Source organism: Brachybacterium sp. NPDC056505 (genome assembly GCF_042794925.1).
GTDB lineage: Bacteria > Actinomycetota > Actinomycetes > Actinomycetales > Dermabacteraceae > Brachybacterium > Brachybacterium kimchii.
The window spans coordinates 277,150-334,047 of the sequence record NZ_JBHTSV010000001.1 but is presented as its reverse complement, the minus strand read 5'-3'; the positions used below and the strand labels follow the sequence as shown (position 1 = coordinate 334,047).

The following is a 56,898-nucleotide window of genomic DNA, read 5'->3' as shown; positions in this document are numbered from 1 at the left end:
CCGTCGACGGGAGGGTTCCGCACAGCGGATCCACAGCCGGGCGACAGCGGGGGCTCGATGGACGCTCGCTACGTTCGCCCGATGCACCGACCCGCACCGCACTCCCCTGCCCGGGACACCCCTTCCCAGGACGCCGACGCCCGGCCCCACTCCCACCGCGCGCCCACCCGTCGCTCCGTCCTGCTCGGCGCGGGGGCGGGCGCCGCAGGCCTCGCGCTGGCCGGCTGCCAGAACTCGGGCGGGTCGTCGGACGCTGCGGCGAAGACCCCGCAGGTGACGATCTCCGAGTTCGAGAACGCACGCGGGGACTGGACCATCTGGCAGGTGTCCTACGACCTCGACGACGGCGAGTCGAACCCCGAGCTCTACACCGAGGCGACGCAGACGGCGCGGCACGAGGCGCTCGAGGCGAAGAAGTCCGAGGGCGGCTGGACCGCACAGAACCCGCTGCTGGTGCTCGACCCCTACGGCACCACCCGCACCGGGCTCTACGTGCACTTCGCGGACGACTCGGCGGGCGAGCTCTCCTTCGTCGACGCCGTCGCCGATGCCGAGGACTTCGCCAAGACCGCCGCGAACCATGCGGAGACGGGCTTCGAGGGCCTGCTCGTCGGCCTGGTCCCCGGAGCGACCAACACCCTCGCCCTCACCTGGCGGCCGAAGAACGGGCAGGCCGTGCGTGGGACCCTGAGCATCCGCACGCCCACCACCGCCTCGGGCTACTCCTCGACCATCTCCGCCGACGTGAAGGATGCGGAGGCGCTGACCGAGGGCTTGTTCGCCATGTCCGGGATCTCCGGGCCGGGCAACAACTCCTTCCTCATGGACAACGCGGGGGTCATGCGCGCCGAGCTCGCCTCGACCACCTCCGCCCAGCACCACCTGGTGGTCGAGGACGGCCGCATCGTCACCACTACGGGCAGTGCGCAGGTCTCGGTGCTGGACCATCTGGGCCACGCCGGCACGATCATCGACCTCGGGAAGCAGTCCGTGCACCACGACCTGGACGTGGTGGGCGACGCCGCGTTCGTGCTGACGTCGGTCACCAGCAGCGGACGCTCCGAGGACCGGGTGACCCGGGTGGACCTGAGCACGGGGGACGTGGAGGAGGTGGTCGACCTCCAGAAGGTGTTCCCCGAGTATGAGAAGCTCGCGCACGCCCGCACCGGCGACGGGCTCGGGGACCCCGTCGCGACCGGTGAGGACTGGATCCACATCAACACCCTCCAGATCATCGACGACGTCATGTACCTGTCCTCGCGCGAGACCTCCACGGCCTTCGCCCTCGAGAACGCGTTGGAAGCCGACTCCACACCGAGCGTGCGGTGGATGCTCGGGGCGGAGGGTCTCTGGGAGGGCACCGGCTACGAGGGGAAGTTCCTCGAGCCCTCCGGGTCGATGATCGGCAACGCGGGTCAGCACTCGGTGCACCGCGTCGACGACGACTCCCTGACCGACGGGCAGTTCTACCTGGAGATGTTCAACAACAACTACTGGTACGTGGGCACACGCAATGAGGTGGACTGGAAGGACGAGGGGCCGGACAACGCTTCGACGGACGAGCTCGAGGGCACGAGCCACATGCTGCGCTACCTGGTCGACGAGAACACCTGGAGCTATACCGAGGACCTCGCGGTCGAGGTGCCCTACTCCTCCGTGGTCTCCAACGTGCTCCGACTGGGCAACGGGGGCATCGACGAGAACGCCGTGGTGAACTCCGGGAAGTCCGGTGTGTTCTCCGAGCGCGACGCGGAGGGCGCGGTGCTCGCCTCCTACCGCTATGACACCTCCAACCTGGGCTACAGGGTCTACAAGGACACCTTCGAGGGCTTCTGGTACGCCGCGTCCTGATCTTCTGGTCGGCCGACGGGGTCACCTGCCGCGCCCACGCCGCGAGCGATCCGGCATCAGCTCCTCACGCATCGGCCGCTATCGCAGGAACGTCTCCGGAGACTCTCGTCGGGCGTCCTCCTCCTGCTGACGGCGCAGCGCGAGGAGTGCGACCGCTGTGCGCACGGGTCGCGGCGCCCGGAACACGATGCCCGACCGCCCGGGCTCGCAGGCGCCGAGGATCCCGTAGGCCTCAAGCAGGAAGAGGTCCCTCTGCGCGTCGGCGAGGTCGGCGATCGCCTGCAGATCCACCTCGCCACGACGTTCGTCGATCGGGTCCCACGTGATCGCGGTGTTCGCGCCGATGCCCCGGAACAGGCGCGCGATCGCCGGCTCGTCGAGGCACCCGTCGCCGGGGAGCTCGGGCAGTGTGACCCCGTCCTCGCGGGTCGCGGCGAGCAGGGACTCGAGCAGGAGGCCCGTGTTCCGGAAGCCGCCGTGGCCGGGGCAGTAGCGGCTGATGACATGCAGCAGTTCGGCGATCGCCAGAACGCCGTCGACCTCGCCGTCCAACTCCCCCAGCGGCTCGTCGTCCTCGTCGAAGGCCCCTCGCACGCCGGGATGCTCCGCGCTGCAGCGGCGCACCCTGCGGCTGCCGTCCTCGACGAGCACGCCCAGGTTCAGCAGCACGACCCACGGCCCGAGCAGCTCGGGGACCTCGCGCAGCCGCCCGCCGGGGCGGACGATCCCGGCCCGCTGCTTGAGCTCGCGGACCGCGGCATTGGGCAGCACTCCGCTGTCGGTGAGCGGCCGACCGTCGCCGACGAAGTCGCGCAGCAGCCGGCAGCGCTGCACGAAGGGGATCGCGGCTGCCTGCCGCACCCACTCGAGGTCGTCGATCTCCTCCTCCTCGAGCAGGGAGGACGTCGGAGGCAGGAACCACGGCGCCGCGACGTGGTCCTCGAGGGGCCACGTCTCGCCGCCCTCCTGCCAGGTGTGACCACAGAGAGGGGCATCCCAGGCGTCGGCCGCCTCGGCGTCGGGCGTGCGGTCCGCGTCCTGGGCGTCGTCGGGGTCGATGGGTGCGTGCGTCATGTGCGTCATGTGCGTCATGGCCCGAGCCTCCCGGTCGCCGTGGGCGACCGCGAGGGGCCGACGAGGAATGTGGACGGCGGAGCTCTGGGGAGGAACGGACGCGCCCGCCCGCGCGGCACGTGGCGGCCAGACGCGACGGTGCATGACAGGGCACGACAGGGCACGACGAAACGCCGTCTCCTCGGGGAACGAGCGGACGACACGCGGGCGACGAGTGAGCGAAATCGGTTGATTCCGGAACCCCGACGCGCAACGATGCAAGCGTGCCCCGCGGGAACCCACTCGCGCGGGCGCACCGCCGCACGGCGGCAGGAGGTGGCAGCGATGTCCGTGGTGAAGGTCTTCAACAAGGGGTACGACCCGGCGACCGGGATCGGCGAGCTGCTGCACACGACCTCGGTCCGGCACGCGTTCGGGATGATCCGGCGCGGCGTCGCGGACCCCGTCGAGCTGACCCTGGCCGGGGACGACATCGTCCCCACGGCCCTGGAGCTGACGCGCGAGCTGAGCGGCGCATGGGTCGAGGGCGAGGGCCGCCGCTCCGTCGGCTTCTCCTTCCGCGCCGTCCACGAGCGCGACCACTGGACCTGCGCCTACTGCGGGCGCAGCGTCTCCAAGACACCGCCGTGCTCCGCGCTGCTGGCGACCGTCGACCACATCATGCCGGTCTCCCGCGGCGGCGCCTCGAGCTGGACGAACCTGGTCTCCGCCTGCCGCGAATGCAACGGCCGCAAGGCCGACAGCACCCCCGAGGAGGCGGGGATGCCCCTGCGCTTCGCGCCCTACGATCCCGCCGTCGCCTATCGCGTGGGCGGGCACGTCGAGGTGATCCCGGGGATCGGCGAGGCGCTCGCAGCCTGAGCTCACGGGCACCGCGGCCCTGCACCTGCCCGGGCCGGCGCACGCCCCCGAACTCAGACCCCGCGGTCGGCCCCCGCCGGCAGGAAGTCCAGCGGCTCCTCGCGGATGCGGGAGAGGGCGAACTCGATCGCACCGCGCACGATCACGTCCCGGCCGAGCGTGCTCGCGACCAGCTCCGGGAACGGCGGGAAGAAGTCGGCTTCGAGCACGGAGCGCGCATGCCCGAGCACCGGGCCGACCGAGGGGGCGAACCCTCCGGCGATCACGATCCTCTCGACGTCCAGCAGGCTCTCCAGCGCCACGGCCACGTGCGCGAGGCGATCGCCGAGCCGCCGCACGATGCCCGAGGCCAGGGGATCGCCGTCGGCCGCCGCAGCCATCACCTGCTCGGCATCGAGGTCCGCAGGGTCGTGCGCGCGCAGCGTCGACGGGGCGTCGCTGCGCGCGAGCTCTCCGACCGCCCAGCGGCGGGCGAGGGCGCCGAGCCCGTCGACCGCCCCGGCATCGGGGTCGTCCCCCGCGATGAGGGTCAGGAAGCGCATCTCGCCGGCGCCGCCGCGGCTGCCCCGCAGCAGGCGGCCGTCGACGATCAGGCCCGCGCCGAAGCGCTCCCCCGTGAGCAGGGCGGCCATGTGCGCCCGGGGGCCGTGGGCGTGCTCGGCGAGCGCGGCGAGGTTCGCATCGTTCTCGATGACCACGCCGCCTGCGAGGTGATCCTGGAAGCCGGCGTTCATGACGCCCCAGAAGGCGCCCTCGTCGTCCGGCGAGCGTCCATCGGCATCGACCGGGGCCGGAATGCCGACGACGGTGAGCAGCAGTGCGTCCTCGCTGCGGCCCGCCTGCTCGAGCACCTCGGCCACGAGCTCGCGCACGAGGGCGACGCGCCCGTCGCGATCGACCTCGGAGGGATCCACGCGCCGGCGGCCGCGGCCCAGGACCGCACCGCGCAGGTCCGCCGCGATCGCCGCGAAGCCCTGCTCCCCGGCGTCCACGCCGACCACCACGCCGGCGTCCTCACGCAGTCGGTAGCGGCGCGCGGGCCGACCCCGGCTGGACAGTCCCGCGGCGCGCGAATCGGCGACCTCCTCGAGCCAACCCGCAGCCACGAGATCCCCGCACACGCCGAGCACCGTGGCCCGCGTCAGGCCGCTCGCGGACATCGCCTCCGCCGCGGTGAACTCACCGCTGGCCAGGGCGAACCGCAGCAGCTCACCACTGTTGATGTGCCGCAGGAGTCGCGGTGATCGAGCGGAGCCTGCGGACATGCCTTGACAGTACCGGAGCGCCTCCACATACTTCATGCAGGCCGTAAATCTATGTTCTATATTTACTGGGTCGACGAGTGTCGGGCCCGCAGAGAGCGGCCCGCTCACACCATCCCCCGAAGGAGACGAAGATGTCCCCCTCCTCCCCACCCCGATCGCCGCTGAGCCGTCGCGGCCTGCTGGCCGCCGGAGGCCTGCTCGCCGCCGCGGGCCTCACCGGATGCGGCGGCACCGGCGGATCCGGCGGGTCCGGCGGATCCGTGATCTTCTACCAGTCCAAGCGCGAGGCCATCCAGTACTTCGACGACCTGCTGGTGACGTTCCGCAAGGAGCACCAGGACATCAGCGTGGTGCACGACATCGCCACGAACCTCTCGGCGAGCTTCGTGCGCAAGAACCCGCCGGACATCGCCTGCCAGAACTACAACCTCGAGATGGCGCGGTTCATGGAGCGCGGCGCCCTCTCCGACCTCGCGGACATGCCCGAGGCCGGCCTGATCAGGGACGATGTCCAGGAGCTCGTGAACTGGTATCCCGGCTACGAGGGGCGCACCTCGGTGATCCCGTTCTCCGTCGCGGGCGCCGCGGTGATCTACAACCGTCGCATCTTCGAGGAGCAGCACCTCGAGATCCCCACCACCTGGGACGAGTTCACCGAGGTCTGCGAGAAGCTCCAGAAGGCCGACATCACCCCGATCTACGGCACCTTCGGGGACCCGTGGACCGTCAGCCAGGGCCTGTTCGACTACACCATCGGCGGGATGATGGACGTGCGCGGCTTCTTCGAGCGCATGAACGAGCTGGGCGAGGACGTCGGCCCCGACTCCGACACCTCCTTCCAGAAGGACATGCTGAAGCCCATCGAGCGGATGCTCGAGCTCAAGAAGTACCACCAGGACGACGCCGCCTCGCGCTTCTACGGCGACGGCAACACGGCCATGGGCAACGGCAAGGCCGCGATGCTCCTGCAGGGCCCGTGGGCGCTCGCCGAGATCGAGAAGGCGGGCAGCAAGGAGGACCTCTCCTGCTTCCCGCTGCCCGTGACCGATGATCCCGCCGACCTCAAGATCCGCGTGAACATCGACCTCTCGCTGTGGATCCCCGAGGGCGCGAACCGCAAGGACGAGGCCCGCGAGCTCCTCTCGTTCCTGATGACCCCCGAGGTCATGGACCCCTACAACAAGGCGCTGCTGGCGATGGGCACCACCAAGGACGCCCCGCCCGCGAAGGACCCGCGGATCGCGCCGATGCAGAAGTACTACGACGACGCCGCCTTCTACCAGGGCGCCTCGCAGTTCATCCCCACCACGATCCCCTTCACGAACTATCTGCAGTCGATCCTGTTCGGCGCGGACCCCAAGACGATCCTCGCGAAGGTCGACAACGACTTCTCGAGCCTCGCCTACCGCTCCTGATCCCCTCTCTCGACACGCAAGGACAGCCCACCATGTCAACGACGACATCCACCGTCGCCGACCCCTCCACGGGGTCCGCCGACGCCACGCGGAGGCGCAGGGCCCGCAGGGGCCGCCGCAGCGGAAGCACCCGCCGCGTCGACCCCGTCTACTACCTGTTCCTCTTCCCGGCACTCGCGATCTTCACCCTCGCGATCACCCTGCCGGCCGTGCTCGGCTTCGCCTACTCCTTCACGAACTCGATCGGGTTCGGCGACTGGGAGTTCATCGGGCTGCGCAACTACGTGGCGATGTTCCGCGACCAGGGCATCGTCTCGGCCTACCTGTTCACTCTCGGCTTCGCGCTGGTCACCGTGATCGTCGTGAACGTCCTCGCGTTCTTCCTCGCCCTGGGCCTGACCTCGCGGATCCGCCTGCAGGCGGCGCTGCGCACGGTGTTCGTGCTGCCGATGGTGATCTCCGGGATCATCATCGCCTTCGTCTTCAAGTTCCTCTTCTCCACGACGCTGCCCGGCATCGGCTCGGCGCTGGGCATCGAGTCGCTGTCCACCTCGATCCTCGCGAACGAGTCGCTGGCCTGGATCGCGATCGTGATCGTCACCGCCTGGTCGACGATCCCCTCGACGATGCTCATCTACATCGCGGGCCTGGTGACGATCCCCGACGAGGTCTACGAGGCCGCGTCGATCGACGGCGCCGGGCCCGCGAAGCGGCTGTGGAACATCACCCTGCCGCTGGTCTCAGGCTTCATCGTCATCAACACGATCCTGGGCTTCAAGAACTACCTCAACGCCTACGACATCGTCGTGGGCCTGACCGACGGCGGCCCCGGCACCGCGACCCGCACGGTCGCCATGTCGATCTTCAAGGGCTTCACCGGGGGCGACTACGGCTACCAGATGGCCAATGCCTTCGTCTTCTTCATCATCAGCATCGTCATCGCGGTCATCCAGCTGAGCATCACCCGCGGGAAAGCGAGCTTCGGAGCATGAGCACCACCGCCACCACCTCCGCCTCCACGCCCTCGGGCACCGCATCCGGCTCGTCCGGCGGAAGGCGGCCAATGTCCCGCTCGCGCGAACGGGCCAACTGGCCCGCAACCATCATCCTCATCGTGTGCTCGCTCGCGGTCCTGGTGCCGCTGCTGGTCACGATCAACATGTCCCTGAAGTCCGACGCCCAGGCGGTGGAGGGCGAGGCCTTCGCCCTCCCCTCCCCGCTGACCTTCCAGGCCTTCGCGGACGCCTGGGAGCTGACGGACTTCCCGCGCGCCCTCGCCGTCTCCGGCTTCGTCACCCTGCTCGCGGTGGCCGGGGAGATCGTGATCTCCTCCCTCGCCGCCTACGCGATCGTGCGCAACTGGGACCGGCGCCTGTTCCGCTGGTCCTTCTTCTACCTGCTCGCGGCCATGTTCATCCCGTTCCCCGTGGTCGCCCTGCCGCAGGTGCAGCTCACCGGCATCATCCACCTCGACACGCCGCTGGGCGTGGCGATCCTGCACATCGTGTTCGCCCTCGCCTTCAACACCATGCTGTTCACGGCGTTCCTGCGGGCGATCCCGATGTCGCTCGAGGAGTCGATGCGTGTGGACGGGGCGACGACCTGGCAGGTCTACTGGCGACTGATCTTCCCGCTGCTGGGCCCGATGGCCGCGACCGTGGGCATCTTCGCCTTCCTGGGCTCGTGGAACGACTTCATGATGCCGAGCCTGATCATCTCGGACCCGACCCTGCAGACGCTGCCGGTGCTGCAGAACATGTTCCAGACCCAGTTCAACAACAGCTACAACATCGCCTTCGCCAGCTACCTGATGGCCATGGCCCCGGCGATCATCGTCTATCTGCTGGCGCAGCGCTGGGTGATCTCCGGACTCACCCAGGGCGCCGTGAAGTGACCACCCGCTACCCCTCGAAGGACCCCATGACCTCCCAGTCCACCGCCCAGATCCGCCCCCTCGACGATTCCGCCGCGCTGCTCGTCGACGACCCGACCTGGTGGCGGCAGGCCGCCGTCTACCAGATCTACCCGCGCTCCTTCGCGGACGCGAACGGCGACGGCATCGGCGACCTGCGGGGCATCACCTCGCGCGTGCCCTACCTGCAGGGGCTCGGGGTGGACGCCGTGTGGCTCAGCCCGTTCTACCCCTCTGCCCTGGCCGACGGCGGCTACGACGTCGACGACTACCGCGACGTCGACCCGAGGATCGGCACCCTCGAGGACTTCGACGAGCTCTCGTCCGCCCTGCATACGGCCGGCCTGCGGCTGATCGTGGACCTCGTCCCCAACCACACCGGCAGCGGCCACTCCTGGTTCCAGGAGGCCCTCGCCGCGGGCCGCGGCTCCCGTGCGCGCGAGCGGTACATCTTCCGGGAGGGACGGGGCGAGCACGGCGAGCTGCCCCCGGCCGACTGGGAATCGATCTTCGGCGGGCCCGCCTGGACCCGTGTCGAGGACGGCCAGTGGTACCTGCACCTGTTCGCGACCGAGCAGCCCGACCTGAACTGGGCGGACCGCGAGGTGCACGAGGACTTCCTGACCACGCTGCGCTTCTGGTCCGACCGCGGGGTCGACGGCTTCCGGGTCGACGTCGCCCACGCGCTCGCCAAGGACCTCGGCGAGGAGCTGCCCAGCTCCGCCGAGCTCGAGGCGATGCCCCACGACGGCCGGCACCCGCTGTGGGACCGCGACGAGGTCCACGAGATCTACGCCGAGTGGCGGCGCGTCTTCGACGAGTACTCCCCGCCGCGCACCGCGGTCGCGGAGGCCTGGGTGGGCTCCGCCGAGCGCCGCGCCCGCTACGCGAGCCCGCAGGGCCTGGGCCAGGCGTTCAACTTCGACCTGCTCGAGGCCGATTTCGACGCGGCGGACTACCGTCGCATCGTCACCGAGAACCTCGCCCAGTCCGCGCAGACGGGCTCCTCGAGCACCTGGGTGTTCTCCAACCATGACGTGGTGCGCCACGCGACCCGCTACGGCCTGCCGCCGCGCGCCGGCCGGCCGGGCAAGCAGGGGGCCGACTGGGTCGCCGCGGGCGGGCCCGACGACGGCATCGACCGCGAGCTCGGTCTGCGGCGCGCCCGCGCGGCGACCCTGTTCGAGCTGGCCCTGCCCGGCAGCGCCTACCTGTACCAGGGCGAGGAGCTGGGTCTGCACGAGGTCGCCGAGATCCCCGACGACCAGCGGCAGGACCCCGCGTTCCTGCGCACGACCCCCGAGACCCGCAGCGACGACGGCCTGGGCCGCGACGGCTGCCGCGTCCCCCTGCCCTGGGCCCGCGGCGGCGCGTCGTTCGGCTTCGGCGAGGGCGGCGCGCACCTCCCTCAGCCCGCGTGGTTCGCGGACTTCTCCGTCGAGGCGGAGTCCGACGATCCGACCTCGACCCTCGAGATGTACCGACGGGCGCTGCACCTGCGCCGCGAGCTGCAGGGCGCGGAGACACTCACCTGGGACGATGCGCTCTCGGACGGCGAGGTGCTCGTCTTCGAGCGCACGGGCGGCTGGGTCTGCGCGACGAACTTCGGCGACGTGGAGGTCCCGCTGCCCTCGGGCGAGGTGCTCGTGGCGAGCGGCGAGCTCGGAGGGTCGGAGGATGCGGCGGGCGGTGCGCGCGTGCTGCCGGGCGCGACCACGGTGTGGCTGCGGCGGTGAGCTGAGCGCAGCGCGGGCCACCGGTGCGCGGCCCGCGGCCTCCGGCAGTGGGCCGACCGGCGGCGCGGGACCTCACGGGGTCCCGCGCCGGCGCCCCGCCTCCCGCAGGATCCGCTCGGCCTCGTCGAGCGCCACGCGGAGGATCGGAGCGCCGACGAAGCGCTCCCCCTCGCGGCCGAGGAGGCCGACGGCGGTGAGCTCCTCGAGGTCGGCGCGGACGTCGGACCCGCCTGGCCCCGTGGCCACCTCTACCCCATCGGGCCCGCACGCCGCACGCAGCGCGGAGAGCGTCTCGGGCAGCCCGCGCAGACCGCCCTCCTCGGGGCCGCGCATGCCGAGGCCGGCGAGCAGGCTGACGATCACGGCGCGCGCGAAGCGGAGGAACTCCTCGGGCTCCGACGCCGACGGGCGCAATCGCGGGGAGTCCGCCCCGTCCGCCGTGCCGGCTCCACCGTCGGCCGACGCGTCGGGAACGACCCGTCTGCCTTCGCGGATCAGCCACCCGCCGTCGAGAAGCGCGATCCACGGACCCACGATCTCGGGCGCCTCCCACATCGACCGCACCTCGGGCTGGATCCCCAGGCGGGCGAGGACCTCGCTGGTCGCGGAGCGATCGAGCCCCGCCGTGGACGTCACGGCGATGCCGCTGCCGACGGTCTCGAGCAGCGCGACGGCGGTGCGTACGAACGGCACCCTCGCGGCCATCTCCGCGCGCAGCGCCATGTCCTGCGCGTCCGCCTGGTCGTGGTCCTGTGCGGTCTCGGGCGACGGCTCGCTCACGCGGTGAGGGGCCGGCGGCCACACCGGCCAGGGTTCCTCCGGGGCGTCGCCGTGGTGTCCTCGCGTGCGGCTGTCGCGCAGTCCTCGGCGGCCCGGGGCCGAAGATCCTCCCTCGAGGCGGGAGACGTCTGCGATCCCGTCGTGATCCCCCGGCTGCGCGCGCATGGTCGCGGGGTCGTAGGGCACGGCGGGGTCAGTGAGACGGCCGGTCCGGCTGAGCTCGGTGCGTTCGTCATCGGGCAGCGCGTCGTACCAGTCGATGTACCCCATGAGCGCGGCCTCGTCGCGCGGATCCAGGCCGTGCTCGAGGCCGTACCCGATGAGGTTCGTGGAGAAGGAGCGCCGGGAGGGGTCGTCGGCCGCCTCGAGCACCGCGAACTCGAGGTCGGCGAGCGTGCGCGCGGCGGCCTCGGGACGCATCGAGCGGCGCGACCAGCGGCCGGTCTCCTGGAGGAACACGAAGAAGCGGGTGAGGGCGGGGACCAGGTCCATCGAGGCCTCGCGGACCTGGATGACGGTGCGCGGGACGAGCTGCGTGAGCAGCTGCTCGATGATCGGGCCCGTCCATTCGCCGACGTCGTCGCTCGCGAGCCGTGAGGACTTCAGACGCAGCAGCGCGTCCACGAGCTGGGTCTCCGAGGTGACGTCGATGTCCCGCGCCGTTACCGGATCCGCGCCCGCTCCCGGCGCCTCCAGCCAGACGGAGTACTCGGCGAGCGCCTGCGCACGCTCGCGGTCGCCCGTGTCCGGGGCCTGCCGCTTGTTCCTGGGCATGCCACCAGGGTGCCCCACGCGAGGGTCCAGGGCCAGGGGCAGGCCACGGAGCGCACCGAAGGGGCAGGGGCAGCGGCGGGGCACAGGGGCGCGCTGGACCGGTCCGACGGGCCCAGCTCGGGGCACCGCAGGGGACGGGGAGCGCTGAAACCGATCGCCCCGCAGAGCGCTTTCCGCATACTCTTGCGCGGGTGAGCTTCACCGTGGAACCCCAGATCGCCGATGCCCTGCGCTCGGCCGCCGACCGTGTGCGCAGCGAGCTCGGCGAGGAGGCAGGAGCGTTCGTCGAGGCGGCGCTGCTGCGCACTCTCACCGACACGATCACCCTCGCGGAGGACGGCACCGCCTTCGTCATCACGGGCGACATCCCCGCGATGTGGCTGCGCGACTCGACCACGCAGATGTTCCCGTACCTGCGTCTCGCCGGCGACTGCGCACCGCTCGCGGACCTGCTCGCCGCGGTGGTGCGGCGCCAGCTGCGGATGATCGCGCACGATCCGTACGCGAACTCCGCGAACCTGGGCCCCACGGGCGCGCACCACGATGCGAACGACCTGTGCCAGGACCCGATGATCTGGGAGCAGAAGTACGAGGTCGACTCGCTCGCGTTCCCGATCATCTTCGGTCACCGTCTGCTGCGGATCACCGGTCGCGAGGACCTCTTCGACGATCTCGCGCACGGCGTGCTGCGCACGATCGTGGACCAGTGGCGCCTCGAGACCGGGCACGAGGAGCGGTCGCAGTACCGGTTCGTGCGCGATATAGGCATCCCCACCGAGACCCTGGACCGCGATGGACTGGGGTCGCCCCTCGCCGTCACCGGCATGACCTGGAGCGGTTTCCGACCCTCGGACGACGCCTGCACCTTCGGGTACAACGTGCCGGCGAACCTGCAGGCCGCGCAGGCCCTGATGGCGATCGCGGACGTGGCGCTGTCGGTGTACGACGACGAGACGCTCGCGGCGGATGCCGACGCGCTGCGCGCCTCGATCCTCGAGGGCGTCGCGGCGCACGGCGTGGTCGAGCACGAGGGCTCCCGGATCTACGCCTATGAGGTCGACGGGCTGGGCGGGCAGCTGCTGATGGACGATGCGAACATGCCGTCGCTGCTGTCCCTGCCTCTGGATGCGCCCGATGTGCTGGATCCCCAGCTCACGGCCGCGACGCGGGCGTTCTGCCTGGGGATGGCGAACCCGTATCGCTACTCGGGGGCGGTGGCGACGGGCATCGGCAGCCCGCACACGCCTCAGCAGTACGTGTGGCCCATCGCGTTCGCGGTCGAGGGGCTGACGGGCACGCCGGAGCGGGGCCGGGAGATCATCCGTCTGCTGCTCGCGACCGACGGCGGAACGGACCGCATGCACGAGTCCTTCCACGTGGACGACCCCGAGCGCTTCACCCGACCCTGGTTCTCCTGGGCCGACGCCATGTTCTGCGAGCTCGCGCTGCACCTGACCGATGGTCCCGCGCCCGCGAGGTCGTTCGCGGAGCGGGTGGAGGTGTCGGGCGGGGAAGGCTGATCGGGGCCGACGGACGGCAAACGGTGGTCCTGTGGAGGACCGAGAGGGTGTGCCGACTGGGACTGCCGACGTCGAGCATCTTCGCCTAGCTCAGATCTCCTTAATGGTGGCGTTCGGGTCGCGTGGGCCTTCGGTGTCCGCCGAACGCTTGGGCACGAACGGGTCCCTCTCCTCGTCATGAGGACGGTCAGGATTGACCAGACGGGACTCCAGCGACTTCGAGTAGATCTCCTGAGGTTCCGAGGCGATCTCTACCGTGCCGTCGATGTCCTGCCATTCCCCGCCGTCCACGGAGAACTGGCCCTCATAGGTGGTGGTCAGCGTGACGTCGTACCAGCCCTCATAGGCGAAGGTCGCGCTCACATCCTTCGACGGCCACGGCTCCCCGGGGTTATCCGTGACGAGCACGTTGCCATCGCCCAGGTCCCACCGGTACTCCACAGGAGTCGCCCGGATCCTGACCGGAGTATCCAGCAGCTCCGTCTCCAGCTCCTGCGCCTCCGAATCCGCATAGAGCACCAGATCCATGTTCGCCGGCAGCCATCCCTGCTCCGGGCCCGCGTGCGCCGACGATGCCTCCACCGGAAGCTTGGCGAAGTCCTTCTGCGTGACGGTGATGACGACAGGTTTCTCGTCTTCGGCACCCGGAGCCTGAGCGCCTTGAGGCACTTCAGGAGTCTTCGAACCAACGCAGCGAGCAGAAGTAGAGGTACCCGCAGGACTGCCTGCACCGCGCAGTGAAGTAGTACCAACCTGACTCTGACCCTCCCCACCCGCACCTCGCGTTGTGGCAACTCCGGAGGTGTTCGGGATCATGACATCGACACCTGCGGTCCGAATCGTCGGCATTTCTTCCGCCGTGCACGCTTTAGGATCGGCCACACACTTTCCAACGTTTCCATTCTGTGTGCATTTGTAGGGAGTGCGATCCACATCCTTCCATTCAGTTTCAAAAAGCGCAGAGATCGATGAAACCACACCCGAGAACGGATTAGGAGGTGGCGCGACAACCTTCGTGCGACCACTCGATCTATCACCCCGACCTCGATCGGCCTCGGAGTGGCCAGCCCCCGTGGCGACCGACTCATCTCCGCCTTCCCCTTTGTTGATTTGTTCTTCGGCGTCAGCTCCAACCGAATCATCATCGAGGAAACCTTGGAACTCTCCGTACGCAGATGACTGTCCCGCTAGAACGCCTGCAATCACAAAAAGGAACGCGATCGCCAACTTTACGCTCGCGCAAGCGCGACGGCGCACCGCTTCACCCATTGCCGACCTTCTCAGTTTTCAAGTTGAAGGCATGCACCACCCACGAGCCTTTGCTCCATGACATACCACCCACCGTCCCGTACCTTGTGTCAGGCTCCTGCTTGAGTCGCGAGTTTCCGTAAACGGGTTCCGAATGCGCAGAAAGAATAAAGGTGTAGCCGACTTCAATTTCATGCTTCTCGGATTCATATGTACGGAGATCACGGTCATCGATAGTAGCCTGAGACCACCATTTTCCCGCCTTGTTAAGTTTCTCGACGTCGCGCAAGTTTTGATCACAACTGGCGCAACTTTCTCCAATGAGACTTTTAAGCACTTCCGTATCCCCCGTCTGATAGGACCACAGCACCACAGCCCAAAAGTATCTGTACGCCTGCTCCGCCCCCTCATCCGTGTGCTCATCCATCCCCGGGTAGTCCTTCGGGTCGGGCTTCGGCACATCCGGCTTCGTGGGCTTCGCGCTCTCGCCTCCCCCGTCGGACTGCTCCTTGGGCGCAGACGCGGTGGCTTCGCTGCCAGCGCTGGGTGTGGGCTCGTCCTTATCCCCGCATCCAGTGATCAGACCGGCAGCGAGCGCGAGGACGGCAAGGGAGGAGAGGGTGCGTCGAGTCGTCGTCATGGCGGCTTCCGGGTGGGGGCGGGGTGCCTGCACAGTATCCAGGCGACGCCCAGCCCGCCACCGTTCGCGCGTGCTTGTGGATAACCGGAGCCGACGGTTCAGCCCCTACGCGCTGGGCTTTGATCCAGCGCTCTACGGGCCCACCTGGGCCTGCACCGCCCCCATGGCACACCGTCAGAGACGCATCATCCCAGCGCGTCGAGCTGTGCCCACTCCTCATCGTTCAGCTGCACATCGCCCGCGGCGACGTTCTCTTCGAGGTGCGCTCGCTGGGAGGTGCCGGAGATCAGCACGGTGTTCGGGGCGCTGTGCAGAAGCCATGCCTGGCCCACCTGCGAGGGCGTGATCCCGTGCGCGGCGGCGATGCGCTGCACGGTCTCCTCGTCGGTGACCTTCGGGCCCTGGTGGAAGCCGCCGCCGAGCGGGAAGTAGGGGATCCACGCGGCGCCCCTCTCCTCCGTGAGGTCGGCAAGTGCCTGGTCGTGGCGGTCCACGGCGTTGAAGATGTTCTGCACGGCCTGCACCTCGACACCCAGGTCGAAGGCCTGCTGCACCTGCTCGAGCCGCACGTGGCTGAGGCCGATGCCCAGGATCTTGCCCTCATCCCGCAGCGCGAGCAGTTCGCCGATCTGATCTTCGAGCGGCACCTGCTGATCTCCCTCGACGACGAGCCCGGGGAGGAAGTCCATGCGGCGCAGGTAGAGGAGGTCCAACCGGTCGGTGCCGAGGGTCTGCAGGTTGATCTCGACGCTGTCGCGCAGCTCGGAGGGCTTCTGCGCCGCGGTCATCGGGAACGGACCCTCGGGCGTCGACCGCGCTCCGGCCTTGGTGGCGAGGAAGAGGTCGTCGCGGTGCGTGCCCAGCGCCTCGCGGATCAGCGAGTTCGCGAGGCCGTCTCCGTAGAAATGCGCGGTGTCGAGCATGCGGATGCCCAGGCCGTAGACGTCGTGCAGCAGGGAGACGGCGGCATCGTGGCCGCCTGGCTGCTCGGCCGAGCGGTGCAGGCTGCCCAGGCCGTAGCCGATGCGGGGCACGTCGCGCCCTCCGATGGGATACGTGCCGGCGAGGCTCGGGGTGGTCATGGGATCTCCTCATCTGCGGGTCCGACGGCCTCACGATAGACGCTGCGGGCAGGGAACCCGCTGGGCGGCGACCAGGACTCGGCACGCTGCCGCGACCGTCCGGGAAGGCCGCGCCCACGGGGCCGCCGAGGACCAGGGCTCCGGCGGCCCCGTGCACTTCGCGTAGTCATACGTCGGGTCACGGCATATATGGCCGGTCACCCGACCTCTGACTACGTGTAGCGCTCGCCTCGAGCGGAGAGTCCGCCGGCGGTCCGCCGTGCTCCACCGGCGAGCCCTGAACTAGCTCACGCCCCCACGATCAGCGCGGCCGCGGAGACCACGGTGAGCACGAGGATCGCCTTCTCGAAGACGCTCTGCGGGACGCGCTGGGCGATGCGTCGGCCGATCAGCGCGCTGAGGATGACCAGCGGCGCGAGCAGCACGTCCATGAGCGCGTACTGCAGGCTGAACAGGCCCAGGCTCGCCGAGAACGGCAGCTTCAGCAGGTTCACGATCGCGAAGAACCAGGCGGAGGTCCCCAGGAACGTCAGCACGGGCATGCGCATCGCGTAGAAGTACATGGACATCGGCGGTCCGCCGGCGTTCGCGACCATCGTGGTGAAGCCGCCGAGCGATCCGTAGCCGATGCGCCCGATCCTCCCGACGGTCGGCTCCTCCTCCCCGGCCGCGTTCCCGCCACCCTGGGTCTCGTCGCGGCGGCGAGCCCGCAGGGTCGCGCGGCGGCGGCGCCACAGGGTGAGCGCGACCAGCAGCAGAAGGATCACGCCGATGCCGCCGCGCACGGCCGAGGCGTCGGCGTACTTGAGGAACAGCGCGCCCACCACCAGGCCGACGAGCACGCTCGGGATCAGCCGGACCAGCGTGCGCCAGTCGGGCTCGCGCCGGTACATCCAGAGCGCGGTCGCATCGCCCAGGATCAGCAGGATCAGCAGCGCGGCCGTCGACTCCTTGGGCGGCAGGGCGAGGGCGAAAAGGCCCACGGCGATCGTCCCAGCGCCCGGCAGGGCGGACTTCGAGAAGCCGACCACGAGCGCCCCGGCGATGACGAGCATCCACTCGGCAGCACCGAGCTGGGGCAGGTGGGACAGGAGCTCGCTGATGATTCCTCCTCGGGGAGCGGCTCGCGGCGCCGCGCGAGATCGATGAGGACGCTACATCCGGCGAGGGCGGCGGGGCGGGGGCGTCCGCCGCCCGGGCGGCGCTGCCGGTGCGGTCCCGCCGCGTGACAGGCTCTTGTCAGTCTCCCCACGTCCCGACGTCGACCCCACCCCACCCACCCCGAGAGGACCCCATGAAGACCATCGTCCTGGACGACGACCCGACGGGCACGCAGTCCGCGACCGGCGTGACCGTGCTGCTGGACCTCTCCGAGGAGACGCTCGAGCGGGACCTCGAGGAGGCCCTGACCGGGGCGGACTCGGTGTACGTGCAGACCAACAGCCGGGCACTGCCCCCGGACGAGGCCGTCGCCCTGGCGCGGCGCGTGCAGGCGGCGGGGCTCGCCGTCGGCGAGCGGTCCGGCGAGCAGGTGCGCTTCGTGCTCCGCGGCGATTCGACGCTGCGCGGGCACGTGTTCGCCGAGACCGAGGTGTTCCTCGAGGACGCCGTCATGCTGTTCGTCCCGGCCTTCCCCGACGGCGGCCGCACCACCCGCGACGGCATGCACCTGGTGCGCATCGACGGCCGGGACGTGCCTGCCCACGAGACGGAGTACGCCGAGGATCCGGTGTTCGGCTTCACCACCGGTTACCTGCCCGACTACGTGGGGCAAGCCTCGAGCCGTCGCGGCGTCCCCGTGCCCCTGGCCGACGTGCGCGCGGGGGCTCTCGAGCGCGCGCTGACCGCGGCGGAGCCGGGCGAGGTGGTCCTGCCCGATGCGGTCACCGACGAGGACATCGCGCTGATCGCCCGTGCGGTCGACGCGGCGGCGGAGCACGGCACGCGGATCGTGGTGCGCTCGGCCTCCCCGCTCGCGGCCCACCTCGCGGGGGTCGCGAGCGAGGGTCGGCTGCCGCTTCCCCTGGAGCGGCCGACGGGCGAGACCCTGCTCGTGTGCGGTTCGCACACGGCGGGCGCGACGGCGCAGCTCGCACAGGTCACGCAGCGATTCGGCGAGCCGGCGCTCATCGACACCGAGGCGGCCCTCGCGGATCCCGCCTCGGCAGGGCATGAAGCGGCAGACACAGTCGCGTCGATCGGCACAGCCGCCCGCGCCGCCACTACCGCCCCAGCCACCCAGTCCGAACAGGCCCCGCCGCTCCTCCTGCTCTCGACCGAGCGGCAGCGCTCCGCGAGCCACGGCACGCTCGACCACGGCGAGCGGGTGATGGAGGCGCTCACCACGGCCGTCGCGGGCCTGCTGCCGCGCGTCGGCACCGTGATCTCGAAGGGCGGGATCACCTCGGCGGAGGTCGCGCGCGCGGGCCTCGGTGCGCGCACGGCGCACGTGCTCGGGCAGATCCTGCCCGGAATCTCGGCGTGGCGCCTGAGCGCCCGGGACGGCCGCGAGCTGCTGTACATCGTGGTCCCCGGGAACGTGGGCGACCAGGACACTCTCCTGCGGGTGCTCGAGGCCGCCGGCATCACCGGTTGAGCCCGTCGGGCCGACGGCAGACGCCCTCACCCGTCGGCTCGTCCCCCGTCGGCCCATCGGTCCGCCGGTCTGCCGGTCTGCCGGTTCGTCGGGCCCGTCGGCCGCGCCCTCAGTCCTTCTCGAGCCGTTCGACGAGCGCGGCGATGCGATCGCGGCGGGTCGCCTCGCGGGTCGCGCTGAGGATCGGGTGCAGGGCGGAGTAGCGGGCACTGCCCGTGAGCAGATCGAACGCCGCGCGTGCCCGCGGCGAGGCGTCGAGCGCGTCGGCGAGCGCCGGCGGCACCTGCGCGCTCGCGGCTCCGGCGTAGGCGCTGTCCCAGCGTCCGTCCGCCTTCGCCCTCTCGACCTCGCCCCGTCCGCGCTCGCGCATTCTCGATGCGGCCTCGAGGCGACCGATGATCTCGACGTTGCGCTGCGACCAGATCGAGCGCGGACGGCGCGGGGTATAGCGCTGGCGGAAGGTGTGCTCGTCGTGCGCCTGGCGCTGCCCGTCGATCCACCCGCTGCACAGGGCCTCCTCGAGGGCCTGCTGGTAGGTGAGGGTCGTCGGCCCGCTGCCGCCCTTCTTCGCGAGCAGCAGCCAGACGCCGTCGGAGCTGTCCTCGTGGGCGTCGAGCCATGCGCGCCATGCCGCGGCGTCGGCGAGGACGAGCGGCGGCGGGAGTTCAGCTGGGGTCATGGCGAGAGCCTCCCACGTCCTCGATCGCACCGGCCAGGCATTCGCGCACCTCGCGCGCCGCGGAGGCGAGCTCGGCCGGGCCGATCACCCGGAACGGTGCGCCCAGACGGATGACCTGGGCGAGCAGGCCCGACCAGGACCAGGAGCCGAGCACGACGCGGCACCGGCCGTTCCCGATCTCCTCGACGTCCGCATCGGGCAGCCAGGGGGCGAGCTCGGGCGGCGTCAGGTCGAGCTCGACGGTCCCCTCGCAGGGCCAGCGGTCGGTCTCGCGCTCCCCTTTGAGGTGGGCGGAGAGGAAGCTCGCCGCGTGGCCCGTGGGCAGTTCGCGCGGCGTGAAGCGCGGGCCCGACGGTGTGCGCGGCGCCATCCGGTCCAGGCGGAAGGTGCGCCACTCCTCGCGCTCGAGGTCCCAGGCCACGAGGTACCAGAGCCCTCGGCGGGCGACGAGCCCGTGGGGCTCCGTGCGACGAGGCCAGGTCGAGCCGCTGTAGTCGAAGCGGAGGATCTCGTGGCGCGCTGCAGCGGCGCTCACCGCCTCGAGGACCGCCGGGTCGGCGCGCGCCGCCGCGGGCGCGACATCGAGGTCGAGAGCGGATGCCCGGTACCGGACCGCAGCGGGCATGACCTGCAGGATCGTGGCGAGTGCCCGGGCCGACGCCTCCTCGATGGCGACCCCGCTCGCGGGCGCTGTGCGCAGGGCCACCGCGGTCGCGAGCGCCTGCTCGTCGTCCAGGAGCAGGGGCGGCATCCGCTCTCCGGCGTCCAGCCGGTACCCGCCCACGGGACCCTTCGTCGAGCGGATCGCGTACCCCAGCTCGCGCAGCCGGTCCACGTCCCGGCGCACCGTGCGCGCGGTGACGCCCAGGCGGTCGGCGAGCGCGGGCCCGGTCCATGCGCGCGGCACCTGCAGGAGAGACAGCAGCGAGAGCATCCGGGACGAGGTGGTGGGCATGCTCCCGATCCTCCCCCATGAAGAGGACCCGTCCTGTCCTCTTCGCCCGGCATCGTCGTCCTCGACGGCACCACCGCCGTCGCCCGCACCGACCGCGGCCCGTCCGCGGACTCCGAGAGGATCGATCATGAGCATCTCCACCACCCCTCACCTGAACCTGCCCGGCACCGCGCGCGCCGCGCTCGACGTCTATCGCGGCGTGTTCGGCGGCGAGGTCTCCACGACCACCTACGGGGAGCTCGGCATGCCCGATGGATCGCCCGACGCGGACAAGGTCGTGTTCGGGAGCCTGAGCTCCGAGGACGGCGTGCGGCTGATGGCGTACGACATCCCCGGGCGCGAGAACGCCTTCCCCTCCGACACCCGCCGCGAGAACGGCGCCACCCTCACCGACCAGCCGTCCTTCCTCTCGGCGAGCGCCGCCTCCCTCGAGGAGCTGCAGCCGATCTGGGACGGCCTGGCCGAGGGCGCGCGGGTGATCGAGCCGCTCGCCGCCTCGGCCTGGAGCGCTGGCTTCGGCATGCTCACCGACCGCTTCGGGGTCACCTGGTCGCTGGACGTGCGCACCGCGGCGTGAGCATCGGCCCCGGCTCGCCCGCGCGCGGCGGACGGGCCGGGGCTCGGGGCCCGGCCGACACCCTTCCGCGCTACTGTCGAACGCGAAGCGACCATGGGAGGACTGCCCGGAGCAGCCACCCGCGCGGCCCGTCCAGGAGGCACCGATGCCAGCGACCGACTCGTCTGCGACTGGTGCGCGGGCACCGGGCTCCCCCTCGCCCGCTCCCTCGCGCCGTGCCAGGCGCGAAGCAGACCGCGCCCCCACCACCGATCCTGCACTGATCCGCGCGCGCGTCGACGGCGCGCGCCGGGCGTTCGCACGCGGAGCGAGCCGCTCCCCCGTCTTCCGACGCGCCCAGCTGCAGGGCCTTCGCGCCCTGCTCAGGGCGCACCACGCCGAGCTCGAGGCGGCGGTCGATGCCGACCTCGGCAAGAGCGCGACCGAGTTCCGCCTCACCGAGGTCTACCCGGTCATGTCCGAGATCCAGGACGCCCTGCGCAGCCTCGAGAGCTGGTCGAGACCGCGCCGTGCGCCCCTGCCGCTCATGCTCCGGCCGGCCGCCGCCCATCTGCTGCCCGAGCCGCTGGGCACGATCCTCGTGATCTCCCCCTGGAACTATCCGGTGCAGCTGCTGCTGGCGCCCCTGGTGGGGATCATCGCCGCCGGCAGCACGGCCGTGGTCAAGCCCAGCGAGGTCACGCCGACCGTCTCCGCGGTGCTCGCGCGCCTGCTCCCCCGCTACCTCGACGCCGAGGCGTTCCCCGTGGTCGAGGGCGGCGCCCCGGAGACCACGATGCTGCTCGAGGAGCGCTTCGACCACATCGTGTACACCGGGAACGGGAGCGTCGGCCGGATCGTGATGGCGGCCGCCGCGAAGCACCTGACCCCGGTGACGCTCGAACTGGGCGGCAAGTGCCCCGTATGGGTCGACGACGCCGCGCATCTCGAGCAGGTCGCGCAGCAGCTGGCGTGGGCGAAGTTCGTCAACGCCGGTCAGACCTGCGTCGCGCCCGACCACGTGCTCACCACCCCGGAGCTCGTCGAGCCCCTGGTCGCGGCACTGCGGCGCGCGATCGCCGCGCTGTGGGGCCAGGACCCCTCGCGCAGTCCCGACTTCGGGCGCATCGTCGCCCCGCGGCACCTCGACCGGCTCGCCGGATACATCGAGGCGGCCGACGGGAAGGGCGCCGGTCGCGTCGCGCTCGGCGGGAGCGTGGACCGCGAGGACCTGTACATCGAGCCGACGGTGCTGGTCATGGGCGAGCCCGACTCCCCCGGTGCCTCCCGCACCGAGGCGAACACGCCGGCGGTGATGCGCGAGGAGATCTTCGGACCGATCCTCCCGATCGTGCCCGTCGGCGGCCCCGAGGAGGCGATCGCCTTCGTGAACGCGGGCGAGAAGCCGCTCGCTCTCTACCTCTTCACGGCATCGCGCCGGATCGCGGACGAGTTCGCGCGCAGGAGCTCGTCCGGAGCCGTCGTCGAGGGCGCGGGCCTGATCCAGGTCGCGACGCCCACGCTGCCGTTCGGCGGGGTGGGCGAGAGCGGCATCGGCGCCTATCACGGGCGCTTCTCGTTCGAGACGTTCAGCCGCTCCAAGCCCGTGCTGCGCAAGCCTCTGCGACCGGACTCGCTCGCGCTCATGCGCCCGCCGTTCTCGCAGCTCGGCACGGCGCTCATGCGCAGGCTCTCCGGCCTGCGCTGATCAGCACGGCGTACTGACCCTGCCGTCGGCCCGCCCGGCTCCCGGACCTCAGGCGTTGGCGACGACGAGCGCGAGGAGGAACGGGAGCGGCACGCAGAACAGCGCGGCGACCACGATGTGCAGGATCTTGTGCCTGCTCACGAGGGCGACGACCTCGCGCAGGAACGCGCTCGGCCAGAAGTAGCCGGCGGTGCGCGCGGGGGCGACCTGCGCGTCCAGGCCCACGCGGCGCGCGAGGGCGGCGGTGCGCAGCACGTGGTAGCTGCTGGTGACGGTGAGGCCGGGGCCGTCGGCCGGGAGCACGGTGCCGACGAGCTCGCGCGTGTTGCGCAGGTTCTCCTCCGTGGTGCGCGAGCGGTCCTCGAGCACGATCGCCTCCTGCGGGACGCCCTGCTCGCGCGCGTGCTCGGCCATCGCCGAGGCCTCCGAGCGGGGCTCGTCGGGCCCCTGGCCCCCGGAGAGGACGAGCAGCGCGTCCGGGTGCTCCTCGCGGATCCGCCTCCAGTGCGCGATGCCCGCGTCGACCCTGTTGGCCAGCAGCTTGGGCACCCTGCCGCGGATGAGGCCCGAGCCGTGCACCATCACGTAGCGGGCGCGGGTGCGCGAGGCGATCCAGGCGTAGACCACGTCGTAGACGAGGTATGAGGTGAGCACGTACCCGGCCCATGTGCCCAGCAGGGCCACGAACGTGAGGACGGCGAAGAGCCACGGGTGCTCCGCGGCGAAGCGGAGCGAGATCACGGCGCCGACGATGACGGTCAGCAGTCCGAGACCTGCCAGCAGGGACAGCAGGTTCCCCAGGCTCCGACCCTCCTTGCGCATCATGAACACGCCGTTGGCGATCAGGAAGCCGATGAGCACGAGCGTGAGCAGTGGGGAGAGCACGACGAGCAGCACCACCAGGCCGCCCACGAGCGCGCCGGCGGCGCTGTCGGATCCCGCGGCCAGCGCGAAGAGGACCGTGAGCGCCGTCAGGGACAGCAGGAAGGCGTTGCCCGTCCAGCGCGCGTCCCTGCGCAGGGACAGGATCAGGAGGACGACCAGCAGGATCGGCACCGGGGAGAGGAGGAGGGACATGCGTCAAGCGTCCCATCCCGCGCTCCCGGGGTCATCCCCCCAGCGGTGGGAGGGCGCGGGGCCGGCCTCTGCCCGTGGTCGGACACGGGGAGGCCGGCCCCGGGCCTGGGCGAGGCCGGGCCCTGGCTCAGACCAGCTCGACGACCGCGTCGGCGTCGTTGAGGACGACGATCGGGGTGATCGTCGGGTGGCCGTCGGCCCGCACCGCGGCCAGGTCGACGCGCAGCAGCGGCATGCCCGCGACCACGCGATCACCGGTCGCCACGAGGGTCTCGAAGCCGCGGCCCTTCATGGCGACGGTGTCCAGGCCCACGTGGATGAGGACCTCGGTGCCGTCGTCGAGGGTGAGGGCGACGGCGTGCCCGGTGTCGAAGACGTGCTGCACGGTGCCCGCGGCCGGGGCGACGACGACGGCGTCGGCGAGGTCGTCGGCGGGCTGGACGGCGATGCCGGGGCCCATGATCGCCTGCGCGAAGGTCGGGTCCGGGACGTCCGCGAGCGGCACCGCAGTGCCCTCGAGCGCCTGGCGCAGGCGCACCAGATGGGTGGTGCGGCTCGCCGTCGCGACGCCGCCCTGGCCGCTCCCGCCGCTGCTCGCGGAGCCGGCGGCGATCGCCTCGGCCTCCGCGGTGCCGAGCGTCTGCGCGCGTCCGCTCATCACATCGTCCATCGCGTCCTTCACGAACTGGACGTTGGTCCCGTAGATGACCTGCACGGAGCCGCGCCCGGGCTTCATGGTGCCCGCGGCGCCGGCCCGCTTCAGCGCGGCTTCATCGACGACGGAGGCGTCGGCCACCTGCATGCGCAGGCGGGTGGCGCAGTTCTCGAGATCCAGGATGTTCTCGCGACCGCCGAGGGCGGCGAGGAACGCCGTGGCGACGGCGAGGTACTTCGCATCACCGGTGACCGCGCCGGCCGCATCCTCGGCCGCCTCGGGGTCGCCGTCCTCGCGGCCGATGGTCTTGAGGTCGAAGCGGCGGATGATGAAGCGGAAGGACAGGAAGTAGACGACGAACCAGAACACGCCCATCACCGGCAGTGCCCAGGGGTTCTCGGCCATCGGGTTCACCCAGCCGAGCACGAGGTCGATGAACCCGCCGGAGAAGCCGAAGCCCATGCGCACCGGCAGCGCGGCCGTGATCGCCATCGAGATGCCGGTGAACAGGGCGTGCACCACGTACAGTCCCGGCGCCAGGAACATGAAGGAGAACTCGAGCGGCTCGGTGACGCCGACGAAGAACGCGGCGATCGCGCTCGAGAGCAGCACACCCGCGGCGATCTTGCGGCGGCTGGTCTTGGCCGTCGTGTACATCGCGAGGGCGGCGCCGGGAAGGCCGAACATCATGATCGGGAAGAACCCGGCCATGTACTGGCCGGTCTCGCCGTAAGTGCCCGTGCCGCTCAAGAAGTTGTTGAGGTCGTTGATGCCCGCGACGTCGAACCAGAACACCGAGTTCAGGGCGTGGTGCAGGCCGAACGGGATGAGCAGTCGGTTGAGGAAGCCGTAGATGCCCACGCCCACGGGGCCGAGGGTCAGGGTGAACTCGCCGAAGGCGACGAGGCCGCTGAACACGAGCGGCCACAGGAAGAACAGCACCAGGGCGAGCACGAGCGAGATGCCGGCGGAGACGATGGCGACCGAGCGCTTGCCGGAGAAGAACGACAGCGCGTCGGGCAGCTTCGTGTCCTTGAAGTGGTCGTACGTCCAGGCGCCGATGAGACCGCAGAGGATCCCGACGAACACGTTCTCGATCTGGTCGAAGGCGGGGTTCACCTGGTCTGCGTCGATGCTCTTGAACAGCGCCACGTTGTCGGGCGAGAGCAGAGTCGTCACCGTGAGCCAGGAGACCAGTCCCGAGAGGGCCGACGTCCCGTCGGGCTTGGTCGCCATGCCGATCGAGACGCCGATCGCGAAGAGCAGGGCCAGGTTGTCCAGCAGTGCGCCGCCGGCGGTCTTCAGGAAGACGCCCGCGATGTTGGTGTCGTTGCCGGTCGCGGCGAGGATCCAGTAGCCGAGGCCGCTGAGGATCGCGGCCACCGGCAGGACCGCCACCGGCAGCATGAGGGACCTGCCGAGTCGTTGGAAGAACTTCATCGTCGCCTTACGTGGGAGCAGAGGCCGCGCTGCCCGAATGTGACGGGTTGCGCGCCAGAACGGTCTCGATCGCGCCCAATTCTGCAGGTTCGGTCACGACACCGTTCCGGCCCACCCGGTCGATCCGGCGACGCCGCCGCTCTGACGTGGGCTTCCAGTGCGAGACCGCGCGGCAAGAGTGTCAGGATTCACGTATGGGGGTCCGCCGCACGACGTCCGGGTCATCCCAGCGCGATGAGCGCCTGGACCGGGGCGTGGTCGGAGGGGAAGCGCCCTCGCTCCCGGAACGTTTTGACGGCGACCTTCTGCACGCTGATGCCATCGGTGGCGAGGATCCAGTCGATCCGGTGCGCACGACGCGGGCCACGGCGGGCCGATGTTCCGCGAACCGTCACCACCTGGGCATCTGGTGCTCACCAGACGACGGGCGTTCTCATTACGTGCTCCCTGGGCGGGCGTCTCCTGCGCGGAGCCGGGCGATGCTCGTTGCACTGCTGGGGCACCGGTGCGCTGAGGAGGAGCGTCGCGTGCGTAAGGCGGCGTACGCTCGATGTCCCCACCGACCGCGCGCTCCCTGGAGTCCCCGATGCCCGCTCCCTCCTCCGCGGTCGCCGATCTGCTGCCGGCCTCCGCGATCCGCCTCGACGCCCCCGCAGACGACCGCACTTCGGCGATCCGAACCTCAGGCGAGCTGCTCGTCGTCGCCGGCATCGCCGGCGACTCGTACACCGAGGCGATGCTCCGCACGGTCGACGAGCACGGCCCCTACATCGTCATCACCCCGGGCTTCGCCCTCGCCCACGCTCGGCCCGACGACTCCGTCGTCCGCACCGGCATGTCCTTCGTGCGTCTCGCGGAGCCCGTCACCTTCGGTCACGAGTCCAACGACCCGGTCACGATCGTCATGGGTCTCGCCGCTGCCGACGACTCCGCCCACCAGCAGGCCCTCGCCGCTCTCGCCGGGGCACTGGCCGATCCGAGGCGCCGCGCCGCCCTGGACACGGCGTCCTCGGCCGACGAGGTCCTGACGGCGCTCGACGGTGACACCGCAGCGCCCGCCGCGGCGAAACGCGACGCCCCAGCCCCGTCGGAGACCGGCCCCTCGAGGGCCGACGCCGCCGCCGAGTCGACCACGTCGGCCGTTCCCGCCGCCCCGGCCGCTCCGGCCGACCAGGCCGCGCTCGCCGACGCCGTCCCCTCGAAGAACCTGATCCTCACCGTGTGCGGGAACGGCCTGGGCACGAGCCTGTTCCTGAAGAACACCGCCGAGCAGGTGCTGGACCGCTGGGGCTGGTCGCCTTACCTCACGGTCGAGGCGACCGACACGATCAGCGCGAAGGGCCGCGCGAAGGAGGCCGACTTCCTGCTGACCTCCGGCGCGATCGCCCAGACCCTCGGGGACGTGGGCGTGCCCGTCGAGGTCATCGAGAACTTCACCTCGCAGGCCGAGATCGACGCCGCGCTGCGCCGGCTCTACGCCGTCTGACCCGCACCCCGCACATCCTTCCTGCGCGCTGACGCCGACCGCGTCGCCCGCTTCCCCTTCTCACCCGCACGGAGCCCGTCATGCACGTCCTCATCGCGATCGCCCAGTTCCTCGTCAACGAGATCCTGAGCGTCCCCGCGTTCCTCATCGGCATCATCACCGCGATCGGCCTGATCGCCCTGCGCAAGAGCGTCGGTCAGATCGCCGGCGGTGCGATCAAGGCGGTGCTCGGCTTCCTGCTCATCGGGGCCGGGGCCACGCTCGTGACCGCCTCGCTCACACCGCTCGGCGCGATGATCCAGGGCGCGCTCGGGGCGCAGGGCGTGGTGCCCACGAACGAGGCGATCGCCGGCATCGCCCAGGAGCAGTTCGGCGCCCAGGTGTCCTGGCTGATGATCCTGGGGTTCGTGGTCGCGATCCTGCTCGCGCGCTTCACGCCGTTGCGCTACGTGTTCCTCACCGGCCACCACCTGCTGTTCATGGCCACCCTGATCACGATCGTCATGGCCTCGGCGGGCATGCCCTCGCCCGTCGTGGTGATCCTCGGGGCCGCGCTGCTGGGCGTGCTGATGGTGTCGCTGCCCGCGCTCGCCCAGCCCTGGACCCGGCGCATCACGGGCGACGACTCGATCGCCATCGGCCACTTCGGCACCGCCGGGTACATCGCCGCGGGCAGCGTCGGCCGACTCGTCGATCCGAAGGGGAAGAGCCGCTCGACGGAGGACCTCAAGGTGCCCGAGTCGCTGCGCTTCCTGCGCGACTCCATGGTCGCGACCGCGTTGTCGATGGTGCTCATGTACGTGATCGTCGCCGTCGTCTACCTGGTCCGCGCCGGCGAGAAGACGGCGTTCACCGCCTTCGAGGGCGGGGCGACGAACGTGGGCAACTACCTCATGCAGTCGGTGACTCAGGGCCTGCAGTTCGGCATCGCTGTCGCGGTGATCCTGTTCGGCGTGCGCACGATCCTCGGCGAGCTCGTGCCCGCCTTCCAGGGCATCGCCGCGCGCGTCGTGCCCGGCGCGGTGCCCGCGCTGGACGCCCCGATCGTCTTCCCCTACGCCCAGAACGCCGTGCTCATCGGCTTCCTCTCGAGCTTCGTGGGCGGACTCGTGGGCCTGCTGCTGCTCGGCACGGTGTTCGGTCCGTTGTTCGGGCTGGCGCTGATCCTGCCCGGGCTCGTCCCCCACTTCTTCACCGGTGGCGCCGCGGGCGTCTACGGCAACGCGACCGGCGGACGCCGCGGCGCGGTCGCCGGCGCGTTCGTCAACGGCCTGCTGGTCACCTTCCTGCCGGCGCTGCTGCTGAAGGTGCTGGGCACCTTCGGGTCGGCCAACACGACCTTCGGCGACACCGACTTCGGCTGGTTCGGCATCCTCATCGGCTACGGCGCGCGCCTCGGCGTGCTGCTGGGCTCGATCATCCTCGCCGTGATCGGCCTGGTCATCCTCGGTGCGGCGATCACGGTGCAGAAGCGCGTCGTGGACCGGGGCTGGGATCCGGCGCCGGCGCGCGCGAGCCTGGTCGAGGCCGGTGCGGACGGCGGGAGTGCGACGGGAGCGTCCGACGGAGTCGGCGCGGTCGACAGGGCCGGCGGGGTCGACGGGACCGGCTCGGTCGCGGGCGGCACCGCCGCGCGCTATCCGCGGGTCGCTCCGCCGGTGGGCGCGCCGACTCCTCCCCCGTCCCCGGAGAGCTGACGCCGGACATCCGCCGCCCAGCGGGCATGGCAACGCAGGGTCGCGGTCCCGTCGGACGCGGCGGCGCGGGGTCGCGGTCCCGTCGGACGTGGCGGCGCGGGGTCGTTGTCCCGGCGCTACGAGTTGCGGTGGGAAATGTACGCCATGCCCGCTCGGGGCTCAGCGGTCATTTCCCACCGCAACTCATAGCCTCCGCACACCCCTGGCCGAGGACACGGACCCCCCTCCCTCTTCCCCTCCCCCACGCGGCTGCAGCGGCACACGGTCCCGGCGTCGGCATCGGCGCCGACGCCGGCGCCGGCGCCGACGCGGGCACCGAGCCCGCCCGACCTCTCATCTCGCAAGGAGGCCTTCCTCTCGACGCGCGACACCGCGCGCGGAAGGCGAGCGCCCATTCCCCCGACGTCTTCCCGATCACACTGCCTGCCGGTATCTCATAGATGAGATACGCTCCCGAGCATGACGACGACCGACGAGTTCACCTCTCAGACCCGTCCCGCAGACGGCTCCACCGCGCCCTCTGCCCCCTCCGCACAGCTCGCCGCCGCGGCGTCCGCCGCTGCCGGTGCAGGTGCGGGCGACCAGGACTACCGGAACGAGATCGGCTCCCTCATCCGCGACGCCCGCCTCCACTCGGGCCTCACCCAGGCGCAGCTCGCTGAAAAGCTCTCCACCTCGCAGAGCACGATCAACCGGATCGAGAAGGGCCAGCAGAACCTGACCCTCGACACCCTCGCGAAGATCGGAGCGGCCCTCGACTCGGGGATCGTCGGCATCGGATCGTCGGCCCCCTCGCACCTGCGAGTGGAGGGCGGCACCACGCTGAGCGGCGCGATCGACGTGAAGACCTCGAAGAACGCCGGAGTCGCGCTGCTGTGCGCCTCACTGCTGAACCGCGGCACCACGGTGCTGCGTAGGGTCGCGCGCATCGAGGAGGTCAACCGTCTGCTCGAGGTGCTCTCCTCGATCGGCGTGCGCACCCGCTGGCTGAACGAGAACAACGACCTCGAGATCAACGTGCCCGAGCACCTGGATCTGGCCTCGATCGACGCCGGCGCCGCCCGTCGGACCCGCAGCATCATCATGTTCCTGGGCCCGCTCATGCACCGCGAACAGGAGTTCCAGCTCCCCTACGCGGGCGGCTGCGACCTGGGCACCCGCACCGTCGAGCCCCACATGACGGCGCTGCGGCCCTTCGGCCTCGAGGTCGTCGCGACCGAGGGCCACTACCAGGCAAGCGCGACCCCGGGCGCCGGGCCCCGTCGGCCCATCGTCCTCACCGAGCGCGGGGACACCGTCACCGAGAACGCCCTGATGGCCGCCGCCCGCTACGTGGGCGAGACGATCATCCGCAACGCCAGCCCGAACTACATGGTCCAGGACCTCTGCTTCTTCCTCGAGAAGCTCGGCGTCGAGATCGAGGGCATCGGCACCACGACCCTGCGGGTGCACGGGAAGTCGGAGATCCGGGCCGACGTCGACTACGCCCCCAGCGAGGACCCGATCGAGGCGATGAGCCTGATCGCCGCCGCGATCGTCACGAAGTCCTCGATCACCGTGCGCCGCGTGCCGATCGAGTTCATGGAGATCGAGCTCGCGGTGCTGGAGGACATGGGCTTCACCTACGACCGCACCGAGGAGTACCTCGCGGCCAACGGCAAGACCCGTCTCGTGGACATCACCACGCACGTCTCGCAGCTGCGGGCCCCGATCGACAAGATCCACCCGATGCCCTTCCCGGGCCTGAACATCGACAACCTGCCGTTCTTCGCGGTGATCGCCGCGACGGCCGAGGGACAGACCCAGCTGCACGACTGGGTGTACGAGAACCGCGCGATCTACCTGACCGACCTCAACAAGCTCGGCGCGCGCGTGCAGCTCATGGACCCGCACCGGGTGCTGATCGACGGCTCGACCCACTGGAGCGGCGCGGAGCTGGTGTGCCCGCCGGCGCTGCGCCCGGCGGTCGTCATCCTGCTGGCCATGCTCGCGGCGAAGGGCACGTCCGTGCTGCGCAACGTCTACGTCATCAACCGCGGATACGAGGACCTCGCCCAGCGCCTGAACGCCCTGGGGGCTCGGATCGAGACGTTCCGGGACATCTGAGCGGGGCCCGCTCGCGCGGCGGGCGTCGGGCAGGCGACACCTCGTGGGCCCGACGTCCCGCCGCCGGCCCGCTCAGCGCGCCCTCATGACCCCGCCCCGCGACCGGGCCGACAGCACGGCGCCCCGCGAGGCCCACGAGAGGACCGCCAGCACGGAGACGGCGGAGCCGATCGAGAGCACGGAGCAGAACGAGCCGATCGATCCGATGGAAAGGAACGAGCCGACGCTGCCTATGGACAGCGTCGAGTTCGTCGAGCAGATCGACAGCAGCGAGCCCGCCGAGCGATAGGACCAGCGGGAGGGGGCGCGCCCGGTGGGTGCGGGCCCTGAGGGCGTGGGGACGGGCGTATTCGGCGTGGAGGTGGAGGGCATCGTTGCTCGGAGCTCCTTCTGCGCAGCGGCGGGAACGCGCGTCCCGCGGCCCCGGAAGGACCGCAGCGGCACCCGACCGGATCACCGTAGCGCGGCCCGCGCCCGATCGGCGTGACGCCCCGACGCCGGCCCCGGGACACGCATCGCGACCCGCCTGTATGCCCGAATCGGTTGCACGCGGGCACCGGGTCCGCTGGGATGGCACCAGGCCGCCGTGGGGAGCGCGCCGCACCAGCGGTGCACTGCGCGGCCGGGGACGACGTCGGCATCGGCGCCGGCGCCGCATGACGGAGGGGGAACTCCATGCGCCGCATCTTCACGTTATGCGCCGCCTCATCAGTGCTCGTGCTCGGCCTGGCCGCGTGCGGATCCGACTCCGAGGAGGATCCGCCGACGACGGCGGAGGCGACCACCGAGCAGTCCGGCGACGACGACGCGCCCAGCGAGGAGAGCACCGACGCGGAGTCGGACGACGCCGACGCGGAGATCGCGGACGACGAGAGCAGCGGGACGCCGAGCGAGGACGATTCCCCGTCGGACGATCCGTCGGAGGACCGGGGCGACGCCTCCGGCGATCCGTCTGCGGGATCCGGGGGCGGCGACTCCGACCAGTCCGACGGCCAGGACGGGGACGACGACTCCGGCTCGACCACGGGCGGATCGACCTCGGGCGGATCGACCTCGATAGACACGCTGTGGATCGACGAGACCTGGACCATCGAGGACGTCGACGAGGACCTGTGCGAGATGGGCGGCAAGACCCGCTCGCCCTACGCCCAGGACGACGACATGTTCATCTGCGGGCCGACGGCCGCGGGCGCCCTGGCGTGCGACATGGCCGAGGGCGAGACGGTGGCCATGTGCATCACCTCCGCGGTCGACCACACGGCGATCCGCTTCGACTCCCCCACCGCCGCCGACGGGGACATGGACCAGGGCGACGGCGACCTGATCCCCCTGTTCGTCCAGCTGGACGACGGCAGCGAGAACGGCATCCAGTGCTCGACGATCTCCCACGACCACGACAAGCACTGGCACGACAAGCTCAGCTGGTACCGCTGCGACGACGGCTCCGAGCTGCTGACCGACGAGCTCATCGAGGAGACCTTCGACCGCGGCGACGACGGCACCTCCTGGACCGCGCAGCGCTCCGTGGACAAGGGGAAGCCCGAGACCGTGCCCGTCATGGACGCGGTGTTCGCGGACAACAACTGACCGGCCCGCGCAGGGCCTGCGTCCCGGCAGCCCGACGCCCCTAGGGGATCATCCAGGCGAGCACCGGCGTGGACTGCAGGAACACGATCACGCACATGAGCGCGAGGAAGACGATCGACCAGGGCAGCACGCGCCGCAGGATTTCCCCCTCCTTGCCCGCGAGCCCCACGGCCGCGGCGGCGATCGCGAGGTTCTGCGGGGAGATCATCTTGCCCAGCACGCCGCCCGAGGAGTTCGCCGAGGCCGTGAGCAGGGGCTCGAGGCCGGCCTGCTGGGCGGCCGATGCCTGCAGGGCGCCGAACAACGAGTTCGAGGACGTGTCCGAGCCGGTGACGGCCACGCCGATCCAGCCGAGCACCGGGGAGACCAGGGCGAACAGGCCGCCGGAGGCCGCGAGCCAGGTGCCCAGCGTCGAGGTCTGCCCGGAGGCGTTCATGACGTACGCGAGCGAGAGCACGGCCATCACGGTGACGATCGCCGCGGCCAGCTGCTTGTACGTGCCGGTGTAGGCCCTCCAGGCGCGGGCCGGGGAGATGCCGATGACGGGGATCGAGATCAGGCCCGCGATCACCAGCCAGGTGCCCGCGGAGGCCGGGATGTCGAGCTTGAAGGTCGGGATGGTCGAGGGCTCGCCTGCGGCGTTCAGCAGATGCAGCCCGGGCCACTGGAACGAGGGGTTCAGCGCCTCGTGGGCGATGAGGTCCTTGATGCCCGGCAGCTGCGTGACCACGAACAGCGCCACGATGATGCCGTAGGGGGCGTATGCGCGGACCACGTCGGCCGTGGTGTCGTGCGCGTCGCGATCGGCCTCGGCCATCTCCTCGGGGGTGCGGACGCCGGCGCCGGAGGCCTGGGATCGGCCGGACGCTTCGTCGGCATCGGCCGCGGGGACGAAGGCCCCGCGCGGCTGCCAGACGCGCAGCAGGAGCACCACGGCGAGCGCCGCGACGAGGGCGGCGACGATGTCGGTGAGCTGGGTGGAGATGAAGTTCGAGGTGACGAACTGCGCCAGCGAGAAGACGATGCCGCAGGTCAGGGTGGCTGGAAGGGTCTGCACGAGGCCCCTGCGCCGATCGATGATGAACACCAGGATCATCGGCACGATCACCGCGAGCAGCGGCGTCTGGCGCCCGACCATCGAGGAGAGCAGGTGCTCGTCCTGGCCGCTGACCTTGGCGAGCGTGGTGATGGGGACCGCGAGCGCGCCGAAGGCGACCGGCGCGGTGTTGGCGACGAGCGCGACCACGGCGGCCTTCAGCGGCTTGATGCCGATGGCCAGGAGCATGACGCTGGTGATCGCCACGGGCGTGCCGAAGCCGGCGAGCGCCTCGAGCAGGGCGCCGAAGCAGAAGGCGATGATGACGGCCTGGATCCGCTGGTCGTCGCTGACCTTCGCGAAGGAGCGCCGCAGCACGTCGAAGTGCCCGGTCACCACGGTCATGTTGTAGACCCAGATCGCGTTGATGACGACCCACAGGATCGGGAAGAACCCGAAGGCGGCCCCCTCGGTGGCCGAGAGCAGTGCCTGGCCCACGGGCATGGCGTAGGCGAGCACGGCGACCAGCAGCGAGAGGACGAGGGCGATGAGCCCCGCCTTCCAGGCCGTCAGCCGCACGACCCCGATCAGCACGAACAGGACCACCAGGGGCAGCATCGCCACCAGGGCCGTGAGCAGGAGCGAACCGCCCAGAGCATCGAGGACGGGCTGGTACATGGGAACCTCGCTCAGGGGTCTCGGGACGGGGGACGGCCGTCGCCCGCGACACCGAGCCCGCGCGAGGTCTGCGCGTGAGGGGCTCTCCGTCGACGGTGACGTGGATTGCGGCAGTGGGCCGGACCGATCAGTGGTCTGACCACACAGCGGCACGCTAGGGTGGCGCGCAGCACATGTCAATGCCGCGAAGGGAGCCGTGTCGTGACCACGACGTCCTCAGCCCAGGGCTCGGAGCTCCCCCGCGCAGCGCGGACCGACGCCTGGCGGCCGGTGCACCGCAGCCGCGCCTACGAGCTCGTCGTCGAGCGCATCGAGGAGCAGATCACCAGCGGCGCGCTGCACGTGGGCGACACCCTCCCGGCCGAACGCGACCTCGCCGAGAAGCTGCAGGTCAGCCGCGCCGCGGTGCGCGAGGCGATCCGCACGCTCGAGGCGCAGGGCGCCGTCCGGTCCGCCGTGGGCTCGCGGCCGGTCGCCGGCACCCAGGTCGTGGCGGAGACCAGCGATGCCCTCACCCGACTGCTGCGCCTGCACGTCGCGCTGTCGAGCTTCCCGATGGCCGACGTCCTCGAGGCGCGCGTCATGCTCGAGCGCTCGAGCGCGAGCCTGGCCGCGGGCAATGCCTCCGCGCAGGACCTCTCGGGACTGCGCGAGATCCTCCGGGACATGGACGAGCCCGGCATCGATCGCGCCCAGTTCAACGAGCTCGACACCGCCTTCCACGTGGCCCTCGCCGAGGCCGGTCACAACCGTCTGGTCACCGACATGACGATCGCGATCCGCGAGTCCATGCGGCTGCCGATCCTGCAGGCCTTCGGCACCCTGGAGGACTCCGACACGCTGATCGCGAGGCTGCGCGCGGAGCACCACGGCATCCTGGAGACGATCGAGGAGGGGTCCGCGCAGCTGGCCTCCGAGCGCATCGAGGCCCATATCCGCGCCGCCTACGCGAGCCTGTGGGGATGAGCCGGTCCCGGGGCCGACGGGCCGTCGTGCGCGACCGCTCCGCCGAGCCGAGGAGGCAGCGGGCATGACGGCGGCCCCGTTCGGCTCCGAGCTCGGCGACGTGGTGCGCATACCGCAGCTCGAGGGCTCCCTGCAGGTGATCACGCGCGGTGAGCACGGCTCGCCCGTGCTGCTCCTCAGCGGTGCGGGCAACGACAGCGCCTCCTTGAGCTGGCGACGACTGATCCCCGTCCTCGCCGAGTCCCATCGCGTGCTCGCCCTGGACTGGCCGAAGCAGGGCGGCTCGATCCCCTGGGACGGGACGGCGGACCATCAGCGGATGCTGCGCTGCATCGACGCCGTCCTCGAGCACTTCGACCTGGACGCGGTCGACCTCGTCGGCCTCTCGCAGGGCGGCGCCCTCGCCCTCGCGTACGCGATCGAGCGGCCCGAGCGCGTCTCGCGACTGGTGGCGCTCGCGCCGGCCGGGATCCTGTCGTTCCCGCCCCTCGTCCATCAGCTGCTGTGGGTGACGGCGCGATGCCGCCTGCTGAACCGGACGCTGCCGTCGCTGGTCTTCCGCAGCCGCGCGGCGTGCGCGTGGTTCGCCCGCACCAGCCTGTTCGCGGGCCCCGTCGACGATCTCGAGGACATCGTCGACGAGTTCCATGCCGACGTGCTCGCCCACGGCTCGGCCTCCTCGGACTGGCAGAACGCCTCGATCGGCTTCCGGCGCATGAACGTCGACCTGCGCCCCGACCTGCATCGCATCCAGCGTCCGACGCTGATCATCCAGGGCAGCAAGGACGTGGCCGTGGCGCCGGAGCGCTCGCGCGCCGCGGCGGAGGCGATCCCCGGCGCGATCTTCGAACTGATCGACGGGGCCGGGCACTGGTCGAACCGGCAGTGCCCCGAGCGGGTGAACGCGCTGATCACAGGGTTTCTCGCGGACTGATCGCGTCGGCTGATCGAGTCGGATTGACCGAATCGAGCCCGATCGGCGCCGGGCCCGGATGCGGGGCCTCTGCGCACCGCTGCGGACGGCTCAGCTCCTCAGCGATTGCATCTGCGCGAAGAGCCGCAGCATGGCGGCGCGCTTCTCCGTGTCGCTGCCGTTGTCGTTCAGGATCATCAGCGTCTCGTTGTCGGGCAGCGGGTAGGTCGAGTGCGGGAACACGAAGGTCCCGCCGTTGCGGGAGTCGTCCGCGTCCTCCGGGTCCGACGCGGGGTAGCTCTGCGCCCAGAGCTCGGCGAAGAGCGCGACGACGTGCGGACGCAGCCGCGAGTAGGCGCTGATGACTTCGCCGGCGACCGCGTCGATCGCGAACTCGACGTCCTCCGTGCACAGGGCAGGGTCGGTGACCGGGGCGTCCCGGGCCGGGTAGGTGTCGGACTGCTCCCGGGCCGCGCTGTCTGCCGCCGGGACGTCCGCCGTCGGGGCGTCCGCCGTCGGGCCGTCCGGGTCGACGCGTTCGGCCTCGGCCTGCAGCTGGGCGACGGTCATCAGGTCATGCGCGGCCATCCACGCGGCCATGTCGACCGGGGCGAGGGCATGGGGCCCCTCGAGGATCGCGGGCGGCTCGGGCTCCTCGTCCGTGCCGTCATAGGTGGTGCCGAACAGGGCGAGCGCCGCCAGGCGGATGCGCGCGTCGGCCCCTTCGATCCCGTTCGACGGGATCTGGACGGGCACCTCGCCGACGACAGCCAGCGTGGACCACGCGTGGGCGAGCCAGCGCACGTCACCGCCGCTCGCGAGCCCCTGGGCATAGTGGGCGCACAGGGCGTCGAAGACCGGGACGCCGTCGGGCGGGGCGGCGCCCGTGCTCTCCCCAGGCCCCTCTGCCGGATCGCTGGTCGGTCTCATGTGCGCATTCTGCTCCGAAGGACCGACGAACCAACCGTTGCGGGGTGACGCGGCGCGGCGAGAACTTCGCCGTGGAGTCCCATAGCTGCCGGCGCGCGCCGCGGTCGACGGGCATTGACAGCCGACGCCGGATCAGCGCGAAAGTGACACGAGAGCCGCGTCGGTCTCCGCTGCGAGCGGAGCCGTGGCGGGCCCACGACGAGTGACGGCGAGCGCTGCGGCGGCGTTCGCCCGTCGGACGGCATCCGAGAGCCGCGCTCCTGCGGCGAGACGGGCGCAGAGGACTCCCGTATGCGCATCGCCGGCGCCGTTCGTGTCTATGGCTTCGACGACGCACCCCGCCACCGGCAGGACGCCCCCGCCCGGCTGCGCGATGTACGCCCCGTCGGCCCCGGCGCGCAGCACGATCGTCGTCCCGGAGAGCCGGCAGAGCATCTCCGCGATCTCAGGGGCCGAGGTCCCGCGGGCAGGGGCGCCTCCGGCGTCCCCCCCGAGGCGGTCGACGAGGATTCGCGCCTCTCGCTCGTTCGTGGTCCAGACGTCGGCACGCTCCAGGACTGTCCGGACGGCGTCCAGGTCCACGTCGCCGATCACGGGAGCGGGGTCCACGACGACAAGGGCGACTGGCAGGGCCGGCAGCCAGTTCAGGAGTGCTGCGCGATTGGTCTCGTGCGCCAGGGAGTACCCCGACACGCACACGACGTCTCCGAGCTGCGGATGAGAGGAGCGCAGCTGATCGGGGCCTGTGTGCGCCTCGGCCCCGGCCGTGGAGACGAACGTCCGCTCGGCATCGGCGTCGACGAGGGCGATGCTGAAGCCCGTGTCACGCGAAGGATCCGGGCCCGACACGAGGTCCACCCCTTCGTTCTCGAGCGCCGCACGCACGAGGTCGCCGAAGGGCCCCGTGCCGTGGCTGCCCGCGTACACCACGCGGGCCCCGTCACGGGCCGCTGCCGCCATCGTGTTCACGCCTCCGCCGGCAGCGAGCACGTGCTCGGTCGTGAAGACGTCGCCTCCCGGCTCCGGCAGGCCGGGGATCCGCAGCACGACGTCCACGACGGCCTGCCCCGTGTGGATCACACGCGGTCCTGTCGCCGCACCCGAGTCGCCGCCGCTCATGCGTCGCGCTCCACGCCGCGCAGACCGACGAGGGCGTACAGGATTCCGCCGATGACCGCGGCGAGCAACCATGCCATGCCGTTGACCCCGATCCACGTGTCGAACAGCGGACCGGTGTACCAGGGCGTCGAGCCCGGACTGATCTGCATGAACAGCGCGGCCACGGCGATCGCGACGACCCACGGCACGACGGCGGCCCAGCGCACCCCGCCTGTGTAGGAGTACCTGCTGCCCGGGGTGAGGTCCAGCAGTGCCACGGGGTCGTAGCTCTGCCGCTTCGCGAGGTCGACCAGGAAGATCCCGACCCAGGCGGAGATCGGCACGGCGAGCAACGAGATGAAGGTGATGAACGGACCGTAGAAGCCGTGGGCGACCAGCAGGAACAGCAGCGAAGCGGTGGTCGTGACCACGACGTCGACGATCACGGCGTACACGCGCCTCACGCGCAGCCCGAGCGTCAGAGTCGTGAGCCCGGCCGAGTAGACCGAGAGATGGTTGGACAGCAGCAGTCCGACGAAGGACACCAGCAGATAGACCACCGCGATGGAGTGCGGCAGCGTGCTGCGGATGGTGTCGAGAGGATTGGCGGACGTCGCGATCGCCGCGTCGGACGCGCCGAGCATCGACCCCATCGAGATCATGATGACGAGGGGGATGCCCGCACCGGCGGACGCGGAGGCCACGAGCGACAGTGCACGGACGGAGGGCGCCTGGTAGCGGGCCATGTCGGCCCCGGAGTTCGCCCAGCCGATGCCGGTGCCCGCAGCGATCGTCCCGATGCCCGTGAGCACCGCGGCAGTGGTGCCGTTCGGCGCCTGAGCCACCTGCGCCCAGTCGATCCGGAACACGAGGAAGGCGAGGATCACCAGGTTCACCGCGCCGAAGATCCAGGTGGACCACTTCTGGACGACCAGGATGATCGCGTGCCCCATGCCGGAGACGGACACGGTGAAGCCGACGAACAGGACGACCCCGACGACCGCGACCAGCGGGGCGGACTTCGCGTCGGCACCGGTGCCCAGGACCAGCGACGCGATGGTGACCACGGCGAGGGCTGCGGTCGACGTGTTGACGGTCTCCCAGCCCAGGCGGGAGAGCAGCGCGACCAGGGTCGGTCCGGCGTTTCCACGGGTTCCGAAGATCGCGCGGGACAGGGTGAGGCTGGGCGCTCCGCCGCGGCGCCCCGCGATGGAGATCAGGCCGACGATCGCGAAGGAGCCGAACGCGCCGATCACGGCGACGAGGATCGACTGCCACACGGAGAGGCCGAGCGCGATGAGGCTGACGCCCAGCGGCAGTCCCAGCACCGAGATGTTGGCGGCGAACCACACCCAGAACAGCTCCAGGGGGTTGCCGTGCCGCTCCTCCTCGGGGACCGGCTCGATCCCCCGCTGCTCGAGGGAGCCGAGGGCTCCGTCCTGCACAGGGGGTGCGTCGGCGTGCGCGGCGTCCGCGGGATACGTCGGCGGGGCGGTCACGGGGTCGGGAATCTCGGTGGGCATCATCGGCACCTTAGGGACGAGGGGTCTGAGGGACGAGGGTTCAGGAGCGCAGGGCGAGGAGCCGCCGCGCGATGGGCTCGAGGTCGAGGTCGTTGACCTGCTGGACGATCCGGAGGGCTTCGGCGGGGAACGCCGCGGCGCCGTGCACGGCGCCGAGCACCGCGCCGGCCATGGCCGCCACGGTGTCGGTGTCGCCGCCGAGGGAGGCCGCGGTGCAGAGCGCGTCGAAGGGATCTGCGCTGCCCCGCTCGACGAGCAGGAGAGCGGCGACGACCGACTCCTGCGACTGCACGGAGGTGCCGACGACGTCGTAGAGGAAGTCCTCGACGTCCTCTCGTGCCATCCCGCCGACGGGGCCGCGGAAGACGGAGAAGCGCTGAGCGATCGAGCCGCCCGCGATCCAGTTCCCGCGCACGGCGCCGTCGGCCGCGGCCGACGTCGCGGCGTCGAGCGCCTGGTCGATGTCAGCGCCGTCCACGCCGGCCGACACCGCGGCGGCGATGGCCGCGGCGCCGGAGATCCCCAGCCCCGTGTTGTGGGTGACTCTGCTGGCCTGGACGACGGCCTCCAGCAGGTGCGGGCCCGGCGCGTGGGCGATGCCGACGGGCGCGATGCGCATCGCTGCACCGTTCGTGGTGCCGTAGCGGCCGGTCTCCTCGACGGGCTCTCCGGCCTGCAGCTTCGCGAGCGCCGAGCGTGTGGAGGGCCCGAGGAGGTCGAGGGAGCCGCGAGCGATCATGTCCTGCTCCCAGGAGATCAGCGCGTCGGCGAAGGCGTGCTCGTCCACGCGGCCGCCGCCGTCGACCACGAGCCGCGCGAGGATCAGCGCCTGCTCCGTGTCATCGGTGACGGAGCCCGCCGGCATCCCGGGGGCGATCGGCTGGTCCGGAGCCCCCGCGACGAAGCCCTCGATCCGGCCGCAGCGGGCTCTGATGCCGGAACGCGGGAGCGACTGCGTGGGCATTCCCAGGGCGTCGCCGATCGCGAGGCCGAGCAGCGCGCCGTGCGCGCGGTCGAGGGCCGTCGTCGAGTGTCCGGCGGCGCTCATCGCTCGCCTCCGAAGGTCAGCGCGAGGGAGAAGTGCTGGGGGTCGAGGAGGGAGACGACGTGCTCGACGAATCGACCGTCGGAGTCGAAGGAGGTGCGCGACGTGCGCAGGAAGGCCTCCCCGGCATCGCGGCGCAGGATCCCCGCCTCGCGCGCGTCGAGGAGGCGGATGTCGGCCCGCTGGGTGCCCTGCACGGGGACGAGCCCCGCCGCCCGGAGTGTGGAGGCGAGGGAGTCCTCGACGAGACCTGCGGCGGGGAGATCCGCGAGCATCCCGATGGCGGGGACGGAGGCGCACTCGAAGGAGACCGGGACGTCGTCTCCGTCGGCAACCCGCAGACTGCGCACGCGGCGCACGGCGACGGCCCTGGTCAGGTCGACGTCCGCGGGAAGGAGAGGCACCTCGTCGCGCCCCACGGGCTCGATGCCGAGGATCTCGGCGGTCACGTCGCTGCCGGCGGAGGCCATCGACTGCGCCCATCCGCGGTCCTGATCCAGCTGGTGGCCGTCGAAGATGACGAAGGACCCGCGTCCGGTCTCCGTGGCGATCAGCCGCTGGTGCTGCAGCTCGCTCAGCGCCTGGCGGATGGTGCTGCGGGACACCCCGAACTCCTCGGCGAGGCGGTGCTCGCCCTCGAGCTTCGTCCCGGGCTCGTACTCCCCTGCCCGAATGCGGCCGGCGAGCGTGTCGACGATCGACTGCCGCTTGCTCCGCGCAACCTGTGTATACATGTAGCTACATGTACACCATCGAGGACCCGGAGCGCCAGGAGCGTCCGCCCCGGCGCCCCGCCGCCAGCTCAGTCGTGCAGGTGCTTGATGGCGTAGTCCGCCTGCTCGTCCGTGAACTGCTCGCCGTACTCGGAGGTGAGCTGCTCATGGATGTCGTCGTCGGACATGCCGCCGGACTCCTCGTAGAGCTTCGCCTTCTCCAGCGCGTTCTTGTTCCAGTCCGCATCCACGTGGTCGGCCGCGTAGGTGGCGGTCTCCTCGCTGTAGCCCTCGAACACGAGCGTGTCGTGGATGCCCTGCTTCGAGGAGTAGAGCATGTCGGACTGGATCTTCGCGTCGGCGAGCGCGCCGTCCTTGTCGTCGGGGTCGACGTCCGTGCCGGTGTCAGCGGAATCATCCGAGTCCGCGTCGGCAGAGGACTCGTCATCGGGGGTCGCGTCGACGGTGCGATCGGACGGGGTGGCGGAGTCGGTGGGCTCATCCGACGTGTCGTCCGAGGAGGAGGCCGAGACCGTGGTGGGCGCCGGCCCATCGCTGCCGGCGCTGTTCACGAGCACCACGACCACGATGACGACGGCCGCGATCGCGAGCAGCGCGAGGCAGCCACAGCCGCCCAGCACCCACCACAGCGTCTTGGACTTCTTCGGCGGCTCCTGCCCCTGGCCCGCCTGCGGCGCGGCGCCGAACTGCGCGGCCTGAGTGGTGCCGTCGAACGACGCCCCCTGCGCGGGGCCCCCGTACTGCGGGGCCTGCGAGGGGCTGCCGTACGACGACGCGGGGTCCGACGCGCCGAACCCGCCGTTCGCGGATGCGGAGCCGGGGACCCCCGAGTTCGCGGAGCCCGACGTGCCGGGAGTGGGAGGAGTGCTGGTCATCTAGGGATTCCGTTCGGGATCGGGGTGCGTGCGCGGTATCAGACGAGAAGCCGACCGGACACGCGAGGAGGACATGGAGCACTGAGACGAGGAGGCGGCTCCGCGCCGGCGCAAGCGCCCGGGAGGGCGCTGCTGCCGGGGCGCAGTCTACGGACCCGCGGCGGCGTCGGGCGGTGGGACCCGCGCACATCCGCGTTCATCGCCGGAACCGCAGCGTCCGCGCCCGCAGCGGACCGTCGGCCCCTCTCCCGCCCCGTGCTACGGTCGTCGCCGATCCCTCGGGTGCCCGTCGCAACGGGCTGAGATCGGACTGATGCCGTCCGAGTACCGACCGAACCTGCTCCGGGTCATGCCGGCGAAGGAAGAAGGAGAGCGACTGCATGTCTGCACGCCCCGAGAACTACCCCACCCACCGCCTCGGCCACCTCGAGGACCCCGCGCACGGCATCCGCGTGCCGGTCACGAGGATCGCCCAGGACGACTCCCCCACCGGCGCGACGAACCCGCCGCTCGAGGTCTACCGCACCGCCGGCCCCGGCAGCGAGCCGGAGGTGGGCCTGCCCGCGCCGCGCGAGAACTGGATCCGCGATCGCGGCGACGTCGAGGAGTACCAGGGACGGGCCCGTGACCTGGCCGATGACGGCCGCGGGGCGGTGCGCCGCGGCGGGGCGAGCGCCGAGTGGCGCGGCGCGCGTCGATCGCCGGTCCGCTCGGCCGATGGCCGCACCGTCACGCAGATGCACTACGCCCGTCGAGGCGAGATCACCCCCGAGATGCGTTTCGTGGCGCTGCGGGAGGGCTGCGACGTCGAGCTCGTGCGCGAGGAGCTCGCCGCGGGCCGCGCGATCATCCCTGCGAACGTGAACCACCCCGAGGCGGAACCGATGATCATCGGCCGACGCTTCCTGGTGAAGGTCAACGCGAACATCGGGAACTCAGCGGTGACCTCGTCGATCGCCGAGGAGGTCTCCAAGCTCGAGTGGGCCACCCGCTGGGGCGCGGACACCGTCATGGACCTGTCCACCGGGGACGACATCCACACCACTCGCGAGTGGATCCTGCGCAACTCCCCCGTGCCGATCGGCACCGTCCCGATCTACCAGGCCCTCGAGAAGGTGAACGGCGACGCGAACGCGCTCACCTGGGAGATCTTCCGCGACACGGTGATCGAGCAAGCCGAGCAGGGCGTCGACTACATGACGATCCATGCGGGCGTGCTGCTGCGCTACGTGCCGCTGACAGCGAACCGGGTGTCGGGCATCGTCTCGCGCGGCGGCTCGATCCTGGCCGGCTGGTGCCTCGCCAGGCACCGGGAGAACTTCCTCTACGAGCACTTTGACGAGCTGTGCGAGATCTTCGCCCGCTACGACGTCTCCTTCTCGCTCGGCGACGGGCTGCGTCCCGGGTCCCTGGCGGATGCGAACGACGCCGCCCAGTTCGCCGAGCTCGACACCCTCGCCGAGCTCACCCGCCGCGCCTGGCAGCACGACGTGCAGGTGATGGTCGAGGGCCCGGGCCACGTGCCGCTGCATCTGGTGCGCGAGAACGTGGAGCGCCAGCAGGAGCTGTGCGACGGTGCGCCGTTCTACACGCTCGGGCCGCTGGTCACGGACGTCGCCCCTGCGTATGACCACATCACCTCGGCGATCGGGGCGACGGAGATCGCCCGTTACGGCACCGCGATGCTCTGCTACGTGACCCCGAAGGAGCACCTGGGTCTGCCGGACCGCGACGACGTGAAGACGGGCGTGATCACCTACAAGATCGCCGCCCACGCGGCCGATGTCGCCAAGGGCCACCCTGGGGCCCGCTCACGGGACGACGCCCTGTCGAAGGCGCGCTTCGAGTTCCGCTGGCGGGACCAGTTCGGCCTCTCTCTGGACCCGCAGCTGGCCGAGGAGTACCACGACGAGACGCTGCCGGCCGAGCCCGCGAAGACCGCGCACTTCTGCTCGATGTGCGGGCCGAAGTTCTGCTCGATGAAGATCTCGCAGGACATCCGCGACGAGTTCGGCGGCGAGGCCGCCCAGCAGGAGATCGCCGCCGCCGGCATGGCCGAGAAGTCCCGCGAGTTCCGCGAGCGCGGCGGGACCGTGTACCTGCCGCAGCCGGGGGTCGGGGTGCCGGTGGGTGAGTGAGGGCGGGTGGTGCGTGTGCGCTGCGGCCTGGGGCCGACGGGCCGACGGGCCGACGGGCCGACGGGCCGACGATCAAGCGCATGCGCACCGCACCCCTCACCCCCGCCGTGGGGCACCGTACTCTGAGGTCACACCGCCCCACACATCCGAGGAGCGCTAGGACCATGCCCGACTCCGCCATTGCCGTCGTTGGCGCCATCATCGTGCGGGACGGTCTCGTGTTCGCGGCTCGGAGGTCACCCGAGCGCAGCGCCGGCGGGCTCTGGGAATTCCCGGGCGGCAAGGTGGAGCCAGGCGAGACGCCGCAGGAAGCACTCGTGCGCGAGCTGCGCGAGGAACTCGGGGTGCGGGTGGAGGTCGGTGCACGCGCTGCCCGTTGCACGACGGCAGTCGGCACTGCGCTGATTGACCTCGACTGCTACTGGGCAACGCTGACCAGAGACACCCCGACCCACAGCACCGACCACGACGCTCTCGCGTGGATCGCACCCACGGACCTGCTCGGGCGGCAATGGTCTCCGGCGGACGTGCCGATCATCGAAGAGGCATTTTCACGAACAACCTTGAGTGTCCCCAAAGGTTCGGAACCACGCCATGACTGACCAGCCGCAGCTCTCTCCCGGCCTCTACGAACTTCTCGTCACCTCGGGGCTCACGCGACTCCTCGACGACGTGGACCACGAGCTCCTGAGCGCAGCCACCGAGGTGGTGGACGACGCCGATGTCCCGCACGTGCTTACCCAGCACCTCAGCTCAGTCCTTGAGTCCACGCTCTCCGAGCTTCCCAAAGAACGCCAGATCGATACAGCGAATCAGGTGCTCAGCATCCTCGCTGAGGCGTCGGGCCAGGCCTCCATAGCGCCCGGTCCGAAGATTCTCACCTCAGTCAGCGCGACACCGGTTCTGCCTCCAGCCCGCCCCTCGACGCCACTGCGCGATGTCGCGCTCTTCACGAACTCGCACCTCGACCCTCAGCTCGGATCGGAGCTGCGCCTCGAAATGGGGAGCGCGGACCGCATCGACCTGTTATGCGCGTTCGTGCAGTGGAGCGGCATCCGCGTCCTCGAGGCCCCGCTGCGCGAGGCTGCGGAGCGCGGCGTACCGATCCGAGTTCTCACCACCACGTACATCGGCGCGACCGATCGGCGTGCACTCGACTTCTTTGTGCGACAGCTCGGTGCCGAGGTGCGAGTGAACTACGAGTCGCAGTCGACCCACTTGCACGCCAAAGCATGGATGTTCCATCGCAGGAGCGGCTTCCCCACCGCCTACGTCGGCAGCTCCAACATGAGTCGCGCGGCGCTCGTCGACGGACTCGAGTGGAACGTCAGGTTGTCCCAACACGCCACTCCGACGCTGCTGGACAAGTTCAACTCGACGTTCGCTGGGTACTGGGACAACCCTGCGTTCGCGACGTATGACCCCGACACCGACGCTGAGTTCCTCGACGCCATGCTGGCGAAGAACAGAGGAGGCCCCTCTGGCGTCGCCTTCGACTCCACATACTTGGATGTCCGCCCGTACCCCCACCAGCAGATCATGCTGGACGACCTCGCTTCCGAACGCCTCATACACGGACGTCACCGCAACCTGCTGGTGGCCGCGACAGGCACCGGCAAGACTGTCATTGCAGCACTTGACTACCGACGCCTTGCAGGACGTGGGCCCAAACCTGCACTCCTGTTTCTCGCACATCGCAAAGAGATACTCGAGCAGGCGTTGAGCACGTACCGAGCGGTACTCAAGGACCCTTCCTTCGGCGAACTCTACGTGGACGGCAACCGCCCGAGGCGATGGCAGCATGTCTTCGCTTCTGTGCAGTCTCTGTCCAACCCAGATGAACTCGCACGATGGTCGCCCACCTCATTCAACGTTCTGGTGATCGACGAGTTCCACCACGCACGTGCACGCACATACAGCCGCATACTTGACCACTTCTCCCCTCAGGAGTTGCTGGGGCTGACCGCCACCCCGGAGAGGGCCGACGGAGTGAACGTGGCGGACTATTTCTTTGCAGGGTGCATCGCCAGCGAGTTGAGGCTCTGGGACGCCCTCGAGGCTGATCTACTCGTACCGTTCCACTACTTCGGGATTGCCGACGGCGTGGATCTCAGCGCTATCATGTTCCGACAGGGACGCTACGACACGGGGCAGCTGTCGAAGGCGCTCACGGGTAATGACGCTCGGGCACGGATCATCCTGCAGGCGGTGTCCGAGAAGGTGACAGACGTCGGGACCATGCGGGCGCTGGGTTTTTGCGTAACCGTCGAGCACGCCCAGTATATGGCGGACGTATTCTCCCAGGCCGGCATCCCCGCGATCGCGCTGTCTGGCGATTCTGGGTCGAATGAGAGACGGAACGGACTGCGCAAACTCCGAGATGGCACGATTTCTTGCATTTTCGCCGTCGACCTCTTTAATGAGGGGCTTGACATCCCCATGATCGACACCGTTCTCATGCTTCGGCCCACGCAGTCCGCAACAATATTCCTTCAGCAACTGGGGCGAGGGCTGCGGCGCACAGAGAGCAAGTCGGTTCTGACCGTGCTGGATTTCGTCGGAATGCAGAGCAAACAGTTCCGATTCGACCTGAAATATCGCGCGCTCACCGGCCTCTCGCGCAACCGTCTCGAAAATAGTATCCAAGAGGGTTTCCCGTTCCTTCCGCCTGGATCGCAAATCGTCTTTGACCGAGTCGCCGAAGCCATCGTTCTCAATAACGTGCGTCAGCAACTCAAGTTGAGCACGAAGGACCTGGTGGCGGACGTCCGTCAGCACCGTCCAGCAGGTTCCGACCCCTCCGAGTACCGGATGAGCGAGTACTTGCACGACGCGGATCGGTCACTCGCCGACATCTACGGCCCGGGCGATCGCACGTTCCAGGGCAACAGGAAGCCCTCCACCTGGACATCAGTTGTCGATTGGGCGTTCCCCGAGACTGCCACTGAGATCAGCGATCCCACGTCCCTAGCCCTGCTCAGGCGGGTGTCGAACCTTGTGCATGTTGATGATCCCCAGAGGATCAACACCTACCGCCGGCTCCTCACCGCTCCAAGGCTCAGCAACACTGTCGACCACGACCCCTTCGCGGCGATGCTCACCTATTCCTTCTGGCCCTCGGGTCATCCTGAAGGAATCCATGGCGCCCTGACCCGCCTCCGTGATGACCCTGCTGTGACCCGCGAGGTACTGGGCCTGCTGGAGCATCTCGAGGTCGCCTCCAGGTCGCTGCCGGAACCGCTCGGCGGTCTTCTCGCGAAGTCCCCTTTGCGTTCCCATGCACACTATTCGCGAGAGGAACTCCTCGCTGGTCTTGGGCTTGGAACTCTCGACCCCGGACACCCCGGATCGATTCGCGAGGGCGTAAAATGGCTGCCATCGTTGCGCACCGACGCCCTTCTCGTGACAATCAAGAAGTCCGAAGCAGAATATTCCCCCAGCACTCTCTACCGCGACTACGCCATCAACCAGGAACTCTTCCATTGGGAATCACAGAGCACCACTAGCGCACAAAGCGCCACGGGGCAGCGGTATCAGCACCACCGCGGGCAGGGTTCTCACGTAGTGCTGTTCGCGCGCCGGGCCAAGACTGGCGACATCGGGACAGAGCCATACCTGTGCCTCGGCACTGCACAATTCCAGGAATCCCAGGGATCTCGACCCATGCAGATCACGTGGAAGCTAGATCGGCACATGCCAACTGACCTTTACCTAGAAGCCCGCACCGCCGCGTAAGTAGCGACGACATCCAGCCGAGCCGGCACACCGCCCCACCCATCCTTGCCGTCCGCCCGGCAGGACGCTCCACAAACACGCCAGCCTCCACTTTCGACAACTTCCTCACTGGTTGCGCCTGAAAGGACGGCGAGCCACGCACGAACCGTGCCGAACCGCAGCGGCCCGAAGGCTTTCCAGCGATAGAGGTCCCTACTCGCGGAGACTATGGCGTACAGCCGGGGCCACACCGCTTGATACTGGCCCGACGCGTTGGGCCACCGCCTCGCAACTCAGTAAGGCCCATTCCTCGCGCGCGTGCGCATGAACTCATCTTGCCACGCCGCGCTCCTGACTAGCGCCCCCTTGGTCGGGCTCATGCCCTCGCCCTCGATCATGCGCCGCCATGTAGTCCGCGAACGCATTGATTCTCGACTGCATCCGCCTTCGTTCCTCCATGTCGTCCGTCGGAAAGCACGCCCCGCACGCGCGCCAGCCGGCGAGTGCAACGACCTCATCGCTGCTCGCGTCGGCCAAGCGCACGAGCCAAGCCAGGATCGTCGTCGGGCGGAGTGTCCTGCAGTACCGGTGACGGTGCAGGTGACCGCGGGGCGAGAGTGTGGCATACACACGCAGCCATCTCCCCCGGTCGGTATAGATGCGGTCGAGCGCCTTGATGTTCTCCGTCAGCGCCCGGATCACGTCGTCTTGGATCTCGGAATCGGGCGGACGCATCCCATTCAGCATCTCGGGAGTTACGGAGCCGGAGCGGACCGGCGGCAATACCCGCATGTCCGTGCCTCGAAGTTCGTGACGACGATCGGTCCTCTGCCTCCTCAGATCAAAGAGATGAGCGTCAAAGGCTTGAGGTGAAGCCGTCCACGGGTCGAATGCGATCCCCGTGATTGGTCGCGGGGCTTCCGGCGTTGACGTCATCGTTGTGGCCTTTCGCTGCGCGAGTTCGCGTGTTCTCGTGTCAGGGCCGCCATGCTGCACCCTCAACGCACGGCGCGCCAGAGCGCATTGCAGGTGTCTCTCCACGGCTCACGTACCTGGTTCAACTCTCCGTCGCTCTGCTACACCTTCGTGCCGCTGAAGGGCGACGACCACCTCCTCTGCTACGCCCAGCAGGTGACGATGAGCTCCTGGCACCGCGGCCGGAGAGCTACCAGGACACGGCCTTCTCTCAGCGCCATGGCTTGGTGCCCTCGGCGCGGGCACTTCCGAAGGCTCCGGGCGCGCAAGCGCCCGCACCTGCCTCTCGAACGTCCTCGAGTCACCCTGTGTGCTTCGTGATCCAGGCGTCGGCTCTGTTCACCCTGGCCGCGATCGGCGTTCCCAGCAGCGGGCTCGGGTTCGAGGCTGTCGCGGTGTGCTCATCTTCGCCCAGGCCGAAGAACGTGGACGCCGAGGGCATGAGCGATCCCCGCGATCCCCCGGGTCGGGACGCGGCGTGTGCGGCAGTCGCGAGCGGAGATCCGACGGCACGAGTAGCAAACCGTTGATTGACAGGTCCCGCGCACGGACGAAGGATCGGCCCATGTCCGCATCGCTCCAGGAGGCCTACGAGGCCGCTCTCGCTGCCAAACCTGCCCACGTCCAAGCGATGAGCGACGCCCAGCATCCCGGTCGCGTGAAGGGTCCGGCGCCGCTGCCGCCCGACGTGCCCGAGCGCTACGAGGTCGAGGAGCGGGAGATCGCCGGCTTCCCGGTGCAGGTCCTGCATCCGCATGAGAGCAGCTCGGGGATCCAGGTCGTCTACTTCCACGGCGGCGCGTACACCCTGCCGTTCCAGGAGTCGCACGGGCGGATCGTGCTGGGGCTGGCCGACCGCACCGGCGCTGACCTGTGGATCCCGCACTACCTGCCTGGTCCCGACGGCACCATCGAGGACGCCCTGCCCTTCGTCGACGCCCTGGCCCGGGAGGTCCCGAGCGTGGCCGGAGACAATCGGTACATCGTCGCCGGCGAGTCCGCCGGAGGGAACATGGCCCTGGTGCAGACTCTGCGCGCCGCGCAGAGCGGCACCCGGATGCCGGATCACCTGGTGGTCCATGCCCCCTGGGTCGACCTGCGCACGGCCGATCCCGAGTCCGTGCGGATGGAGCCGACCGACGTGCTGATGACCGTCGACAATCTGCACCTGTCCGCCCGGAACTGGGCGGGCGGTAGAGACCTCACCGACCCGATGGTCAGCCCGATCTTCGGGCACATCGGCTCCCTGCCGCCGGTCACGGTCCTGCAGGGCACGAGGGATCTGTTGCTCCCGGACGTGCTGCGATTTGTCCAGGAGGCCCGAGCGCAGGGCGTGGAGGTGGAGCTCGACCTGGTCGAGGGCGCCTTCCACGTCTACCCCGCGGCGGACGCTCCCGAAGCACACGCGGCGCTGGACCTCGCGGCGCGGCGGATCCTCGGCTGAATCGCCGCAACTGCCCTGCCTCGGCCCGGGACCACTGCACGTGACCGTGGCGCCGGACGAGAGCTCCGGCCTTCCGCATGGTGAATCCCTTGCGGACCTCGATGGCTCCCCCGTCATACTGGATCCGATCACACAGGCCGCCGACCGGTCCCGTACGTCGAAGCAGACACCGCGTCCTCGGTCCGCGCGCCATCGGCAGCCGGACTCCCCGTCGGCTCCGCACTCTGGCCCATCCCACTGCCTTCGAGGACCACCCGGTGACCTCCGACCTCCGCCTCGGCTTCAGCTCCTACTCCTTCCACCCGAAGCTCTCCTCGGGCGAGATGACGCTGCGCGAGGTGATCGACTGGATCGCCGCGGGCGACGGCGAGCACCTCGAGCTGGCGATCCTCTCCGACGAGCCCGACTCCCCCGTCCCCTCGATCGGCTGGGACGACGCCGCTGTCGACGCTATCCGCGAGCACTCCGCCTCAGCCGGCGTCACCCTCTCGAGCCTCGCCGTCGGCGCGGACCTCGCCTCCGAGGATCCCGACCAGGCGTCCCGCGAGATCGACCTCGTGAAGGCCTACGTGGACCTCGCGCAACGCCTGGGCATCACCCGCATGCGCCACGACGTGGTGCGCCACGCCGGGATCGAGGGCGACGACACCCCGCTGTTCGAGCAGGTCCTGCAGCGCATCGTCGCCGGCGCGCGGGAGATCGCGCGGTACGCGGCGACCCGGGGTATCACCACGAGCCTCGAGAACCATGGCTTCTTCGTGCAGTCCGCCGACCGCGTGCGCCGCATCGTGCACGCGGTGGACGAGCCGAACTTCCGCACCACCCTGGACGTCGGCAACTTCGTGTGCGTCGACGAGTCGCCCGAGGCGTCGGTCGCCCAGAACCTCCCCTATGCGATGGTCGTGCACCTCAAGGACTTCTACGTCCGTCCGGCCGACGCAGACCTGGGTGAGGGCTGGTTCCGCAGCCGGGGCGGCATGCACCTGCGCGGCGCGGTCGTGGGCTGCGGCGACCTGGATCTGGCGGCGATCTGCCGCAGCATCCGCGCCTCGGACTTCGCGGGCTTCGTCGCGATCGAGTTCGAGGGCTGGGAGGACAGCCTGCTGGGCTGCTCCCGCGGTCTGGCGAACGCCCGCCGCCTGCTCGGCCTCTGACCCGTCGGCCCTCTCTCCTCCCTCCCACCCCCAGACCTCAGGAGCACCCACGTCATGACCACCCTGCGCATCGGCGTCATCGGCGCCGGCACCATCGCCCGCGCCCACCTCGACGCCTACGCCGTCCACCCCGAGGCGGAGCTCGTCGCCATCAGCGACGTGAACCCCGAGCGCGCCCGGGCGGTCGCCGAGGAGTACGGCGCCCGCCGCGCCTACGGCGACCCGCACGAGCTGCTGGCCGATCCCGAGGTCGACGCCGTGAGCATCTGCACCTGGAACAACACCCACGCGGAGTGGGCGATCGCCGCCGTCCGCGCCGGCAAGCACGTGCTGGTCGAGAAGCCCCTGGCCCGCACCCTCGAGGAGGCGGAGCGGATCCAGGAGGCCGTCGCGGGCGCGGACCGTGTGCTGCAGGTCGGGTTCGTGCGCCGCCACGCCCCGAACTGCCAGGTCCTGAAGTCCTTCATCGACGCGGGCGACCTGGGCGAGATCTACTACGCGAAGGCCTCCTGCATCCGGCGGGCGGGCAACCCGGGCGGCTGGTTCGCGGACAAGGACATCGCCGGCGGCGGCCCGCTGCTGGACATCGGCATCCACGTGCTGGACCTCTGCTGGTACCTGATGGGCAGCCCGACGGCCGTCACGGTCAGCGGCAGCACCTACGACCTGCTCGGCAACCGCGCCAACATCACCACCCTGCCGCGCTACCAGGTCTCGGACCACGACCCCGCGGCCAACAGCGTCGAGGACATGGCCACGGCGCTCGTGCGCTTCGACAACGGGGCGACCCTGCAGATCGACTGCTCGTACTCCCTGCACGCGGCGCAGGACTCGATCAGCGTCTCCGTCTTCGGGGACAAGGGCGGAGCCGACCTCGAGCCCCGTCTGAGCATCGCCACCGAGATGCACGACTCGATCGTGAACGTGACCCCGCAGATCGGCTCCGGCACCTTCGAGATGGAGGCCGGTTTCCAGGCGGAGATCGCGCACTTCGTCGACTCCTGCCTGGGTCGCATCGAGAACCTGGCGCCCGTCGGCCACGGCGTCGAGATCGTGAAGATCCTCGAGGCGATCTACGCATCCGCGGCGCAGGGGCGCGAGGTCGCGCTGAGCTGATCCGGGTCGCCCGACGGAGACCGACCGCTTTGCGCTCTCCGGCGAGCATCGGAAATGCCGGGAGGCACCGGGACGGAAAGCCCGATGGGGGCATTCCGGGCAGCTCTGTTCATCGCTCGGCAACGGTCGTATCGTGAACAGAGCTGCTGATGACGAAGCTGTCGATCGCTCGGATCCCGCATGGGAGGGCGCGATGTTCGAGACCGATGTCCTGGAGATTCCCCAGAGCGCTCGCACGGGCTCTCTCCCCGCCGAATCCTCCGTGCGCACGCTGTTGCACGACGTGCACGAGCGCTACCGCGACCTGCAGGAAGGCTCGGTCGCGGACTACATCCCGGTGCTGGCGGAGGCCGATCCGGACCTGTTCGCCGTCTCCCTCGCCGAGGCCGCGGGGCCGATGCACACGGCCGGTGACACCTCCGCCCTCTTCACGATCCAATCGATCTCGAAAGCATTCGTGCTCGCTCTGGTCATCGATGCGATCGGCCACGAGAGCGTGCACGAGATCGTGGGCGTCAACAACACCGGGCTGCCTTTCAATTCCGTCATCGCCCTCGAGCTGAACAACGGGAGCCCGATGAACCCGATGGTGAATGCGGGCGCCATCGCCACCACCGCCCTCATGCCGGGGCGGGACGGCGCCGCGAAGTTCGAGGCGATCCGGGAGGGGCTCAGCGCCTTCGCGGGCCGTCCGCTGCGGATCGACGAGACGGTGCTGGAGTCCGAGTCCGCGAGCAACCATCGCAACCGGGGGATCGCCGATCTGCTGACCAGCTACGACCGGCTCCGCATACCTGCGGAGGAGGCCCTCGACGCCTACACGCGGCAGTGCTCCCTCCTGGTCACGTCCGATGATCTCGCCGTCATGGGCGCCACCCTCGCGGCGGGCGGCGTGAACCCCCGGACGGGCCGACGGGTCGTCTCGGCGGAGGTCTGCCGCGACACCCTGGCCGTCCTCGCCTCCTGCGGCATGTACGAGCTGTCCGGCGAATGGATGTTCGAGATCGGTCTGCCCGCGAAGTCGGGGGTCTCGGGAGGGATCGCCGCCATCGCACCGGGCAAGGGCGCCGTGGGCGTCTTCTCCCCGCCGCTCGACCGCGCCGGCAACAGCGTGCGCGGCCTGCGGACCTGCGCGTACCTCTCGCGAGCCCTCGGACTGAACCTCTTCGCCTCCCCCAGCCCCTGAACCGTCGTCGCCGCCCCTTCCCCTCCCGATCCCCATCACCCATCCCTGATCCCTGATCCCCACAGGACCACGACCACCAGGAGGGTCCTCATGTCCTCTGCCTCCTCCCCGTCCTCGACGAAGGACCCCGAGCAGCGACGCTCGTGGGTGCCCATGATCGGGCTGTTCCTCGCCCAGGTCCTCATGTCCTTCAACGTCGCGGCCCTGCCGATCTCGTTGGGAGGCATGGTCGAGGACTTCCACGTCCCGCCCACCACCGCGAGCTCGACCATCGTGGTCTACGGCCTCGCCGTGGCCGCGCTCGTGATGACCGGCGCCAAGCTCGGCCAGCGCATCGGCTGGACGCTGATCTTCCGCGGCGTCCTGGTCGTGTTCGCCGCCTCGTCGCTGCTGATGATCTTCTCGCGCACGATCACGTGGGCGATCGCCGGGCAGCTGCTGGCCGGCGCGGCCGCCGCGATCATCGTGCCGGCGCTCGTCGCGCTGATCGCCGAGAACTATCGCGGAGCGCAGCAGGCCACCGCCGTCGGCTCCCTGGGGTCGGCCCGGGCCTTCTCGGGCATGAGCGCCTTCCTCATCGGCGGAACCCTGGGGACCCTCGTCGGATGGCGACCGATCTTCCTCATCACCCTCGCCCTCGCCGTGGCGGTCTTCGCGCTCAGCTTCACCCTGCGCTCGGACCGCGGGGACCCCACGGTGAGGATCGACATCATCGCCTCGGTGCTGATCGGCGCCGCGATCGTGATGCTCACCCTCGGCTTCAACAACCTCAACGGGTGGGGGATCCTGCGCGCCGAGGACACGGCCCCGTTCTCGGTGCTCGGCATGTCGCCCGCGCCGGTCCTGGTGGTGCTCGGCCTCATCAGCGGCCAGGCGTTCCTGCTGTGGACGCGCCGCCGCATGGCCTCCGACCGGGTGCCACTCGTGGACCTGCGGGTGCTCGGCTCGCGCTCCGAGCGGTCCGCCGTGTACGCGATGTTCATCATCGTGGCGATGGAGGCGGCCGTGAACTTCACCGTCCCCACCTACATCCAGGTGGTGCAGGGGCGCGCCCCCTTCGCCACGTCGCTGGCGATGATGCCGTTCAACCTCACCGTGTTCGTCACGGCCACCCTCATCGTCCGCTTCTACTCGCGCTTCAGTCCCCGCACGATCGCCCTGTTCTCGTTCGCGCTGACCACGATCGCGCTGGTCTGGCTCGCAGCGGTTGTCACGAACAACTGGGAGACGCTGCCGACGATCCTCGGGCTCATCGTCTTCGGCATCGGCCAGGGCTCTCTCGTGACACTGGTCTTCAACGTGCTGGTCACGAGCGCCCCGAAGCGGCTCGCCGGGGACGTCGGATCGCTGCGCGGGACCACGCAGAACCTGGCGTCGGCCGTGGGGACGGCCGTCATGGGTGCGCTCCTGGTGACGCTGCTCGGTGTGAACGTGGGCCGCGCAGTCGTCGATCACACGGAGCTCCCGTCCGAGCTCGTCTCGCAGGTCGACCTCGACAACGCGAACTTCGTGAGCAACGCCGAGCTCGAGGAGCTGCTTGAGGGCACGACGGCCACGCCTCAGCAGGTCGACGCCGCGATCGAGGTGAACGAGGCCGAGCGCCTGCGCACCCTGAAGCTCGGCTTCCTGGTCCTGGCAGGGATCAGTGCGGCCGCCGCTCTGCCGGCCTCGCGGCTGCCCCGCTACCGCCCGGAGGAGATCCCGGACCCGGCCCCGCAGGACTGATCGCTCGCCACCAGCAGTCGCAGGTGGTCGCTCGCGTCCGCTGGGCTGCCGCTCGTCGGCGGCGACCGCTCGCGCCCACGCGCCAGGATTTCACCGGCCTGCCGACGATCTCCTGGTGACGACCGGCGATCAGACGTGCCCGCAGCGGGACCATCGGGCCCCCTCGCTCTCGCTCCGGTTCGCATGCAGCAGGACCTTCCGAAGCGTAGCGACATCCCGACTCAAGCGCCCACGAAGAGCGAGAGCACGAGCACGCCCACGAGCCCGATGAGCGATTGGAGCGAGAGCTGCAGCGTCCAGGTCACGGACCTGATCGTCGCCGGGCACCATCACGAGATCGCCGGGGTGGACACGGTGATGATCACGCCCGCGGAAGGAACAGCGGCGTACTACGTGCTCTCCGGTACGACTCTCCAGCGAGACATCGCCGAGGGGGAGATCATCTCCGTCGACGATGTCGACGGCATCGATGGCCGAGTGCTCGAGCTGAATCAGGCTGTTCAGGAGGTATGACAGGCACTCCAGGCCCGGACCGCCGTCGCCCCGCGGATTCCCCAGAATCAGCTCCCCAGTCCAGCGGTCCACCTCGCGGACCCGGTGGACGTGCGCCAGGCCAATACTCCCCTGTCCCGTCTCGACGAGTTTCGTCATCACGGGGATCAGTCGCTTCTCCTCGACTCCGGTCCTGACTCCCTCGAACGCAGGACTGTCCCCCCGGTCATGGCCTGTTCACCAGGAAGGAGTCGTCCGGTGTCGTCTGATCGGCCCGGCGCACCCCAGCTCTGACCCGGAGCACGGGAGAGCCTCGCCGCACGGGCGTTGTGCGACTCCCGCGGCTCCCGCGGCTCCCGCGGCTGCCGCGGGTCACATGGTTCCGGGCACCGGGCACCGGGCGCCGGGCGGCCCCGGGCATCCGGCGCGTCGCCCCGGGGTGGACGCCGGGAGCGG

At 70.3% G+C, this 56,898-nt stretch carries 46 protein-coding genes and 1 riboswitch; of the genes, 25 read left to right on the top strand and 21 right to left on the bottom strand.

Annotated features, from left to right (window positions below; translation table 11 throughout):
- The first annotated feature begins 81 nt into the window (after positions 1 to 81).
- On the top strand, positions 82 to 1,851 hold the full coding sequence (locus ACFQ53_RS01520; protein ID WP_377854315.1) for an aryl-sulfate sulfotransferase: 1,770 nt from the start codon (positions 82 to 84) through the stop codon (positions 1,849 to 1,851).
- A gap of 78 nt (positions 1,852 to 1,929) precedes the next feature.
- Here the strand turns inward: ACFQ53_RS01520 and ACFQ53_RS01515 are convergent, their stop codons facing one another.
- The gene (locus ACFQ53_RS01515) at positions 1,930 to 2,943 is read right to left on the bottom strand and encodes a hypothetical protein (RefSeq protein ID WP_377854312.1); all 1,014 of its coding nucleotides are present in this window, start codon (positions 2,941 to 2,943) and stop codon (positions 1,930 to 1,932) included.
- A gap of 306 nt (positions 2,944 to 3,249) precedes the next feature.
- Here ACFQ53_RS01515 and ACFQ53_RS01510 point away from each other — a divergent pair, with 306 nt between their 5' ends.
- Positions 3,250 to 3,786, top strand: a complete 537-nt coding sequence (locus ACFQ53_RS01510) for an HNH endonuclease (RefSeq protein WP_152354065.1) — start codon at positions 3,250 to 3,252, stop codon at positions 3,784 to 3,786.
- A gap of 53 nt (positions 3,787 to 3,839) precedes the next feature.
- On the opposite strand, the gene ACFQ53_RS01505 is transcribed toward ACFQ53_RS01510, so the two are convergent.
- Positions 3,840 to 5,051, bottom strand: coding sequence for an ROK family protein (locus ACFQ53_RS01505; RefSeq protein WP_377854308.1), 1,212 nt, complete (start codon positions 5,049 to 5,051; stop codon positions 3,840 to 3,842).
- A 131-nt stretch (positions 5,052 to 5,182) separates the two neighbouring features.
- Between ACFQ53_RS01505 and ACFQ53_RS01500 the strand changes: the two genes are divergently transcribed.
- From ACFQ53_RS01500 to ACFQ53_RS01485, 4 genes are read left to right on the top strand one after another with little or no spacing between them, the layout of a single operon-like run.
- The gene (locus ACFQ53_RS01500; RefSeq protein ID WP_377854305.1) at positions 5,183 to 6,466 is read left to right on the top strand and encodes an ABC transporter substrate-binding protein; all 1,284 of its coding nucleotides are present in this window, start codon (positions 5,183 to 5,185) and stop codon (positions 6,464 to 6,466) included.
- A 32-nt stretch (positions 6,467 to 6,498) separates the two neighbouring features.
- On the top strand, positions 6,499 to 7,458 hold the full coding sequence (locus tag ACFQ53_RS01495) for a carbohydrate ABC transporter permease (protein ID WP_377854303.1): 960 nt from the start codon (positions 6,499 to 6,501) through the stop codon (positions 7,456 to 7,458).
- The gene (locus ACFQ53_RS01490; protein WP_377854301.1) at positions 7,455 to 8,360 is read left to right on the top strand and encodes a carbohydrate ABC transporter permease; all 906 of its coding nucleotides are present in this window, start codon (positions 7,455 to 7,457) and stop codon (positions 8,358 to 8,360) included. The genes ACFQ53_RS01495 and ACFQ53_RS01490 overlap by 4 nt, the downstream gene beginning before the upstream one ends.
- Before the next feature lie 26 nt (positions 8,361 to 8,386).
- Complete coding sequence (locus tag ACFQ53_RS01485; protein WP_377854299.1) at positions 8,387 to 10,114, top strand: glycoside hydrolase family 13 protein; 1,728 nt, start codon at positions 8,387 to 8,389, stop codon at positions 10,112 to 10,114.
- Positions 10,115 to 10,186: 72 nt separating this feature from the next.
- Here ACFQ53_RS01485 and ACFQ53_RS01480 read toward each other — a convergent pair whose 3' ends face one another.
- Positions 10,187 to 11,668 (bottom strand): hypothetical protein, encoded by a 1,482-nt coding sequence (locus tag ACFQ53_RS01480; RefSeq protein WP_377854296.1) that lies wholly within the window; start codon positions 11,666 to 11,668, stop codon positions 10,187 to 10,189.
- Between the two features lie 191 nt (positions 11,669 to 11,859).
- Between ACFQ53_RS01480 and ACFQ53_RS01475 the strand changes: the two genes are divergently transcribed.
- The gene (locus tag ACFQ53_RS01475; protein WP_377854294.1) at positions 11,860 to 13,188 is read left to right on the top strand and encodes a glycoside hydrolase family 125 protein; all 1,329 of its coding nucleotides are present in this window, start codon (positions 11,860 to 11,862) and stop codon (positions 13,186 to 13,188) included.
- 90 nt (positions 13,189 to 13,278) lie between these two features.
- On the opposite strand, the gene ACFQ53_RS01470 is transcribed toward ACFQ53_RS01475, so the two are convergent.
- The 4 genes from ACFQ53_RS01470 to ACFQ53_RS01455 form a co-directional block, all read right to left on the bottom strand.
- On the bottom strand, positions 13,279 to 13,857 hold the full coding sequence (locus tag ACFQ53_RS01470) for a PKD domain-containing protein (RefSeq protein WP_377854291.1): 579 nt from the start codon (positions 13,855 to 13,857) through the stop codon (positions 13,279 to 13,281).
- Between the two features lie 592 nt (positions 13,858 to 14,449).
- Entirely contained in the window at positions 14,450 to 15,076 is a 627-nt protein-coding gene (locus tag ACFQ53_RS01465; protein ID WP_377854288.1) for a DUF6318 family protein, read from the bottom strand.
- Positions 15,077 to 15,261: 185 nt separating this feature from the next.
- Entirely contained in the window at positions 15,262 to 16,158 is an 897-nt protein-coding gene (locus tag ACFQ53_RS01460) for an aldo/keto reductase (RefSeq protein WP_377854285.1), read from the bottom strand.
- A gap of 287 nt (positions 16,159 to 16,445) precedes the next feature.
- Positions 16,446 to 17,213, bottom strand: a complete 768-nt coding sequence (locus ACFQ53_RS01455; RefSeq protein ID WP_377854282.1) for a sulfite exporter TauE/SafE family protein — start codon at positions 17,211 to 17,213, stop codon at positions 16,446 to 16,448.
- 239 nt (positions 17,214 to 17,452) lie between these two features.
- On the opposite strand from ACFQ53_RS01455, the gene ACFQ53_RS01450 reads away from it, so the two are divergent.
- Positions 17,453 to 18,754, top strand: a complete 1,302-nt coding sequence (locus tag ACFQ53_RS01450) for a four-carbon acid sugar kinase family protein (RefSeq protein ID WP_377854279.1) — start codon at positions 17,453 to 17,455, stop codon at positions 18,752 to 18,754.
- A gap of 109 nt (positions 18,755 to 18,863) precedes the next feature.
- Here ACFQ53_RS01450 and ACFQ53_RS01445 read toward each other — a convergent pair whose 3' ends face one another.
- Positions 18,864 to 19,433, bottom strand: a complete 570-nt coding sequence (locus ACFQ53_RS01445) for a YdeI family protein (protein ID WP_377854276.1) — start codon at positions 19,431 to 19,433, stop codon at positions 18,864 to 18,866.
- The gene (locus tag ACFQ53_RS01440) at positions 19,420 to 20,388 is read right to left on the bottom strand and encodes a helix-turn-helix transcriptional regulator (protein WP_377854273.1); all 969 of its coding nucleotides are present in this window, start codon (positions 20,386 to 20,388) and stop codon (positions 19,420 to 19,422) included. Before ACFQ53_RS01440 ends, ACFQ53_RS01445 begins: the two co-directional genes overlap by 14 nt.
- Positions 20,389 to 20,515: 127 nt before the next feature.
- Between ACFQ53_RS01440 and ACFQ53_RS01435 the strand changes: the two genes are divergently transcribed.
- Entirely contained in the window at positions 20,516 to 20,965 is a 450-nt protein-coding gene (locus ACFQ53_RS01435) for a VOC family protein (protein WP_377854270.1), read from the top strand.
- A gap of 145 nt (positions 20,966 to 21,110) precedes the next feature.
- Positions 21,111 to 22,652 carry an aldehyde dehydrogenase family protein gene (locus ACFQ53_RS01430; protein WP_377854268.1) on the top strand — a complete coding sequence of 514 codons (1,542 nt, stop codon included), beginning with the start codon at positions 21,111 to 21,113 and terminating at the stop codon, positions 22,650 to 22,652.
- A gap of 48 nt (positions 22,653 to 22,700) precedes the next feature.
- Here the strand turns inward: ACFQ53_RS01430 and ACFQ53_RS01425 are convergent, their stop codons facing one another.
- The gene (locus tag ACFQ53_RS01425; RefSeq protein WP_377854266.1) at positions 22,701 to 23,729 is read right to left on the bottom strand and encodes a YdcF family protein; all 1,029 of its coding nucleotides are present in this window, start codon (positions 23,727 to 23,729) and stop codon (positions 22,701 to 22,703) included.
- 127 nt (positions 23,730 to 23,856) lie between these two features.
- Positions 23,857 to 25,824: an N-acetylglucosamine-specific PTS transporter subunit IIBC gene (gene nagE / locus ACFQ53_RS01420; RefSeq protein ID WP_377854263.1), complete on the bottom strand. Its 1,968-nt coding sequence runs from the start codon at positions 25,822 to 25,824 to the stop codon at positions 23,857 to 23,859.
- A gap of 586 nt (positions 25,825 to 26,410) precedes the next feature.
- On the opposite strand from nagE, the gene ACFQ53_RS01415 reads away from it, so the two are divergent.
- The 3 genes from ACFQ53_RS01415 (at position 26,411) to ACFQ53_RS01405 (ending at position 31,113) form a co-directional block, all read left to right on the top strand.
- Entirely contained in the window at positions 26,411 to 27,310 is a 900-nt protein-coding gene (locus ACFQ53_RS01415) for a PTS sugar transporter subunit IIA (protein WP_377854260.1), read from the top strand.
- Positions 27,311 to 27,390: 80 nt separating this feature from the next.
- Complete coding sequence (locus ACFQ53_RS01410) at positions 27,391 to 29,007, top strand: PTS ascorbate transporter subunit IIC (RefSeq protein WP_377854258.1); 1,617 nt, start codon at positions 27,391 to 27,393, stop codon at positions 29,005 to 29,007.
- Positions 29,008 to 29,466: 459 nt separating this feature from the next.
- Positions 29,467 to 31,113, top strand: coding sequence for a helix-turn-helix domain-containing protein (locus ACFQ53_RS01405; RefSeq protein ID WP_377854255.1), 1,647 nt, complete (start codon positions 29,467 to 29,469; stop codon positions 31,111 to 31,113).
- A 72-nt stretch (positions 31,114 to 31,185) separates the two neighbouring features.
- Here ACFQ53_RS01405 and ACFQ53_RS01400 read toward each other — a convergent pair whose 3' ends face one another.
- Complete coding sequence (locus ACFQ53_RS01400; RefSeq protein ID WP_377854252.1) at positions 31,186 to 31,485, bottom strand: hypothetical protein; 300 nt, start codon at positions 31,483 to 31,485, stop codon at positions 31,186 to 31,188.
- Between the two features lie 303 nt (positions 31,486 to 31,788).
- On the opposite strand from ACFQ53_RS01400, the gene ACFQ53_RS01395 reads away from it, so the two are divergent.
- On the top strand, positions 31,789 to 32,700 hold the full coding sequence (locus tag ACFQ53_RS01395; protein ID WP_377854249.1) for a hypothetical protein: 912 nt from the start codon (positions 31,789 to 31,791) through the stop codon (positions 32,698 to 32,700).
- 40 nt (positions 32,701 to 32,740) lie between these two features.
- Here the strand turns inward: ACFQ53_RS01395 and ACFQ53_RS01390 are convergent, their stop codons facing one another.
- Positions 32,741 to 34,414 (bottom strand): L-lactate permease, encoded by a 1,674-nt coding sequence (locus tag ACFQ53_RS01390; RefSeq protein ID WP_377854246.1) that lies wholly within the window; start codon positions 34,412 to 34,414, stop codon positions 32,741 to 32,743.
- A 201-nt stretch (positions 34,415 to 34,615) separates the two neighbouring features.
- Between ACFQ53_RS01390 and ACFQ53_RS01385 the strand changes: the two genes are divergently transcribed.
- Together ACFQ53_RS01385 and ACFQ53_RS01380 are read left to right on the top strand one after the other, a co-directional pair.
- A complete protein-coding gene (locus tag ACFQ53_RS01385; RefSeq protein ID WP_377854244.1) occupies positions 34,616 to 35,380 on the top strand; it encodes a FadR/GntR family transcriptional regulator in 765 nt (254 codons plus the stop codon).
- A gap of 64 nt (positions 35,381 to 35,444) precedes the next feature.
- Positions 35,445 to 36,314 (top strand): alpha/beta fold hydrolase, encoded by an 870-nt coding sequence (locus tag ACFQ53_RS01380; protein ID WP_377854241.1) that lies wholly within the window; start codon positions 35,445 to 35,447, stop codon positions 36,312 to 36,314.
- A gap of 90 nt (positions 36,315 to 36,404) precedes the next feature.
- On the opposite strand, the gene ACFQ53_RS01375 is transcribed toward ACFQ53_RS01380, so the two are convergent.
- The 6 genes from ACFQ53_RS01375 to ACFQ53_RS01350 form a co-directional block, all read right to left on the bottom strand.
- A complete protein-coding gene (locus tag ACFQ53_RS01375; protein ID WP_377854238.1) occupies positions 36,405 to 37,223 on the bottom strand; it encodes a hypothetical protein in 819 nt (272 codons plus the stop codon).
- Positions 37,224 to 37,355: 132 nt separating this feature from the next.
- Positions 37,356 to 38,303, bottom strand: a complete 948-nt coding sequence (locus tag ACFQ53_RS01370) for a PfkB family carbohydrate kinase (RefSeq protein ID WP_377854236.1) — start codon at positions 38,301 to 38,303, stop codon at positions 37,356 to 37,358.
- 35 nt (positions 38,304 to 38,338) lie between these two features.
- Complete coding sequence (locus tag ACFQ53_RS01365) at positions 38,339 to 39,844, bottom strand: purine-cytosine permease family protein (RefSeq protein WP_377854233.1); 1,506 nt, start codon at positions 39,842 to 39,844, stop codon at positions 38,339 to 38,341.
- Positions 39,845 to 39,884: 40 nt separating this feature from the next.
- Entirely contained in the window at positions 39,885 to 40,892 is a 1,008-nt protein-coding gene (locus ACFQ53_RS01360) for an ADP-ribosylglycohydrolase family protein (RefSeq protein WP_377854230.1), read from the bottom strand.
- Positions 40,889 to 41,623 carry a GntR family transcriptional regulator gene (locus ACFQ53_RS01355; RefSeq protein WP_377854227.1) on the bottom strand — a complete coding sequence of 245 codons (735 nt, stop codon included), beginning with the start codon at positions 41,621 to 41,623 and terminating at the stop codon, positions 40,889 to 40,891. The genes ACFQ53_RS01360 and ACFQ53_RS01355 overlap by 4 nt, the downstream gene beginning before the upstream one ends.
- 68 nt (positions 41,624 to 41,691) lie before the next feature.
- Positions 41,692 to 42,498, bottom strand: coding sequence for an Ltp family lipoprotein (locus ACFQ53_RS01350; protein WP_377854224.1), 807 nt, complete (start codon positions 42,496 to 42,498; stop codon positions 41,692 to 41,694).
- A gap of 268 nt (positions 42,499 to 42,766) precedes the next feature.
- Positions 42,767 to 42,881, top strand: a riboswitch (TPP riboswitch).
- Here ACFQ53_RS01350 and thiC point away from each other — a divergent pair.
- From thiC to ACFQ53_RS01335, 3 genes are all read left to right on the top strand, one after another.
- Positions 42,879 to 44,636, top strand: coding sequence for a phosphomethylpyrimidine synthase ThiC (thiC, locus tag ACFQ53_RS01345; RefSeq protein WP_377854221.1), 1,758 nt, complete (start codon positions 42,879 to 42,881; stop codon positions 44,634 to 44,636). It overlaps the preceding riboswitch by 3 nt.
- 164 nt (positions 44,637 to 44,800) lie before the next feature.
- Positions 44,801 to 45,238 (top strand): (deoxy)nucleoside triphosphate pyrophosphohydrolase, encoded by a 438-nt coding sequence (locus tag ACFQ53_RS01340; protein WP_377854218.1) that lies wholly within the window; start codon positions 44,801 to 44,803, stop codon positions 45,236 to 45,238.
- Entirely contained in the window at positions 45,231 to 48,371 is a 3,141-nt protein-coding gene (locus ACFQ53_RS01335; RefSeq protein WP_377854216.1) for a DUF3427 domain-containing protein, read from the top strand. Before ACFQ53_RS01340 ends, ACFQ53_RS01335 begins: the two co-directional genes overlap by 8 nt.
- A gap of 309 nt (positions 48,372 to 48,680) precedes the next feature.
- On the opposite strand, the gene ACFQ53_RS01330 is transcribed toward ACFQ53_RS01335, so the two are convergent.
- Positions 48,681 to 49,085, bottom strand: a complete 405-nt coding sequence (locus ACFQ53_RS01330) for a hypothetical protein (protein ID WP_152354480.1) — start codon at positions 49,083 to 49,085, stop codon at positions 48,681 to 48,683.
- 541 nt (positions 49,086 to 49,626) lie between these two features.
- Positions 49,627 to 49,767 carry a hypothetical protein gene (locus ACFQ53_RS01325; RefSeq protein WP_377854213.1) on the bottom strand — a complete coding sequence of 47 codons (141 nt, stop codon included), beginning with the start codon at positions 49,765 to 49,767 and terminating at the stop codon, positions 49,627 to 49,629.
- 123 nt (positions 49,768 to 49,890) lie between these two features.
- On the opposite strand from ACFQ53_RS01325, the gene ACFQ53_RS01320 reads away from it, so the two are divergent.
- From ACFQ53_RS01320 to ACFQ53_RS01295, 6 genes are all read left to right on the top strand, one after another.
- Complete coding sequence (locus ACFQ53_RS01320; RefSeq protein ID WP_152354481.1) at positions 49,891 to 50,769, top strand: alpha/beta hydrolase fold domain-containing protein; 879 nt, start codon at positions 49,891 to 49,893, stop codon at positions 50,767 to 50,769.
- A gap of 257 nt (positions 50,770 to 51,026) precedes the next feature.
- Positions 51,027 to 51,923, top strand: a complete 897-nt coding sequence (locus tag ACFQ53_RS01315) for a sugar phosphate isomerase/epimerase family protein (protein ID WP_377854210.1) — start codon at positions 51,027 to 51,029, stop codon at positions 51,921 to 51,923.
- Positions 51,924 to 51,977: 54 nt separating this feature from the next.
- A complete protein-coding gene (locus tag ACFQ53_RS01310; RefSeq protein ID WP_152354483.1) occupies positions 51,978 to 53,039 on the top strand; it encodes a Gfo/Idh/MocA family protein in 1,062 nt (353 codons plus the stop codon).
- Between the two features lie 193 nt (positions 53,040 to 53,232).
- A complete protein-coding gene (glsA, locus tag ACFQ53_RS01305; RefSeq protein WP_377854206.1) occupies positions 53,233 to 54,225 on the top strand; it encodes a glutaminase A in 993 nt (330 codons plus the stop codon).
- 90 nt (positions 54,226 to 54,315) lie between these two features.
- Positions 54,316 to 55,950, top strand: coding sequence for an MFS transporter (locus ACFQ53_RS01300; RefSeq protein WP_377854203.1), 1,635 nt, complete (start codon positions 54,316 to 54,318; stop codon positions 55,948 to 55,950).
- Positions 55,951 to 56,217: 267 nt separating this feature from the next.
- Complete coding sequence (locus ACFQ53_RS01295) at positions 56,218 to 56,463, top strand: hypothetical protein (RefSeq protein ID WP_377854200.1); 246 nt, start codon at positions 56,218 to 56,220, stop codon at positions 56,461 to 56,463.
- The last annotated feature ends 435 nt before the right edge of the window (positions 56,464 to 56,898 follow it).

Bases quoted from the DNA above. Each gene is read 5' to 3' on its own strand.
- ACFQ53_RS01520 (WP_377854315.1), top strand. From the start codon at position 82: ATGCACCGACCCGCACCGCACTCCCCTGCCCGGGACACCCCTTCCCAG.
- ACFQ53_RS01515 (WP_377854312.1), bottom strand. From the start codon at position 2,943: ATGACGCACATGACGCACATGACGCACGCACCCATCGACCCCGACGAC.
- ACFQ53_RS01510 (WP_152354065.1), top strand. From the start codon at position 3,250: ATGTCCGTGGTGAAGGTCTTCAACAAGGGGTACGACCCGGCGACCGGG.
- ACFQ53_RS01505 (WP_377854308.1), bottom strand. From the start codon at position 5,051: ATGTCCGCAGGCTCCGCTCGATCACCGCGACTCCTGCGGCACATCAAC.
- ACFQ53_RS01500 (WP_377854305.1), top strand. From the start codon at position 5,183: ATGTCCCCCTCCTCCCCACCCCGATCGCCGCTGAGCCGTCGCGGCCTG.
- ACFQ53_RS01495 (WP_377854303.1), top strand. From the start codon at position 6,499: ATGTCAACGACGACATCCACCGTCGCCGACCCCTCCACGGGGTCCGCC.
- ACFQ53_RS01490 (WP_377854301.1), top strand. From the start codon at position 7,455: ATGAGCACCACCGCCACCACCTCCGCCTCCACGCCCTCGGGCACCGCA.
- ACFQ53_RS01485 (WP_377854299.1), top strand. From the start codon at position 8,387: ATGACCTCCCAGTCCACCGCCCAGATCCGCCCCCTCGACGATTCCGCC.
- ACFQ53_RS01480 (WP_377854296.1), bottom strand. From the start codon at position 11,668: ATGCCCAGGAACAAGCGGCAGGCCCCGGACACGGGCGACCGCGAGCGT.
- ACFQ53_RS01465 (WP_377854288.1), bottom strand. From the start codon at position 15,076: ATGACGACGACTCGACGCACCCTCTCCTCCCTTGCCGTCCTCGCGCTC.
- ACFQ53_RS01460 (WP_377854285.1), bottom strand. From the start codon at position 16,158: ATGACCACCCCGAGCCTCGCCGGCACGTATCCCATCGGAGGGCGCGAC.
- ACFQ53_RS01455 (WP_377854282.1), bottom strand. From the start codon at position 17,213: ATGCTCGTCATCGCCGGGGCGCTCGTGGTCGGCTTCTCGAAGTCCGCC.
- ACFQ53_RS01450 (WP_377854279.1), top strand. From the start codon at position 17,453: ATGAAGACCATCGTCCTGGACGACGACCCGACGGGCACGCAGTCCGCG.
- ACFQ53_RS01445 (WP_377854276.1), bottom strand. From the start codon at position 19,433: ATGACCCCAGCTGAACTCCCGCCGCCGCTCGTCCTCGCCGACGCCGCG.
- ACFQ53_RS01440 (WP_377854273.1), bottom strand. From the start codon at position 20,388: ATGCCCACCACCTCGTCCCGGATGCTCTCGCTGCTGTCTCTCCTGCAG.
- ACFQ53_RS01435 (WP_377854270.1), top strand. From the start codon at position 20,516: ATGAGCATCTCCACCACCCCTCACCTGAACCTGCCCGGCACCGCGCGC.
- ACFQ53_RS01430 (WP_377854268.1), top strand. From the start codon at position 21,111: ATGCCAGCGACCGACTCGTCTGCGACTGGTGCGCGGGCACCGGGCTCC.
- ACFQ53_RS01425 (WP_377854266.1), bottom strand. From the start codon at position 23,729: ATGTCCCTCCTCCTCTCCCCGGTGCCGATCCTGCTGGTCGTCCTCCTG.
- nagE (WP_377854263.1), bottom strand. From the start codon at position 25,824: ATGAAGTTCTTCCAACGACTCGGCAGGTCCCTCATGCTGCCGGTGGCG.
- ACFQ53_RS01415 (WP_377854260.1), top strand. From the start codon at position 26,411: ATGCCCGCTCCCTCCTCCGCGGTCGCCGATCTGCTGCCGGCCTCCGCG.
- ACFQ53_RS01410 (WP_377854258.1), top strand. From the start codon at position 27,391: ATGCACGTCCTCATCGCGATCGCCCAGTTCCTCGTCAACGAGATCCTG.
- ACFQ53_RS01405 (WP_377854255.1), top strand. From the start codon at position 29,467: ATGACGACGACCGACGAGTTCACCTCTCAGACCCGTCCCGCAGACGGC.
- ACFQ53_RS01400 (WP_377854252.1), bottom strand. From the start codon at position 31,485: ATGCCCTCCACCTCCACGCCGAATACGCCCGTCCCCACGCCCTCAGGG.
- ACFQ53_RS01395 (WP_377854249.1), top strand. From the start codon at position 31,789: ATGCGCCGCATCTTCACGTTATGCGCCGCCTCATCAGTGCTCGTGCTC.
- ACFQ53_RS01390 (WP_377854246.1), bottom strand. From the start codon at position 34,414: ATGTACCAGCCCGTCCTCGATGCTCTGGGCGGTTCGCTCCTGCTCACG.
- ACFQ53_RS01380 (WP_377854241.1), top strand. From the start codon at position 35,445: ATGACGGCGGCCCCGTTCGGCTCCGAGCTCGGCGACGTGGTGCGCATA.
- ACFQ53_RS01375 (WP_377854238.1), bottom strand. From the start codon at position 37,223: ATGAGACCGACCAGCGATCCGGCAGAGGGGCCTGGGGAGAGCACGGGC.
- ACFQ53_RS01365 (WP_377854233.1), bottom strand. From the start codon at position 39,844: ATGCCCACCGAGATTCCCGACCCCGTGACCGCCCCGCCGACGTATCCC.
- ACFQ53_RS01360 (WP_377854230.1), bottom strand. From the start codon at position 40,892: ATGAGCGCCGCCGGACACTCGACGACGGCCCTCGACCGCGCGCACGGC.
- ACFQ53_RS01355 (WP_377854227.1), bottom strand. From the start codon at position 41,623: ATGTATACACAGGTTGCGCGGAGCAAGCGGCAGTCGATCGTCGACACG.
- ACFQ53_RS01350 (WP_377854224.1), bottom strand. From the start codon at position 42,498: ATGACCAGCACTCCTCCCACTCCCGGCACGTCGGGCTCCGCGAACTCG.
- thiC (WP_377854221.1), top strand. From the start codon at position 42,879: ATGTCTGCACGCCCCGAGAACTACCCCACCCACCGCCTCGGCCACCTC.
- ACFQ53_RS01340 (WP_377854218.1), top strand. From the start codon at position 44,801: ATGCCCGACTCCGCCATTGCCGTCGTTGGCGCCATCATCGTGCGGGAC.
- ACFQ53_RS01335 (WP_377854216.1), top strand. From the start codon at position 45,231: ATGACTGACCAGCCGCAGCTCTCTCCCGGCCTCTACGAACTTCTCGTC.
- ACFQ53_RS01330 (WP_152354480.1), bottom strand. From the start codon at position 49,085: ATGCGTCCGCCCGATTCCGAGATCCAAGACGACGTGATCCGGGCGCTG.
- ACFQ53_RS01325 (WP_377854213.1), bottom strand. From the start codon at position 49,767: ATGCCCTCGGCGTCCACGTTCTTCGGCCTGGGCGAAGATGAGCACACC.
- ACFQ53_RS01320 (WP_152354481.1), top strand. From the start codon at position 49,891: ATGTCCGCATCGCTCCAGGAGGCCTACGAGGCCGCTCTCGCTGCCAAA.
- ACFQ53_RS01310 (WP_152354483.1), top strand. From the start codon at position 51,978: ATGACCACCCTGCGCATCGGCGTCATCGGCGCCGGCACCATCGCCCGC.
- glsA (WP_377854206.1), top strand. From the start codon at position 53,233: ATGTTCGAGACCGATGTCCTGGAGATTCCCCAGAGCGCTCGCACGGGC.
- ACFQ53_RS01300 (WP_377854203.1), top strand. From the start codon at position 54,316: ATGTCCTCTGCCTCCTCCCCGTCCTCGACGAAGGACCCCGAGCAGCGA.
- ACFQ53_RS01295 (WP_377854200.1), top strand. From the start codon at position 56,218: ATGAGCGATTGGAGCGAGAGCTGCAGCGTCCAGGTCACGGACCTGATC.